The sequence below is a fragment of the Pararhizobium antarcticum genome (genome assembly GCF_001885585.1).
In the GTDB taxonomy this organism is placed as follows: domain Bacteria; phylum Pseudomonadota; class Alphaproteobacteria; order Rhizobiales; family Rhizobiaceae; genus Pararhizobium; species Pararhizobium antarcticum.
Genome location: NZ_LSRP01000013.1, coordinates 1 through 56,410, shown reverse-complemented (window position 1 = coordinate 56,410; position 56,410 = coordinate 1). Strand labels below are relative to the sequence as shown.

The window sequence follows — 56,410 nt, the reverse complement described above, 5'->3', positions numbered from 1 at the left end:
CGGGGCTCCGGCAGGCGGCGTATTTTGCCGTTGTCCGTGCTGCGAGGCAAAAGCTGAAAATCCCGCCGGCGCTTCAAACCGTCGACAGGCCGCGACAGGCGGAGACCGGCGCGATCGAGATGGCCTTCATTGCCGCCAATCCCGGCCTGCGGGCAAATGCCATCGCCGTTACCTGCGAGGGCCAGTATCTCGAGGAAGTCCGGATCTGCTACAACAAGGACCTGAGCTTCCGCCCCTGCCCTGAAGTCGATGCACGCAGTTGCCGCCGGAAAAGCGTTACCGTACCGCCGGCACCCTGAGTGCCGATCTCGACACGACCGCAAGACAAGAAAGACCCGTGATGAAAATCCTGTATTCGCCCGCCTCGCCCTACTCGAACAAAGTCCGCATGGCTGCACACTATGCGGGACTGTCCGCCGAGAGCGTCCTCACCGATACCAACGCCAATCCGCCCTCGCTGATCGACAGCAATCCCCTCGGCAAGATCCCGACGCTGATCACCGAGGATGGCCGGTCGATCTATGACAGCCGCGCCATCCTGCATTTCGTCGACCGCGAGAGCAAGGGCAAGCTTTACCCGCGCAATCCGGCCAAGCGCACGGATGTGGAGGTTCTGGAAGCGCTCTGCGACGGCATCTGCGACAGCATCTGCGACAGCCTTCTCGCCATCGTCTACGAAAAGCGCTTCCATCCGCCGGAAAAGGTGCACCAGCCCTGGATCGACAGGCACTGGGAAAAGGCCGAGCGCGGCCTCGACTATCTGAACGCAAACCTGCCAAAGACTGCAGCCAAGCTGCATGCCGGCCATTTCGCGCTGGCGGCCATGCTGACCTATCTGGAACTGCGCTTCACCGGCGAATGGCAGAAGGGCCGGCCAAAGCTCAAGAACTGGCCGCAGAAATTCCAGAAAGCCTTTCCTGACCACACGCAATTCCGGACCTGACCGGACCGGACCGGATTTTCGTGCAGACAGCAAAAAGGCCGGATCGCTCCGGCCTTTTCACCTTCATCGACACTGCCGATGATTAGAACTTGACGCCCATACCGACGCGAACGCTGTGTTCGTCGAAGCCCGACGAAACCGTGCCGCCGCCGACATTGAAGTTCTTCGAGTTGTAGTCGGTGTAGCGATACTCGACACGCGCGGTGATGTTGTCGGTTACCAGAGCTTCCGCACCGGCACCGGCTGTCCAGCCGAGCAGGGTGTTCTTGTCGGATACGCCAGCCTGACGTGCCTTGACGTTGGAGGCAGCAACACCGGCCGTACCATAAAGCAGGACAGGGTTGAGGTCATAACCGACGCGGCCACGGATCGAGCCGTTGACGCCCTGCGACAGCGCGAGGCCGTTGCGGCTGACATCGGTATCGCCATAGTTCACGTCAGCTTCGGCACCGTATACGATCGGGCCGTTCTGCATGTTGTAACCACCATAGAGACCACCGCCGAAGCCGGCAGCCGTGCGGTCGCCGGTGAACTTGCCATGGGCCCAGTTGGCCGTGCCGCCGACATAGGCGCCGGACCAGTCCTTGGCAGCCGGTTCGCTGTATTCGGCAGCCGGAGCAGCCGGTACTTCGTCGATGGCGTCAGCAGCCTGAACGGCCGAAAAAGCGATGAGCGATACGGCAGAAGCCATGAGAGTGGTGATAATGGTACGCATACTATTCTCCTTATCAAACCGATGCGCCTGGCCCTCGTGACCGGAAATGGTGCATCGGACAAATTCTAGTTAACCCGCCCGGTTGAGGTGAAATTGGTCGTCAATTGCGGATTCACAAGAGCCAAATTGTGAAATTTTAGTGGCAACGACATGGCTGAAATGCGATGTTGCTTTAGGGTCACAGGCATTTCGTTAACTATAAAACAGGATTAGCCAAAACTATACTAAAAGGCGCCAAAACAATTCAATTCCGGCCTTTCTCGTTAAATTTTCCGAAAGGAATTGGCTGGGTCGGTTTCGCATTGCACATCCGGCCCTGTATTCTTCGCGTAGAAGAGGGCTCATCGAACAGCATGGAAGAATCGCTTGAAGACGCAGTTGAAAACAGCCCTTGTGACCGGCGGCGCGATCCGCATCGGCAAGGCGATCGTCGAGGATCTGGCGGCCAACGGCTTCACCGTCGCAATCCACGCCAACACTTCCGTGGAGGCCGCGGAAACGCTGGCACGGGATATTGTCGCGCGCGGTGGCCGGGCAGCCGTGGTGCAGGCGGATCTGGCGGACACAACAGCCGTTTCCGGGCTGATGGCCAAGGTCAACGCCGCCATCGGACCCATCGGGCTTCTGGTGAACAATGCCTCGCTGTTCAAGAAAGACAGTCTCGACCAGTTCGACAACGCAATCTGGGACCAGCATTTCGCGCTGCACGTCAAGGCGCCCTCGATGCTGGCCGGCGATTTTGCCCGGCAATTGCCAGAGGTCAATGCTGGCCTGATCGTCAATCTCATCGATCAGAGGGTCTGGGCTCCCAATCCGCGTTTCTATTCCTATATGTTGTCGAAGGCAGCGCTGTGGACGGCCACGCAGACCATGGCGCAGGCGCTGGCGCCTGATATCCGGGTGAACGGCATTGGCCCCGGGCCGACGGTCCCGAACGAGCGCCAGAACATCGCCGATTTTCGCAAGCAGGTGGATGCTCTGATCCTGAGGGCGGGGCCGGAACTTGGGGAATTCGGCCGGACCATCCGGTTTCTGTTCGACACGCCCTCGATTACCGGGCAAATGATCGCCCTGGACGGCGGCCAGCATCTGGCGTGGGAGACGCCGGATATTTTGGAGATTGTGGAATGAATGGGCGTTCGCCCCAGGACGGTGGCGTTCTCTACGACGAGACCGATGCCGAGATCGACGACGATGACGACCTGCTAGGCGAGGCGGAGACGCTGGCTGTTCCCGGCGTCGTTCTCGACTGGGCCGAGACCGGCGCCATTCCCGATGGCCTGCGCGGTGCGGAGCTGATCCAGGCCTATGTCAAGCTTTTGCCCAACAGTCCCGGCGTCTACCGCATGTTCAACGAGGCCGGCGACGTCTTGTATGTCGGCAAGGCGCGCAGCCTGAAGAAGCGCGTCAGCAATTATGCGCAGGGCCGCGTCCATTCCAACCGGTTGACCAAGATGGTGCGGGAAACCGCCCATATGGAATTCGTGACGACGCGCACCGAGATCGAGGCGCTGCTTCTCGAGGCCAACCTGATCAAACGCCTGCGGCCACGCTTCAACGTGCTGCTGCGCGACGACAAGTCGTTTCCCTATATTTTGGTTACCGGCGACAGTCGGGCACCGGCGCTCTACAAGCATCGCGGCGCGCGCAGCCGCAAGGGCAGCTATTTCGGCCCCTTCGCCTCGGCCGGAGCGGTCGGGCGAACGATCAACTCGCTGCAGCGCGCCTTCCTTCTGCGCACCTGCACCGACAGCGTCTTTGAAAGCCGCACCCGTCCCTGCCTTCTGCACCAGATCAAGCGTTGCGCCGCCCCCTGCACGCACGAGATCAGCGATGCTGACTATTCAGACCTGGTCCGTGAGGCCAATGACTTCCTGTCGGGCAAGAGCCAGGCGGTGAAGGCAACGATCGCGTCCGCCATGAGCGAAGCCTCCGAGACCCTCGATTTCGAGCGGGCCGCACTTTACCGCGACCGGCTGGCGGCGCTGTCGCACGTCCAGAGCCACCAGGGCATCAATCCTTCCGGCGTCGAGGAAGCCGATGTCTTTGCCATTCACCACGAGGGCGGCATTTCCTGCATTCAGGTGTTCTTTTTTCGCACCGGCCAGAACTGGGGCAATCGCGCCTATTTCCCGAAGGCCGATCCGGCGATGCCGCCTGCCGAGGTGCTGGCCGCCTTCCTTGCGCAATTCTATGACGACAAGCCCTGCCCCCGGCAGATCCTGCTCTGCGAGACGGTCGAGGAGCAAGAGCTTCTCGGCGCGGCGCTCAGCGAAAAATCCGGCTACAAGGTTTCGATCCTCGTGCCGCAGAGGGGGGAGAAGAAGGACCTCGTCGACCATGCCGTCGGCAATGCCCGCGAGGCCCATGGCCGCAAGCTGGCCGAGACCGCCTCGCAATCGCGGCTGCTGGACGGCTTTGCCGAAACCTTCAAGCTCGCCGCCGTGCCACGCCGCATCGAGATCTACGACAACTCCCACATCATGGGCACCAATGCCGTCGGCGGCATGGTCGTTGCCGGCCCGGAAGGCTTCGTGAAGGGCCAGTATCGCAAGTTCAACATCAAATCGACGGAGATCACGCCCGGTGACGACTTCGGCATGATGAAGGAAGTCATGACGCGGCGTTTCTCGCGTCTGCTAAAGGAAGAAGGCAAGCCGGACAGGACGGCGGCACCGCTCGAGGACGCGCCCTTCCCGGCCTGGCCGGATGTCATCCTGATCGACGGCGGCCAGGGCCAGATGAGCGCGGTGCGCGGCATCCTGAAGGAACTCGACATCGAGGACTGCGTCACCGCGATCGGCGTTGCCAAGGGTGTCGACCGCGAGGCCGGCCGCGAACGCTTCTTCCCGCCCGGCAGCCCCGGTTTCACCCTGCCGCCGCGCGACCCCGTGCTCTATTTCATCCAGCGCATGCGCGACGAAGCGCACCGTTTTGCCATCGGCTCCCATCGCGCCCGGCGCAAGAAGGAAATGGTCAAGAACCCGCTGGACGAGATCGCCGGGATCGGGCCGACGCGCAAGCGCGCGCTGCTGCATCACTTCGGCACGGCCAAAGCCGTTTCACGGGCGGCCTTCAGCGATCTGATGGCCGTTGGCGGCATTTCGGAAGCCGTTGCCAAACTGGTCTACGACCATTTTCACGACGACAGCGCAAAGTGAAACCATTTGTGACGCGGTTCACCGTGGGTTCAGATGAATTCCGCCATAATTTCAGGTGATCCCTCAAAGACCGGTTGACCTTCCCGCCACAAAGTCTTTCATCTGTGCCCAAGAACATCGAGAATCCGAATCCATGGCCACGCCTACTGCCTATAACATCCCGAATTTGCTGACCTATGGTCGCATCCTGGCCATTCCGGTCATCGTTCTCTGCTTCTTCATCGAGGGCGAGCTGCAGAGTTCCGACTTCGCCCGCTGGACAGCGCTTGGGCTGTTTGTCATTGCGTCGATCACCGACTATCTCGATGGTTATCTGGCCCGCATCTGGAACCAGACGTCCAATATCGGCCGCATGCTCGACCCGATCGCCGACAAGCTGCTGATCGCCTCCGTGCTGCTCCTGGTCGCTGCCGACGGCACGATTGCCGGCTGGTCGCTCTGGGCTGCGATCATCATACTCTGCCGTGAAATCCTGGTTTCGGGCCTGCGTGAATATCTGGCGGCGCTGAAGGTCAGCGTGCCGGTGACGCAGATCGCCAAATGGAAGACGGCGGCCCAGATGTTTGCCATTGCCTTCCTGCTGGCTGGTCCGGCCGGCGACAAGATCATTCCCTACACGACCGAAACGGGCATCACCCTGCTCTGGGTCGCTGCAGTCCTGACCATCTATACCGGCTACGACTATTTCCGCGCCGGTCTCAAACACATGGTCGACTGATGGCCAGTGTCGATCTCGTCTATTTCGCCTGGGTTCGCGAACGCATCGGCAGGGGCGAAGAGACGCTCGAGCTGCCCGACAGCGTGGTGACGGCCGGCGATTTGCTCAAGCATTTGAAGACGCTTGGTGAAGAATACGAGACGGCGCTGGAACATGAAAACGTCATCCGCGTCGCCTTCAACCAGGAGCATGTCGACCACCGTGAGCCGATCGCCGGCGTGCGCGAGATTGCCTTGTTTCCACCGATGACCGGCGGCTGAGCCCCGTGGCCGACAGTCCGGTTCGCGTCCGCGTCCAACGGGACGATTTCGACCTGGCGGCAGAAGTCGCCGCGATCTCCGCCGGCCGTCGCGACATCGGCGCCGTCGTGACGTTTTCCGGCCTCTGCCGCGACGAAGGCGGGACTTTGGGCGCGCTTGAACTCGAGCACTACCCCGGCATGGCGCAGGCCGAACTCACCCGCATCTGTCAGGAGGCCATAGCACGCTTTTCGCTGCAGGCGGCAACGGCGATCCACCGGTACGGCAAGATTGCGCCCGGCGAAAACATCGTGCTGGTCATCACCGCCTCGTCGCACCGGCAGGCGGCCTTCGACGGCGCCAATTTCATCATGGATTTCCTGAAGACCGCAGCGCCCTTCTGGAAGAAGGAACATGGCGCGGACGGCAGCGCCGGTGGTTGGGTCAGCGCCAAGGATGCCGACGACAGCGCGCGCGACCGCTGGACGAAGTCCTGACCAGGCCTGGAACCACTCCCGCCAGAGCATCGCGCCTTCGGCACGCGCCAGCGTTTCACCAAGCCCAACCTGTTGCATCGGGCCGAGGCCCTGCTTGGTCCGGCCAGCCTGCGTCCAGACGCGACACACGACTTTGACATGCCTGAAAAACCGGGAAACTGAAAAACCGGGAAACTAAAAAGGCCGGAGCATTTCTGCTGCGGCCTTTTCAACGAGTCATTTCAGCATCCTGAAGGAAAACCCTCAGATGTTGATTCAGCCGACGATTTCGGTGCCGGAGAACCAGTAGGCGATTTCGATCGCTGCGGTTTCCGGGGCGTCGGAACCGTGCACCGAATTTTCGCCGATCGACAGAGCATGCGTCTTGCGGATCGTGCCTTCGTCGGCGTTTGCCGGGTTGGTCGCGCCCATGATTTCGCGGTTCTTCAGGATGGCGCCTTCGCCTTCGAGAACCTGGACGATGGTCGGGCCCGACGTCATGGATTCAACCAGTTCGCCGAAGAAAGGGCGTTCCTTGTGCACGGCGTAGAAGCCTTCGGCTTCGCGTGTGCTCATCCAGACGCGCTTCGATGCGACGACACGCAGACCGGAATCTTCGAGCATCTTGGTGATGGCGCCCGTGAGATTGCGCTTGGTTGCGTCCGGCTTGATCATCGAAAAGGTGCGTTCAATCGCCATTGTCTCAATTCCTTTGGTTTGTCCGTGAATTTGGCGGTTCAATAGCCGCCAATCCCGCGCAAAACAAGAGGTAGACAGGGCATTTCGGTTTGACGGCGCGAAGTTTCACGCCGCCGTCACGGAACGCCCGACGCCGCCATGGAGATCAAGGCAACGCTCGAACCAGTCCTTGACCGGGTCTCCATCGCGCAGGATCACCTTTTGCGAAACAATGCGTGCCCATTGCAGGGCGCCAAAGACGATGTAATCGGCAAAGGACGGCCCGGCGCCGCCGAAATAGGCCTGCTTGCCCAAAAGGGCGCGCAGCGGCTCGAGCTTGGCTGCAAATGTCTCGATCTCGCCGACACCGGCCTCGACGACGGCCTCCAGGCTCTTGCCGAAGCGCGGCTCGCGGGAGGCGCGGAAATAGGCGCGATCTTCCGGGCCGAGGCAATCATGGATATCAAGGACAACAAAACGAACCAGCGCCGTGTGCACCACCGTCTGCGCCCAGCTTTCGACGAATCGTGCAAGCGCCTTGCCGCCCTCGCCGCCAAACAGCGACGGGCGATCGGGATAGGTCTCGTCGAGATAGAGTGCGATGGCAAAACTGTCAGAGACCAGCCGGTCGCCGTCGCGCAACAGCGGCACCGTCTTCGTCGCGCCGTTCTCGATCGCCGGTATTTCGGTAAAGGCGACCGGCACGGTCTCATAGGCAAGCCCCTTGTGCGCCAGCGACAGCGCCACCTTCCAGACATGCGGGCTGAAAGGACGGGCGCGATCGGCGCCGGCGAGGGCGTAGAGAATGCGGGTCATGATGGCTCCATGGGTAGACGAGATGGCCCCATGGGAAGGCAGCGCGCGACAAAAATCAAATCAGGAAATTTCATCGATGCCATCACCCCGCACCATGCAAAGTCGCGCTAGGATGCCCACAAACACAGGAGAGCCGGATGATCGACCATTTCCGCATGTTTGCAAACTACAACGGCTGGGCGAACGGCCTCGTCTATACGGCCGCGGCGGGACTGACGGACGGAGAATTCCGGGAGGCCAAGGGCGCCTTCTTCGGCTCGCTGCACGCCACCCTCAACCATATCCTCTGCGCCGACCGCATCTGGCTGAAACGCTTCACCGGCGCCGGCGCGGCACCCGGCGCGCTCGACACGATCCTGTTTGAAGATCTTGCCGCCCTCACCGCGGCGCGAAAAGCAGAGGATGCACGGATCAAGGCCTTCATCGACGGCCTGACGCCGGAGCGGCTTTCGGGATCCTTCACCTATACCCCGATCACCAGCCCCGTCGAAACCACCCAGAAACTCAGCCCCAGCCTCGCCCACCTCTTCAACCACCAGACCCACCATCGCGGCCAGTGCCACATGACGCTGACGGCGCTGGGGAAACCGAGCCTTGCGCTGGACATGGTGTATTTTCTGCGGGCGGCGGAGGGGCGGGGTTATGCGGGGTGATGGTGGTAAATGTGGCCCAAATAATCGGCGTAGCACACAGTGCCCAGCGATCTGCCAAGCACGCTGGAAACATTTACCCCATCCCTAGCCCGTCAATTTTGACCGGTGGAACTCTCTATTGAGGTCGTAATTTCATTGGAAGTTGAGTACCACCGCAGAATTTGCACTGGCCCAACAGCCATAGCAGATGCCACCAGAATCACAGAAAAGATCAACAGAGCAATTACAGCAAATCGTCCTACAGCCGATGCTTTGAGCCAGCCAAGTTCAAATGTAAGAGAATCTTTAGGTTCTTCCATGGCGCACCTTTGCATAAAAAACAATTGGTGCTGCTCCTGCTCCGCATATCGCTCTACAAAATTTATTTTGCAAGGAATTAACGGGATGGATGCGTCCTAATTCGCATATTTTGAGACTTATACACAGGCTTATTTTCTAACTAATTGATATTTAATAATAATTCTTGACGGCAGTTTCCTGTATATTTTGCCTACAAAACCGAATGTCAGCACTAAGCTACTTCATTGTCTACATCTGCCGTTAGCGCGCTACGTTGAGTCGAAGGGCATCATCATCAGAAGGTTAATCCCAAAACATCCCCGCCATTGCAAAACGCCGCTATCTAGTTTGGCCCCGTGCTGATAGCACAGCGGAAACCGCACCGGAGAGCCGTCATGACCCCTGCCGAAAAACACCAGATCATCGTCAACGCTTTCCACAACAACCGCTACGGCGTGTCGCCGACGGCCACGCGCGGTGCCGTCGAGAGCTTTTCGCGCAAGCAGGGTCTTGAGGGCAAAGAATATACCGAAGCGCTCGAATCCGCGATGGCGGCCGGACTGGTCGCGCAGATGGCCGATTCCGGCCTGACGATCCGCAATGCCGGCCGAAACATGCTGCCGAAGCGCTGATTTTTCGGGCACGCCCTCAACTCGAGGCATTCTGGACATTACAGGAGAGACCGGCTTTTCAGCCGGCTTCAACGCGCTTGTTGCCCAAGCCTGCTCTACCGGCGCGTGGCGAAAACTTTAGCGACGACGGCGGCGACCATGGCCAGCGATACGGCGCCTGGATCGGGATGGCCGAGGCTCTTTTCGGCAAGCGGACGGGCGCGGCCGAGTTTCGGTGTCAGCGCCGCGGTTGCCTCTGCCGCCGTTCTGGCTGCCTCCGCCGCGGCCGACCAGGCGTCCGGCAAGGGTGTTCCGACTGAAAATTCCCGTTCCAGCGTCTCGACAAACGGAACCAGTGCATCGACCAGCGTCTTGTCGCCGGGGCGGGCACGGCCAAGACGGGTGACGCCGTCGAGCGCCAGACGCGCGCCGGCAACGATTGCCGCATCCGCCATTGCCGTCTCGTCGTCGAACGCCTTGCTCCAGCAGCGCAGCAGCAGCCCCCAGATGGCGCCGGATGTGCCGCCGGCGCGGTCGGCCCAGGCATCACCGGCCGCGGCCAGCAGACTTGCGGCACCGGCGCCCATCTCGAGCGCCGCGTCGGCGGCCTGCCAGGCTGCCTGCGACCCACGACGCATGCCCTGCCCGTGATCGCCATCGCCAGCGTGGGAATCCAGCCGCCCAAGTTGGTCCTCCACCTCCGCCAGCTTCGCCGCGATGGCCCCGACAAGGTCGGCAAGGCAGGCAGCCGCCGCTTTCGAGACGTCCGATGCCGGACCGAAGCTTGGCGCGCCGTCCTCGTTGACGATCATGTCGGTGGCCGGTTCGGTGGCGATTGGCAGGCCGCGGCGCAGCACCGGCGTGTCGCAGGCCGCCGACCAGTGGGTTTCGAGTTCGGCGTCGAGCCAGACCAACGTCAGCGAGCAGCCCCGCATGTCGAGGCTGGTGACGTATTCGCCGCATTCGGGATCGACGATCGTCAGGCCGCTCGCCTCCAGCCTCTGGGAGACCTGCGTCCAGAGCACAAACAGCTCCTCGTATTTTGTTGCCCCCAGCCCGTTCAGAAGCGCGCCGACGCGGTTTGCACCTGCCGGCCGCTCGGCAAGCAGTTTTCCGACCAGAAGCGTCGCGAGATCGCTGGCCGGCACGGTGTCGTCCTCGCGAATGCCGGGCTCGCCGTGAATGCCAAGCCCTAGTGCCATCCTGCCCTTGGGAACCGTGAACAGCGGGCCGTCCGCGCCGGGCAGCGTGCAGCCGCCAAAGGCGACGCCGAAGGACACGGTGCGCGCATTGGCATGTCTTGCAATGCGCTCGACCGCGTCCAGCGACAGGCCGGCTTCGGCCGCCGCCCCGGCGATCTTGAAGACGACGAGGTCTCCGGCAATGCCCCGGCGCTGCGCTGACGCCTCCACAGGCGCGCTTGCGACATCGTCGGTCACCGGGACGATGCGCACGTCGATACCCTCGGCGCGCAGGCGCTCGGCGGCGACGCCGAAATTGAGCACGTCACCGGCGTAGTTGCCGAAGCCGAGCAGTATGCCGCCGCCCTGCTCGGCTTGCCGGCAGACGCGCGCGACCGATGCCGTCGAGGGTGAGGCAAAGACATCGCCGGCCACCGCCGCATCGGCAAGGCCGGCGCCGACATAGCCGGCAAAGGCCGGATAATGGCCGGAGCCGCCGCCGATCACCACCGCCACCTTGCCGGCAGGCACCTTGGTGGCCCGCACGACGCCGCCCCGGACAAGCCGGACATAACGCCGGTAGATCGCGCTGAAACCGGCCAGCGCCGTTGTCGCAAAATCGTCCGGTGCATCGAAAATCGTCGTCATCGGCGTCTGTCCTTCAGTGTCGGTCCTTGAGAGGCGAGTAGGATATGCAGCCGATCATCGCGATTTCCGGCGCCGATGCAAAGCCTGTCGCCACAACAATAAGCCCCGGTCCCGTCGTTTGCTGTGATGGAGAGCGGCGGCCTGTTTGAGACTATCTTAATGCAGGTGCGCTATAGGGGATCCTCGATGCGAGGCGCGAAAACAGGGCAGCCGGCGCGATAGTCACATGCGAGGGATTGCGATGGCAGTGCAGGCAGAGCGTGACGGCACTTCGGGCGCAGCGCAGAATGCCGCTTTGCTGCTGAAGGTCGCCCAGACCATGTCGAAGCTCGGCATCGCGCCGCTGCCGCGCAACTATGAACTGTTCTACGAGGCACTGTGCGGCCAGGCGCCGGCCCTTTCGCGGGACATATCCGCCCTTGTGCCAGGCGTTTCGCAGGCGCAACTCGACCAGATCGGCACGCGGCACGGTCTCGTCGGCCACAGCATGCTGGCCGCCGACAAGGCACGCACCGGTGCCGCCGAGACCATCGCCACTCTGTCGAAGTCGCTCCAGAAGCACATCACCAAGAAAGAGACCTTCGCTGCAAGCCTGCAGGCCTTCATCGCCCGGCTCGAATCCGACCCCGTTGTCGGCATGTCGGACTTTGCCGACGACGCCCATCGTTTCGGTCATGCGGCGGCGGCCCTCCTCAAGGAAGAGCGAGCCTTTGCCGGAGCGGTCGAGGAGATGGCCGGGCAGTTGCGCGACACGACGATTTCGCTCGACGCCAGCCGCAAGGCCCTGACCCGCGATCCTGTGACCGGACTGCCGAACAGGGCAGCGTTTTCCACGCGCCTCGCTTCGCTTTTCAGCGACGAAGTCGACGCAAGCCCGAGCGCGCTGATCCTTGTTTCCATCGACGGTCTCCTGGAACTGGGCGAAAACCATGGCCCCGGCGTCATCGATAAAGTGCTGAAGAAGCTCGCGCCGCTGTTCAAGAAATCGATCAAGAAGAATGATTTCGTCGGTCGCATCGCCAGTGACGAATTCGCCTTCCTGTTTGGCGATGTCAGCGCCGACAATGCAAGCGCCATCGCCGGGCGTTTTCAGGCCTCGGTTGCGGCCATCGAGATCGCCCTTCCGGGGCGCGCCTTCACGCGGCAGGCGGTGACGCTTTCGGCCGGCATCGCGATGAGCCAGAGTGCCACCGGTGCAGCCGACCTGTTCCAGCAGGCCGACCTTGCCCTGAAGACGGTCCGGGCGAATGGCGGTGCCGGTCTCCTGGTTTTTTCCTCCGCCATCGGCAGCCAATCCCGGAAAAGTCGCGGAAGCTTTGTGGCATAACGCTCCAGAGGCCAAACCAGCCTCCGCCGGCCCTTGCCTTATCCGCCGAGTTCGGCCAAAACCCCGGCATGATCACGCTCAATAATCTTTCGGCCCGCATCGTCGGGCGTCTCCTCATCGACCAGGCCAGCGTTGCACTCCCCGCTGGCATCAAGGCCGGGCTCGTCGGCAAGAACGGCGCCGGCAAGTCGACGCTGTTTAAAATCATCACCGGCGACATGGAGGCGGAGACCGGTTCGGTGTCCATTCCAAAGAATGCGCGCATCGGCCAGGTGGCCCAAGAAGCACCCGGCACCGAAGAACCGCTGATCGAGATCGTGCTCAAGGCCGACAAGGAGCGCGAGGCGCTTCTGGCGGAAGCCGAGACCGCCACCGACCCGCACCGGATCGGCGAAATCCACATGCGGCTGTCCGACATCCACGCCCATTCGGCCGAATCGCGCGCCGCGAGCATTCTGGCCGGCCTCGGTTTCGACGCTGAAGCGCAATTGCGTCCGGCCTCGAGCTTCTCCGGCGGCTGGCGCATGCGCGTTGCGCTCGCAGCCGTGCTGTTTTCCGAGCCCGATCTGCTGCTGCTCGACGAGCCCACCAACTATCTCGACCTTGAAGGCACGCTGTGGCTGGAAGACTATATCAGCAAGTATCCTCACACCGTCATCATCATCAGCCATGACCGCGACCTCTTGAACACCGCCGTCAACGCCATCGTCCATCTCGACCAGCAGAAACTGACCTTCTATCGCGGCTCCTACGACCAGTTCGAGCGCCAACGTGCCGAGGCCAACGAACTGCAGACCAAGGCGAAAGCCAAGAACGATGCGGCGCGCAAGCACCTGCAGGCGTTCATCGACCGCTTCAAGGCCAAGGCTTCCAAGGCCCGCCAGGCGCAGAGCCGCGTCAAGGCGCTGGAACGCATGGGAACCGTTTCCTCGGTCATCGAGGACCATGTCCAGGGCTTCAAGTTTCCCGATCCGGAAAAGGAAGCGGCGTCACCGATCATCTCGCTCGAAGGCGGCGCTGTCGGCTATACGCCCGGCAAGCCGATCCTGCAGCATATGTCGCTGCGCATCGATACCGACGACCGCATCGCGCTGCTTGGTTCGAACGGCAACGGCAAATCGACCTTCGCCAAGCTGATTTCCGGCCGCCTGCCGGCGACCGGCGGCTCTGTGCAGGTCGCTCCCGGCCTGAAGATCGGCTTCTTTGCCCAGCACCAGCTGGACGACCTGATCCCCGAACATGACGCCGTCGAGCATGTGCGCCAGCGCATGCCGGGTGCCACTGAAGGCAAAGTGCGCGCCCGCGTCGCCCAGATGGGACTGGCGACCGCCAAGATGAGCACGCCCGCCAAGGATCTCTCCGGTGGTGAAAAGGCGCGGCTGCTGATGGGGCTTGCCGCCTTCGATGCGCCGAACCTCTTGATCCTCGACGAACCGACCAACCATCTCGACATCGACAGCCGCAATGCGCTGATCCAGGCGCTGAACGAATATACCGGCGCCGTCATCCTGATTTCCCACGATCGCCACCTGATCGAGGCGACGGCCGATCGGCTCTGGCTGGTCAAGGACGGCACCGTCTCCAATTATGACGGCGACCTCGAGGACTATCGCGCGGTCATCGTCCAGAGTTCGCGCGGCAAGGGCGGGGCAAAGGCAACGCCGGAGGAAAAACGCAACAAGGCCGACCAGCGCAAGGCCAACGCCGAAAAGCGCGCCACCTTTGCGCCCCTGAAGAAAAAGATCAACGATGTCGAGCAACTGACGGGTAAACTTCAGAAACAGATTCAGGCGCTGGATCGGGATCTTGAAGACCAGGACATCTACGAGAAGTTCCCGGACAAGGCCGCAGCCAAGGTCAAGGAACGCGCCGAGGTCATGGGCAAGCTTGCCAAGGCCGAGGAACAGTGGATGGCGCTGTCGTCCGAATACGAAGAGGCGATGGCAAGCTAGGTTCAGCAATTGCTAAAACTCTAGCGACTGATTTAAGCCGGTCTTCAGAACCGGCTTCTATCGTCCTTATCCATGAAACACGAGCATCCGCCAGATACGAACCTCTACCGGTTCAGACAGGTGAAGTGGGGCAATCCGCGCCACAAGCTCAACGCGCTTCGCGACAAGGTGCCGGTCGCCGTCGACGACGATCCGCCGATTGGAAAGCTGTTCTGGGTGCTCGTCTCGCTCATCACCGTCGCTGCCTTTGCAGCCGTTCTGTTTTACGGTCTGCAAAGTCCGACCGTCTGAGCGGGCCGCACCTTCTCACCCCAGTTCGAAAGTCGTGATGCCGTAAATTTGCCCGAGCGGCAGGTCCGGCACCTGGCCGCGATACATGCGTGCCGTTTCGAAGACAGGTTTCAGATTGTAGCGATCGCAGAGCGCGCGGGCCGCCGCGTTCGGCTCGGGAATGTCGATATAGATCTGGCCGCCGCCAACGCTTGCCGCCAGCTTGCGAAAGATCAGGTCGGCAACGGTTTCCTGCTCTGCAAACAGCGGTCCGATCTTGAAACCGTCACTGCAGGTTCGGATGGTGCCATAACCGGCAATCGCGGCATTGCGGATCATGGCTATGCTCTGGCGACGCTCCAGCGGCTTCAGCCATTCGCGCAGGAAGGCTTCGCGCGGCGCTGGAAAAAACCTGCGGTCGTAATCGACGATCATCGGCACATGCACCGGCGATACCGAAACCAGTTCGGTCCCCGGCGGATCCTTGCAGTCGACGAGACCGCCATAGCGAAAATTCGCATGCGCATAGGAAAAATCCGCCTTCCGGTAGTTATCCTGCTGGGCGACCACGCCGTCGAGACCGATGATGCGGCCGGCACCCACTCTTCGGATCGCTTCGGTCCACAAAGCATAACCGACGCCCTGCCCGCGATAGTCCGGATGCGCCATGTAGAAGCCGAGGAAGGCATAGTCCTCGCCGTAACGGACGAGCGACAGCGCGGCGGCGGCAACGCCATCCTGCTCAGCGATCCAGAACCCTTCGGGATCCGCGGCCCAGAAGGCTGGTGCATCGTCTACACCCGGGTTCCATCCCTCGCGGGCGGCCCAGTCCAGGATCATGTCGAGATCGGCACGGGAAGCGTTTCGGATCGTCAGGGCCATGGCAGAAATTCCGTTCACTTTACAATCTTACGGCCTTATCTATAGTGGATATTCAATTGTTCAAACGGGATATTCCATGCCGCTCTATGTGCGTGATGAAAGCGTGAACGATCTGGCCGCCCAGGCGCAACGTGTGCTGAAAACGCGCACGAAGACGGAAGCGATCCGGATTGCGCTGGAGCGCGCCATCTCGACGGAGGAAAATCGCCCGCCGCTAATGGAGCGCCTCAAGAAGATTCAGGATCAAGCCGCAGCACTCGGTCCCGTTGATCCGGATTTCGATCAGAAAGCCTACCTCGACGAAATGTGGGGCAACAACTGATGTTCATCGACAGCTCGGCAGTTGTCGAATATCTGCTTCGTTTGCCGCAATCAGAAAAGGTCGCCGATCACCTGAGAAGCGCCGACACAGGCTTTGTCAGCGCACCCACGGTGATGTTCGAGGCTGTGAGCGTTCTCTCGTCACGACTGAACTGTACAGTTCCGGAAGCGCTCGCACTGGTGCAGTCCTTCTTCAGTGAACTGGACGCTGAGATCATGCCCATCACCCCCGATATCGGGCTTACCGCCATCGATGCCTTTGCGCGCTATGGCAAGGGGCAGCACCCGGCAAAGCTCAATTTCGGCGATTGTTTCACCTACGCGGCCTGCAAGGCGGCCAATGTGCCGCTGCTGTTTGTCGGCGATGAATTCTCGAAGACGGATTTGGGATGATTCGGCCTGATTTCCGGCTTGTATCGGGCAAACCGTCTGATACAAAAAGCCCGCTATAAAATCATACAAATCGAGCGAAACACCATGAGCATCAAGAGCGCACCCATTCGCCTTAGCATAGTCGGCGTCGGCAAGATCGTCCGCGACCAGCACCTGCCCTCGATCGCCAAGAATGCGGACTACCAGTTGATCGCAGCGGCAAGCCGCAACGGCACGGTCGACGGGATCGACAATTTCAAGTCGATCGAGGCCATGCTCGAAGCAGTACCCTCCATCGAGGCGGTTTCGCTCTGCATGCCGCCGCAGTTCCGCTACGAGGCCGCCCGCACGGCGCTGGACGCCGGCAAGCATGTGTTCCTCGAGAAGCCGCCCGGTGCGACCCTGAGCGAAGTTGCCGATCTCGAGGCGCTGGCCGCGTCCAAGGGCCTGTCGCTGTTTGCCAGCTGGCATTCGCGCTACGCACCGGCCGTCGAGGCTGCCAAGGCCTTTCTCGCATCGACAAAAATCAACAGCGTCGAGGTGATCTGGAAGGAGGATGTCCGCCACTGGCATCCGAACCAGGACTGGATCTGGGCCGCCGGCGGTCTTGGCGTCTTCGATCCCGGCATCAATGCGCTGTCGATCGTCACGCACATCATGCCGAAGCCCCTGTTCATCACGGCCGCCACGCTGGAATTCCCGGAAAACCGCGACGCCCCGATTGCAGCTGCGATCACCTTCACGGACGCCGACAAGCTGCCCGTCACGGCAGATTTCGACTGGCGCCAGACCGGCCACCAGAGCTGGGACATCATCGCCGAAACAGAGGCCGGCCGCATGGTTCTTTCCGAAGGCGGCGCCAAGCTGTCGATCGACGGCAAGCTCGTGCATGACGAACCCGAACAGGAATACCCTGCCCTCTACGCCCGCTTCGCCGAAATCATCAAGGCCGGCATCTCGGACGTCGATCTCGCACCGCTGCGCCATGTGGCCGATGCGTTCATGCTCGGACGGCGGAAATTCGTGGAAGCGTTTGTCGATTGAGCCGATACGTCTAAAAATACAAGCCGCGCGGATCAACGTTGCGCGGCCTCTTCTCTCCAAATCAAGCCTTCTTCACCCAGCGCCCGTCCTGATTCTGCTGCCAATAGGTCAGCGCGTGGCCCTCGCCGTTCAGGCGTTTCCAGTGTGCTCTCGCGCCTTCCAGTTGCGCCTGGTCGTAGCCGTCGAACATGAACACGACGCGCTCATAGCCACCGACCGGCGGCGGCTCGGCGCCATCGACGAGGAAGCGGACGGTTGCCGCATTGTCATTACCGGGACCGGACGTCAGGAGAATCGGCTGTTGCGCGGCGAAATCCACGGCGTCGGTGCCGTGCGCCAGAAAGCTGTCGTCGCGATAGGTCCACAGGTGATTGTCGAGCAGATCGCGCCGCTCGTCTGCGGCCGTCTGGACGACGACACGCCAGCCGCGCTCGACGCAACGGTCGAGCAGCCCGGGCAGTGCGTCCTCGAGCTTGGATTCGGTCAGGTGATAGAACAGGATCTCCGTCACGACCCCGATCAAGCCTCGTAATTCGCGCGCACTAGTTCGTCGAGCAGGCGCACGCCGAAGCCCGAAGCCCAGGACTGGTTGATCTCGTCGTTCGGCGAGCCCATGGCCGTGCCGGCAATGTCGAGATGCGCCCAGGGTGTTTCCTTGACGAAGCGCTTGAGGAATTGCGCCGCCGTGATCGAGCCGGCATAACGGCCGCCTGTGTTCTTCATGTCGGCAAACTTGCTGTCGATCATCTTGTCGTATTCCTTGCCGAGCGGCATGCGCCACAGCCGTTCCTGCGTCGTCAGGCCGGCGGCGGTCAGTTGCCCGGCCAGCCGGTCGTCATTGCAGAACAGCCCGGCATGATGGCTGCCGAGCGCCACCATGATGGCGCCGGTCAACGTTGCCAGATTGATCATGAACTGCGGCTTGAAGCGGTCGTTGCAATACCAGAGCGCATCGCAGAGAACGAGGCGGCCTTCCGCATCCGTATTGATAACCTCGATCGTCTGCCCCGACATCGAGGTGACGATATCGCCCGGGCGCTGGGCGTTGCCGTCAGGCATGTTTTCGACAAGGCCGATCATGCCGATGACGTTTGCCTTTGCCTTGCGGCTGGCCAGAACATGCATCAGGCCGGTGACGGCGGCAGCACCGCCCATGTCGCCCTTCATGTCCTCCATGCCGGCTGCAGGCTTGATCGAGATGCCGCCCGAATCAAAGACGACACCCTTGCCGATGAAGGCCACCGGTCTTTCTTTCGGCTTGCCGCCCTTCCATTGCATGATGGCGAGCCGCGGCGGACGCACGGACCCCTGCGCCACGCCAAGCAGCGCGCCCATGCCGAGCTTCTTCATCTCGCGCTCGGTCAGGATCTCGACCTCGACACCGAGCTTTTCCAGTTCCCTGGCCTTGGCCGCGAATTCGACCGGACCGAGCACATTGGCCGGCTCGTTGACAAGATTGCGGGCCAGCACGACACCCTCGGCAATGGCCTGGGAGGCGATGGCCGCCTTTTTGGCAGCGATCACCGCCCCGGTGACGATCGTCACCCTGATGGGTTTGACCGATGGTTTGTGGTCATCGTCGGACTTGCTCGTCTTGTAGGTATCAAAGCTGTAGGCGTTGAGTTCCATGCCGAGCGCAAAATCAGCCGCGGCCTTTCCGGACACGACGGCACCCGGCGCATCGAGGAAGATCGTGACTTTTTCGGTAGACTTGACTTTCGACGCTGCCGCACCGCCGGCCTTCAGCCAGTCATGGTCCGACAGGCCGGCGCCATCACCAAGGCCGAGAATCAATATCCGGTCGGCCGGCGAACCATGCGGGGCGACAACATCCAGTGTGCGCAGCGATTTGCCGGTGAATTTCGCAATGCGCGTCGCCTTCGCCAGAACGCCTTCGGGATCGGCGATGTCTGCCCCGGCCACTTCCTTGCCATCCAGCGTTTTCAAAAGCACGGCAGTGCCACCGGCAATGCGCGCCGATTTCGCGAAGGTGATCTCGAACTTGACAGTCATTTTTTCTCCGGAAACAAGCGAATTGCGATTGTCGGCAAGGCTTTGAGCGCAGGCCGGCCGCGGCCCGTCTTGCCGCAAGTGTTAAACGCCCCGCCCTGAAATGCAAAGCAAAACCGGCTTTTCAACAGCCGGGACAGTTGGCCTGGGATCCGACCTGACGTTCGATCCTGTCGGATGTCCGCCCGCGATCCCGCTGTCACCAAAAAGCCGCGAAGGCGGAAATAGAAACGGCACAGGCGACTTCAACATTGCGGTGGCGAATGCGGTCGGCTAGAGCAGGAAATGCAAGATCCGTTCATGGTTCGAAAGAACGATGGTGCAACGCACATCAGGCAAGCCGGGGGCGCAGGGTCGTCAACCGGTTAAGCCAGTGCAGTGCAGCGTGTCTTCCCGAGACAAGGCCGCGATGATTATCTTCGAAACCTATATTCTGCGCCGTGTGTTCCAGATGTTCCTGACGGCGCTCCTGCCCGTTCTCGGCATCATCTGGACGACGCAGGCGCTGCAGCGGATCAATCTCGTCACCGATACCGGACAGTCGATCGGCGCTTTCCTGCAATTGGCGACGCTGATCCTGCCGACGATCATTCCGCTCGTCCTGCCCTTCGCGCTCGTCATCGGCATCACCCAGACACTGACGACGATGAACAATGATTCGGAACTCACCGTGATCGAGGCAGCCGGCGGCTCGCGTTCGATCGTCGTGCGGCCGATCATGATGCTGTCGGTTGCGCTCGGGCTGTTTTCCTTTGCCGTGGACAATGTCGCGGAACCGGTGGTGCGGCAGGCCGCGCGGCAGATGATTGCCACCGCCAATGCAGACCTCCTGTCCTCGGTGGTCCAGGAAAATACCTTCCGCAAAATCGCCGACGGGCTCTATGTGCAGGTCGCCTCGAGACGCAACAACGGCGTGCTCGGCGGCATCTTCGTGGCCGATTCCCGCAATCCCGGCTATGAACTCATCTATTATGCCCGCGAAGGCGCCGTGGACGAAAAAAGCTCGGCACTGGTGATGCGTGACGGCGAGGTGCATCGCAAGCTGCCCGACGGCGGTGTTTCGATCATCAAGTTCGATTCCTATGCCTTCGACCTGACCGACCTGACGAAGATGGCCGGCGCCGCGACGATCCGGGCGCAGGACCGCAGCCTCGCTTATCTGCTGGCGCCCGATGTCACTGAGGAAAATTACAAGAAAAACCCCGGAACCTATGAGGCGGAACTGCATCGTCGCTTCACCGAATGGACCTTCCCCATCCTGTTCGGGCTGATCGCGCTGGTCGTCAGCAGCGACGCCCGCTCGCATCGGGAAGCGCGCATGCATCCCATGGTGCGCGCCTTGCTGATCACGCTTCTCCTGCGCTGGGCAACATTCTACGCTGCCAACAATGCCGAGGATTCGCGGATGTTCATCCCGTTGATGTACATCATCCCGCTCGCGACGGCCTTCATCACGATCCGCCAGCTGGCCGGCAATCGCCGGCTTGCGCTGCCGATCAACTGGAACGACCGGCTGAAAGACGGGCTTGATCGCCTGCGCAGCCTTCGCCAGCCCAAGCCCACCGGCGGAGGCGGCACGCCGTGATTTTCAGTACACTGGACCGCTATTTCTTTCGTCGCTACGCCGTCACGACGTTCTGGTTCCTGACCGGAATCTTCTCGCTTGTCTTCATCATCGACTTTTCGGAGGTCTCGAACAGGATGTCGGCCCTGCCCGGTTATTCCCTGGCAGCCGCATTTTTGATGACGACGTTCCGGATCCCGACGATCCTGCAGGAAACCGTGCCATTCGTCGCGCTGTTTTCCGCCATGGCGGCGCTGATCTCGCTCAATCGTCGTTATGAACTGGTCGTGACGCGCGCGGCTGGCATATCGGTCTGGCAATTCCTGCAGCCCTTCATCATCGGCGCCTTTCTGTTTGGCGTGCTGACCGTCGTGATCCTCAATCCGATTGCCGCCTGGGGCACCAAGGCTGCGGAAGCGCTGGAGGCTGAACTCGGCGGCTCGTCGTCCTCGCGAGCAGCGATTTCCATTCCCTGGCTACGCCAGATCTACGGTGACGACGACGCAATCATCGGCGCCCGCTCCGTCCAGGACAACGGCGCGACACTTCTCAACGTGGCCGTGATTCACTTCAATCCACAAGGCATGATTGTATCCCGACAGGATGCAAAGTCGGCAAAACTGGAAGATGGTTACTGGTTGCTTAAGGACGTGACGGAAACGCGCAACGGTCAGTTGCCGCGCCGTCTCGATACGGCACAATTGCGTACCAGTCTGAAACCGGAATTCGTCCAGGAGGCCCTGACGAAAGCTGATTCCATTCAGTTTTTCGACCTGTTGCGGAAGATCGAAATCGCCAAATCCTTTGGTTTCTCGACCAGTGGACTGGAAACCCAGTTCCACTCCATGCTGTCGCTTCCGCTGCTGCTCGTGGCCATGACTTTGATTGCCGCCAGCGTGTCGCTGAAATTTAGCCGGTTCAACCAATCACGCTCGGTAATTCTCGGTGGAATCCTGTCGGGGTTCGTGCTTTATGTCGTGACCGTGCTTGTAAAAGCATTCGGGACCAGCGGTGTAGTGCCTCCGTTCGTTGCAGCCTGGCTACCAGTTGTTGTAGCGATGGCGCTGGGTTCGACGATTCTATTGCATGAGGAGGACGGCTAGTGGCGGCAGGCAACCGCAAACATACAAGGCTGGTGATTGCCGCCCTGCTCGCAAGTGTAGCGTTCCAGAGTTTTGTGCCTGGCATGACGGCGGTTGCGTGGGCGCAAGAGACCGATCTCGATTCGCTTCGCCCGAATCTACCCGAAGATGCCAAGATGCTTCTGTCGGCGAATGAACTCGTCTACAATCAGGACGCCGAGCGCGTCATCGTTCGCGGCGCCGTCCAGATCAATTATGGCGGCTACCAGATGGTCGCCCAGCAGGTCGAATACAGCCAGAAGACCGGCCGAATCATCGCGACCGGCGAAATCGAACTGATCGAACCCGGCGGCAACAAGATCTATGCCGACCAGATGGACGTGACAGACAATTTCGCGAACGGTTTCATCGAAACCATGCGCATCGAAACGACGGACCTGACCAAGCTGGCGGCGGTCAACGGCGAACGGCGCAATGGCGAGGAAATCATTCTCAACCAGGCCGTCTACACGGCCTGCACGCCTTGCGCGACGAACCCCGATCACAAATCGCTCTGGCAGATCAAGGCCCAGCGTATCGTCCAGAACGGCAGGACCCATACCGTCAGGCTGGAAAACGCCCGTTTTGAACTGTTCGGCAAGCCGATCGTTTACCTGCCCGTGCTGGAGGTTCCGGATCATACGGTGAAGCGCAAGAGCGGTTTCCTGTTCCCGCGCCTGAAATATACCCAGAAACTCGGTGCCAGTCTGAGCGTGCCCTATTACTGGGCGATTTCGCCCTATATGGACGCGACTGTTACGGGGACCGGGATGACCCGCCAGGGCTTCCTGCTGGAGGGCGAATTCCGCCAGCGTTTCCACAATGGCGAACACACGCTAAACTTTGCCGGCATCAGCCAGATGGATCGCAACAGCTTTACGGATGGCACGGTCGATGCCAACGAGACCAATCGCGGCATGGTCGCGTCGCGGGCAAAGTTCGAGATCAATCCGCGCTGGACCTTCGGCTGGAACGTGCTTGTCCAGAGCGACAACAACTTCGCCAAGACCTACGAGCTTTCGACCTTCGATGGCACGACCTACACCAATCAGGCCTATCTGACCGGTCTCGGCAAGCGCAACCACTTCGATATGCGCGCCTTCTATTTCGATATCCAGGATGCAGATCCGAACAGCCTTGCCGAAAACAAGCAGGCCGTGGCCCAGGTTCTCGACTATGATTATACCGCGCCGGATCCCGTGCTCGGCGGCCAGTTCAGCGCCAAGGTCAACCTGACCAACATCAACCGCAACCGCGAAGACGAGCTTCAGGTCAGCGTACCCGGGCCCGATGTCTTCCGTTACCGCGGCCTTGAGGGCACGACGCACCGCCTGTCGGCGGAAGCCGAATGGAAGCGAACCTTCATCGTTCCAGGCGGTCTGGCCCTGACGCCGCTTTTCGCGGCCCGTGGCGATGCGATCGGCCTCAACATGCGCGATCCCGGAGCCAACTATACCGGCACCTATTCCAACGATGATGCCGCGACCCGCAGCATGCTGACGGCTGGCCTCGAAGCCCGCTATCCGATCCTGTTTTCGGGCGAGAGCAGCAGCCATGTTCTTGAGCCGATGGCCCAGATCTTTGCCCGCCCGGACGAGGAATTCACCGGCGGCTTGCCCAACGAAGACGCCCAGAGCTTCGTCTTCGACGCGACCTCGCTTTTCGATCGCGACAAGTTTTCCGGCTATGACCGCATCGAAGGCGGCACACGCGCCAATATCGGCTTTCGCTACACCGGCAGTTTCGACAATGGCTACGCCCTGCGCGGCGTTGCCGGCCAATCGTTCCATCTCGGCGGCGTGAACTCGTTTGCAAGCGACGATCTCGTCAAGGCCGGATCCGATTCCGGTCTCGAAACGGAGCGCTCGGACTATGTCGCCATGGTCGGCATTGATGCGCCATCCGGCCTGACGGCAAGCCTGAGCGGCCGCCTCGACGAGAGCAATCTCGACTTGCGACGGGCCGATGCCAGCATCGGTTATCAGGGTATCAAGTGGCAGACGGCCTTGACCTATACGCGCATCCAGGCGCAGCCGCTTTACGGCTCGGTCAGCGACCAGGATGAAGTGCAGACGGCAGCCGCCTTCAAGTTCCGGGAATACTGGTCTGTCTTCGGCTCGGTGACCTATGACATCAACAGAGACGTCATCTCCCGCAACGGCATCGGCTTCACCTATGACGATCGCGACACGATCTTCTCGCTTGTCTATCAGAGCGAGCGCGATACCGATCAATCGCTGGCCAATGACTGGTCGATCGGCGCGCGCCTGAGCTTCCGCACGCTGGGCGACATCAATGTCGGCGACACGGAGTTCGACGGCCTCAATTGATCCTCTACCGGCGGAAAAGCCGGTATCCTTTACGTGTTTTCGCTTTTCTGCAAGCCGATTGCCGCCAGAAGCGCGTTTGCAGCGGCTTGCGGCCTTGTCATCGTTTGGCCGCATGTATTATTCATGATGCGATAAACGTGCGCGCGCGACAGCGGTACAGCCAGATGAAGCGCGACCTTCACCCGGATCGGCAATTGGATCTGAGGGAGGGAAACGAAAAGGACAGACAATGGGCGGGATACATTCCGTAATGCGTGGATTTGCGGCTGTGGTCGTTGCCGGCGGCCTGATGATGACGGCACTGCCTCCGGCACAGGCAGCAAGCCAGGTCGCCGTCGTGGTCAACGATGTTCCGATCACGACGGGCGACATCGCCAAGCGGGCAGCATTCCTGCGCCTGCAGCGCCAAAAGGCCGACAAGAACACGGCGCGCGAACAAATGATCGACGAGGCTCTCAAGCGCTCGGAAATTGCCCGCCTCAGGGCTTCGGTCAGTGCCTCCGACGTCGAAGCTGCCGTCAATCGCTTCGCCGGCGGCAACAAGATGAACATCAAGCAACTCGGCCAGGTTCTCGACCAGGCCGGCGTCGGCATTGAACATTTCCGCCAATATGTCGCCGTGCAGATGAGCTGGCCGCGCGCCGTCAGTGCCCGTTATGGTGGCAGCAACGGCCGCATGTCGCCGGCTGATCTAGTCAAGCGCATGATGGACAATGGCGGCAAGAAGCCGGTGACCACCGAATATTTCCTGCAGCAGGTCATTTTCGTCATTCCGGAATCCAAGCGCAAGTCGATCGTCGGCAAGCGGCAGGCCGAAGCCAATGCATCGCGGGCCGGTTTTCCCGGCTGCGACGGCGCAAAGGCCTATGCCGCGACGATGAGGGACGTCTCGATCCGCCCGCTCGGCCGCATGATGGCGCAGGAACTGCCGGCGGACTGGAAGCCGCTGATCGAGAAGGCTGGCGATGGCCTGACCACCGGTACCCGCGTCACGGAAAGGGGTGTCGAATATCTGGCGATCTGCAAGAAACGCGAGGTTTCCGACGACCTTGCCGCTGAAATCGTTTTCCGCGCCGAAGACCTCGGCAAGAAGGATTCCGGCGCCGAAGATCCAAACAGCAAGAAGTATGTCGAGGAACTGCGCAAGAAGGCGCAGATCCTGGACAAGTAAGACCATCCGGATGACATCAGACTTGAGCCTGCCCCTCGCCCTCTCCATGGGAGACCCGGCAGGCATTGGCCCGGATTTAAGCATCGCGGCCTGGCTTAACCGGAAGACATGGCAGACGCCGGCCTTCCTTTTCATCGGCGATCCGCAGGTGATCCGCGACCGTGCGGCGCTTCTCGGCCATGAGGTCAGCATCCGCGAAACCGATGCGACTGAAGTCGCCGGGCTTTTCCCCGATGTCTTTCCGGTCTGCCCCGTCCGGTGCGACGCCAGCGTGGTGCCGGGCCTTGCCGATCCCCGCAATGCGAGGGCGATCACCGGCGCCATCGAGATGGCCGTCGCCCTGACGCTTTCCGGCGAAACATCCGCCGTCGTCACCAACCCCATCGCCAAGTCCGTGCTCTACGACGCCGGCTTCCGGTTTCCCGGCCATACCGAATTTCTGGCCAGCCTGGCCGCGCGCGGCAGCGAGGCAACGCCACTGCCGGTGATGATGCTGGCCGGACCGAAACTGCGCGCCGTGCCTGTCACCATCCATATTCCGCTGAAGGACGTGCCGACACAGATGAGCGCAGACCTGATTTACGAGACCTGTGCAATCACCGCACGGGAACTGCGCACCCGGTTTGGCATCGCAAAGCCGCGGCTTGCCGTTGCCGGCCTCAATCCGCATGCGGGCGAAGGCGGGGCACTCGGTCTCGAGGACGATGCCATCATCCGGCCGGTCATCGCGCAGCTGTGCGCGGAGGGGATCGATGCGGTCGGGCCGCTGCCCGCCGACACCATGTTCCACGACCGCGCCCGCGCTACCTATGATGTTGCCATCTGCATGTATCATGATCAGGCGCTGATCCCGGCGAAGGCGCTGGGTTTCGACGACAGCGTCAACGTCACGCTCGGCCTGCCCTTCATCCGCACGTCGCCGGATCATGGCACGGCCTTCAGTCTGGCCGGCAAGGGCATAGCACGGGCCGACAGCCTGCTCGCGGCGCTGCGCATGGCACAGGAACTGGCGGGCAACGTTGCCGCCCAGGGAGGTCGCTGATGGCTGCGCTCGACGGTCTGCCGCCACTGCGCGACGTCATCCAGCGACACGGGCTTGATGCCCGTAAGGCGCTCGGCCAGAACTTCCTGCTCGATCTCAACCTGACGCAGAAGATCGCGCGCACGGCCGGCATACTGGACGGCGTCACCGTCATCGAGGTCGGGCCTGGCCCCGGCGGACTGACACGGGCAATACTGGCGCTCGGCGCTAAAAAGGTCATTGCCATCGAGCGTGACGCGCGCTGCCTGCCGGCACTCGCCGAAATCGCCGATCACTATCCGGGACGGCTCGACGTCATCGAAGGCGACGCGCTGCAAACGCCGTTCGAGACGCTGGTGACCGACGGCTCGCCGGTGCGCGTCATCGCCAACCTGCCCTACAATGTCGGCACGCAACTTTTGGTCAACTGGCTTTTGCCGGAAACCTGGCCGCCCTTCTACCAGTCGCTGACATTGATGTTCCAGCGCGAGGTCGGCCAGCGCATTGTCGCTCAGGCAGACGACAATCACTATGGACGGCTCGGCGTGCTCTGCGGCTGGCGCACGCAGGCGCAGATGGCCTTCGATGTCTCGCCGCAGGCATTCACGCCGCCGCCGAAGGTCACATCCTCTGTCGTGCACCTGGTGCCGATCGAAAACCCGATCCCCTGCTCCGCAGCCGATCTTGAAAAAGTCACGATGGCCGCCTTTGGCCAGCGCCGCAAGATGCTGCGCCAGAGCGTCAAGTCGATCGGCGGCGAAGCACTTCTCGCCCGCGCCGAAATCGACCCGCAGCGCCGGGCCGAAACCCTCACTGTCGAGGAATTCTGCCGGCTGGCAAACTGTCTCTGAGCGCGACGTTGCCGACGACCGACAGATCACCTTGACTTCCGGCGGCCTGGAAAGCCGCCGCTTACAGCGCCGGCTTTTCCGTCAGCAGGCCTGTGACGAAATCGAACAGGCCGAAGCGTCGGTCGCGGCGGACGCGTTCGGCCTTGACGATGCATTGCACCGAATCAAAGGCGGCATCGAGGTCGTCGTTGATAAAGACATAGTCGTATTCGCGCCAATGTTCGATTTCCGAACGCGAATTGGCCAGCCGGGTCTCGATGACCGCCTCGGTGTCCTCGGCGCGGCGATGCAGGCGCGATTGCAGTTCGGCCATGGTCGGCGGCAGGACGAAGATCGATACGACATCAGCCGACATCTTTTCCTGCAACTGGCGGGCGCCCTGCCAGTCGATATCAAACAGCATGTCGCGTCCCTCCGACATGGCGATCTCGACAGGTTCGCGCGGCGTTCCGTAAAAATTACCGTGAACCTCGGCCCATTCCAGCAGCGCGTCGGAATCGCGCATGCGCTCGAATTCGCGCACGCTGATGAAATGATAATGCCGGTCGGCGATCTCGCTTGGGCGGCGCGCGCGGGTCGTGACGCTGACCGAAAGGCTAAGATTCGAATCGGCCTCCAGCAGGTGGCGGGCAATCGTCGATTTGCCCGCGCCTGACGGCGAGGAGATGACCAGCATCAGGCCGCGGCGCGAGATCGCAACGGGTTTTGTCGGGACGGCGGGACTCATGCTTTACTCCAGATTCTGAACCTGTTCGCGGAACTGGTCGATGACGACTTTCAGCTCGATACCGGCTGCGGTCACCGCGGCGGCATTGGACTTCGAACAGATGGTATTTGATTCGCGGTTAAATTCCTGGGCAAGGAAATCGAGTTTTCGGCCGATCGGGCCGCCTTTTTTCAAGAGATCGCGGGCTGCCGCGACATGCGCCTGCAACCGGTCGATCTCTTCGCGCAGATCCGCCTTGGTTGCAATCAGCGCCACCTCGGCATGCAGCCGGTCACGATCGAGCGTGGTTCCAGTGTCCATCAGCAGGGCCACCTGCTGCGCCAGCTTTGTTGCGATGGCCTGCGGGCTGCGGGTCGGGTCCGTCTCGATCAGGCGCGCCAACGTTTCGATCCGGTCGATCTGGGCAAGCAGGATCTGCCCGAGCGCTTGGCCTTCCGTTTCGCGCATCGCCATCATGTCGAAAAGCGAAAGACGGAAACCCTCCAGAAGAACAGCATCGCGCGCAACGCGCGTTGCCTCGTCATCCACGGGTTCGCGAAATTCCACAATGCCACGCATCTGCAGCAGCGTGTCCAGCCGCAATGGCGCGGGATCAATGAGATCGCCGAGTTGCGCCCGAAGCGCCAGTACGGCGGCCAGCGCGTCCCGGTTGACGACGGCTTCGACGCCGGCTTCGGCTGCAGACAGGTTCAGGCCGATCTGCAGGTTTCCCCGCGCAAGACTGTCGCCCGAGAGCTTGCGCAATTCCGTCTCGATATGTTCGCAGCCTGGCGGCAGCCGCAGCCGGACATCCAGACCCTTGCCGTTGACGGAGCGCATCTCCCAGGCCCAGCGATAGCGACCCGCGGTTCCCTCCCGGCGGGCAAATCCGGTCATGGACTGCAACGGCATCGTCAGCTCCTTATAGGCAAGCAAGACCTCATGTTTACGGCCCCGCAACGGTCCGCCGCAAGCGGGAACCGTTGCGGGGCCGTGTCATCCACAAGCCACGCTGTCGATCAGGGCTGGGCCGGCGTCTCTTCCGCTGTCCCTGCGGCTTTTGCAGCCGCCGCCTTCTCGGCTTCCAGCTTTCGCCAGCGCCGGACATTGGCATTGTGCTCGTCAAGCGTGCCCGCAAAAACGTGTCCGCCCGTGCCGTCCGCGACAAAATAGAGGTCGGAGGTGCGCGACGGATTGGCCACCGCCTCGAGCGCCGCCCGCCCCGGATTGGCGATGGGCGTCGGTGGCAAGCCCTTGATGACGTAGGTGTTGTAGGGCGTTTCCTTGTCGATATCAGACCTGAAGATCGGCCGGTCCGCCGGTTTGCCTTCGCCCCCGAAGATCCCGTAGATGATCGTCGGATCGGACTGCAACCGCATATTCTTTTCCAGCCGGTTGATGAACACCGAAGCAACGCGCGAACGCTCGTCGGCAATACCCGTCTCCTTCTCGACGATCGAGGCCAGCGTCACGAATTCGTCGCGGCTTTCGATCGGCAGGTCGGGATTGCGCCTCGCCCAGATCTGATCGACCAGTGTCTTCTGCGCCGCGGCCATTTGCGCAACGATCTCTGCGCGCTTGGTCCCGCGGGAGAATTTGTAGGTATCGGGGCGAAGCGTACCTTCCGCCGGCAGATCGGCCGGCAGGTCGCCTTCCAGTACCGGGTCGGCGGAAAGCCGGCTGAACATCTGCTTGACCGTCAGGCCTTCCGGAAGCGACACCGAATACAGGATCGACTTGCCGGATTTCAGGAGCTGCATGATCTCCTGCATCGTCGCCCCGGCCTTGATCTCGTATTCGCCGGCCTTCAGCGTATCATTATCAAGATAGGCTTCCGACATGAAACGGAACACGCGGCCATCGGAAACAATGCTGTTGCGCTCGAGGCTGCTGGCGATCTCGACGATGCTGGCGCCATTGCGGACGATGAAATTGGTATTGGCGGAGAGCGGTCCCTTCGCCTCGTAGGCGCTCATCGCGTAGTAGACAGTCACAGCGGCAGCCACGGTCAGCAAGACCACCAGCGTCATCAGGAAGTTGAGGAAGATGACCATCTGGCTGCGCGCCTTGCGCGAGCGCTTGGGCGGCTGCGGCACCTTTTCGGGGCGCAGGGCTTCGCTTGCCGATTTCGGGATGATCGGACCCTTGTTGCCCGCTTCGTTGCGGCCGAACTGCATCGGGCTATTTTCGTTTCCGTCGCTCACGGGTGTCCTGCTTCCGGAGTTCGCTTCATGCACATATCAAACCCTGATGCGGACTCCGGAAGAGAACCAGGGAAGAAAACAATTCTGACTGCGGCGCGCGACGGAGCAAACGCGCCTGAAGATGGTCTCACCACTGCCAACGTCAACACAGCCGACAACAGTTCTTCACCAGAGCAATACGGCAAAAAAGGGGATGCCCTTTGATCTTGCTCAGGCTACCGTCGCGAACACGCCCACAGCGGTTGAATGCGGACGCCGTCGCCTGCGCCGCGTTCCCATCAATTTTCGTAGCGACGCAGAACGAGGGAGGCGTTCGTGCCGCCAAAACCGAAGGAATTCGACAGCGCCACGTCGATCTTGCGCTTGCGCGCCGCATGCGGAACCAGGTCGATTTTCGTTTCGACCGAGGGATTGTCGAGATTGAGCGTCGGCGGCGCGATATTGTCGCGGATGGCCAGGATGCAGAAGATCGCCTCGACCGCACCTGCAGCGCCGAGCAGATGCCCGATGGCCGATTTCGTCGATGACATCGAGACATTGCCGGCATGGTCGCCCAGCAGCCGTTCGACGGCGCCAAGCTCGATCGTATCCGCCATGGTCGAAGTGCCGTGGGCATTGATATAATCGATGTCTGATGGCTCAAGGCCGGCGCGCTTCAGCGCCATCTTCATGCATCGATAGGCGCCGTCGCCGTCTTCGGACGGAGCAGTGATATGATAGGCGTCGCCCGACATGCCATAGCCGACAACTTCGGCATAGATACGGGCACCACGGGCAAGCGCATGCTCCAGTTCTTCCAGGACGACGATGCCGGCACCCTCGCCCATGACAAAACCATCGCGGTCCTTGTCATAGGGGCGCGAAGCCTTCTTCGGGTCGTCATTGTGCCGGGTCGACAGCGCCTTGCAGGCGGCAAAACCGGCCAGGGCGATGCGCGAAATCGGCGATTCCGTGCCGCCGGCAACCATGACGTCGGCGTCGCCGAGCCCGATCAACCGGGCTGCATCGCCGATCGCGTGCGCGCCGGTGGAACAGGCTGTGACGACGGAATGATTGGGGCCGCGCAACTTGTGGCGGATCGACACCTGACCGGAGGCAAGATTGATCAGTCGGCCGGGAATGAAGAACGGCGAGAGCCGGCGCGGGCCGCGGTCGCGCAGCGTGATGCCGCCCTCGACTATGCCCTCGAGGCCGCCGATCCCGGAACCGATCATCACGCCCGTGGCGATCTGGTCCTCGTCAGTCTTCGGATGCCAATCGGCATCTTTCAGCGCCATTTCGGATGCGGCCATCGCATAGATGATGAAATCGTCGACCTTGCGCTGCTCCTTCGGCTCCATCCAGTCATCGGGATTGAAGGTGCCTTCGGAGCCATCGCCGAACGGAAGGCGGCAGGCAATTTTCGCGGGAAGATCGTCAACCTGAAATTCGGTGACCTGGCGGGCGGCATTATGGCCGTCAAGAAGGCGGGCCCAACTGACTTCGGTTCCACATCCCAGCGGCGATACCATGCCGGTACCGGTGATAACGACACGTCTCATAAACCGCGATCCATCCTGCCTGTTTCACTCCAGAGCCGGACCGGACCATGCATATAAGACCGGATCCGTTTATCCAACTCTCGATACTCTACTGCATGACCGGGTACGGAAGCGATGGACGCCTTGCCGATTCATGCGCAGCTTCAACGGAAGCTCTGCCCTACAAGAGGGCAAGTGGGCGGGCCGCGATGCGGCCCGCCTCAAGACCAAAATCAGGCCTGTGCCTTTTCGATGAACTTGACGGCGTCGCCGACGGTCAGAATCGAATCTGCAGCATCGTCCGGAATTTCAACACCGAACTCTTCTTCGAACGCCATCACCAGTTCGACGGTGTCGAGCGAATCCGCGCCGAGGTCGTCGATGAAGCTCGCGCCTTCGGTTACCTTTTCGGCGTCGACGCCAAGATGATCAATAACAATTTTCTTTACGCGTTCTGCTACGTCGCTCATGTCGGATTCCTCGACCTTTGTTTTTTCGACGATGCCGTTCTGACACCGGTACACTCACTAACGCCTGATAGACCAACAGGGTCCACCGGGCAATCCATTCCACTGGAAGTGCGGCCAAACACGGGCGGCGAAAGCCGTCGTATACCTCACATCTTCCGATCGACTGCACACAGTCATGGCCCGATTAACACGGTTTATGTCTGCCGCAAAGTCCGAAAATCGCAGCCATCCGCTTGGTCAACACGCAAATTCCGGTATTTGACCGCAGCGCTTCGGATCTTAGCGTCAAAGCCCTCCCGCGCCGGGAAGCGCGGCCGCGTGACCCGTCAGATCATTGCCATGCCGCCGTTCACGTGGATCGTCTGGCCGGTCACGTAGGCTGCCTCGCTGGACGACAGGTAGGCGACGGCCGAAGCCACTTCCACGCCGGTGCCCATGCGCTTCATCGGAATGGCACCCATGATGCCTTCCTTCTGCTTGTCGTTGAGCTTGCCGGTCATGGCGCTTTCGATAAACCCGGGCGCGACGCAGTTGACGGTGACGTTGCGTGTGGCGATTTCCTGGGCCAGCGACTTGGAAAAGCCGATCATCCCGGCCTTGGAGGCGCAGTAATTGGCCTGGCCCGGATTGCCGGTCACACCGACGATCGAGGTGATGTTGATGATGCGGCCATACCGACGGCGCATCATCGGATGGGTGAGTTCGCGGGTCAGGCGGAAGACGGAGGTCAGGTTCACCTCGATCACCTTGTCCCAGTCCTCATCGCTCATCCGCACAAACAGGCCGTCCTTGGTGATGCCGGCATTGTTGACGAGGATATCGACCCCGCCCAGATCAGCCTCAGCTTTTTCACCGAGCGCCTTGACGGCTGCGCGGTCGGACAGATCGGCGGGGAACAGATGGACGCGCTCGCCAAGCGAATTGGCCAACTCTTCGAGCTTTTCGACGCGGGTGCCGTGCAGGCCGACGATGGCGCCCTGGGCATGCAGGATGCGGGCGATTTCCTCGCCGATGCCGCCGGACGCACCGGTGACGAGGGCCTTGCGGCCAGACAGATCGAACATGGTCTTGATCCTTGTTGTTTTGAAAGCCGGTGTGCCAGCGACCCGATCAGGCCGACAGGCTTGCCAGCAATGTCTCTATATCGGCAGGCGAATTGACGGCGATGCCGGTGACGGACTTGTCGATCCTGCGGGCAAGCCCGGTGAGGACCTTGCCGGCGCCAATTTCATACAGCGTCGTGACGTCGTTTGCGGCAAACCACTCGACCGTCTCGCGCCAGCGCACCTGGCCGGTGACCTGCTCGACCAGCAGGCCGGCGATTTCCAAGGGATCGCTGATCGGCGCTGCGCGCACATTGGCAATCAGCGGCACCAGCGGTGCGTTCATCGAAACGTCAGCCAGTGCGACGCGCATCGCATCGGCCGCCGGTGCCATCAGGGACGAATGGAACGGGGCGGAGACCGGCAGAAGGATGGCGCGCTTGGCGCCGCTTTCGGTCGCCAGTGCCGCTGCCTTCTCGACGGCAGCTTTTTCGCCGGAAATCACGATCTGGCCACCGCCATTGTCATTGGCCACCTGGCAGGCACCGAGCGTCCTTGCTGCGGTGCAGACCGCATCGACGGCGGAATATTCAAGACCGATGATCGCCGCCATGGCACCCTGACCGGCCGGAACTGCCGCCTGCATGGCATTGCCGCGGATACGCAGCAGCCGGGCGGTATCGGCCAGCGAAAACGTGCCGGCCGCACAGAGCGCCGAATATTCGCCGAGCGAATGGCCAGCGACAAAGGAGACCTGTGTCTTCATATCCAGCCCACGCGCTTCCAGCACCCGCATGACGGCGATGGACACCGCCATCAGCGCCGGCTGCGCGTTGGCGGTCAGCGTCAAAACTTCGTCCGGGCCGTTCCACATCACGTCTGTCAGCTTTTCGCCGAGCGCCTCGTCGACCTCGGCAAACACGCCGGCTGCCTCCGGAAATGCGTCAGCGAGATCCTTGCCCATGCCGACGGCCTGGCTGCCCTGACCTGGAAACGTGAATGCAATTGCCATGAAGTTTCTCCCGTCACGCGCAATGGTCGCCGCGCCGTTTGAGCCTGTGTCCTGTCGCCGGACATCTGCCCGAGACATCGGCACAGCCGCCGTTGTGTTTTCCTCTCCATTCACATTCCTGACGGCAGAGTCAAGCTTTGCTCAAGGCACTGCGCGCCTGCGCTCGATTTCCGCGCGATCCTGCATTGCCTCTTGCGCTGCAGCAAACAGGCTCTACATTTCCGCCAAATTCCCACCGAGGCATCATCCCCCATGCGCTACAAGACACTCGGCCGTACCGGCATCAATGTTTCCGAAATCTGCCTCGGCAGCATGACATGGGGCACGCAGAACAGCGAGCGCGAAGCCCACGAGCAGATGGATTATGCGCGCGAACAGGGAATCAATTTCATCGACACAGCGGAACTCTACCCGGTGACGCCTGCCGGTCCCGAAACGCGGGGCCTGACCGAAGACTATATCGGCACATGGCTGAAGGCGCGCGGACATCGCGATGCCGTCGTCGTCGCCACCAAGGTGGCCGGTCCCGGCCGTCCTTATATCCGCGAAGGCACGCCGGCTGGCCCGAAAACCATGCGCGAGGCGCTCGAGGTCAGCCTGAAGCGTCTGCAGACGGACTATGTCGATCTCTACCAGATGCACTGGCCAAATCGCGGCCACTATCACTTCCGCAAGAGCTGGTCCTACAATCCTACCGGTCAGGACTCTGCGGCGGTCACCGAGGATCTCGAGGCGATCGTTGCAACGCTGGGCGACTTCGTCAAGGAGGGCAAGGTGCGGGCGATCGGCCTGTCCAACGACACCGCCTGGGGCGTCATGACCATGCTTTCACTGGCCGAAAAACACGCCCTCCCGCGCCTTGCCTCGATCCAGAACGAATACAATTTTCTCTACCGCCCTTTTGATCTCGACCTGTCCGAAATCGCCCACCACGAGCATGTCGGCCTTCTGGCCTATTCGCCGCTCGCAGCCGGCCTCATGACCGGCAAGTATCTCGACGGCGCAAAGCCTGACGGGTCCCGCCTGACCATTAATGATGATCTGGGCGGCCGCTACACCAAATACCAGAACGCCGCCGTTGCTGGCTATGCCAAGCTCGCGGCGGCGAACGACCTCGACCTCGCACAGATGCAGCTCGCCTTCAGCCTCACCCGCCCCTTCATGACCTCCGTCATCATCGGCGCAACCACGATGGCGCAGCTGAAGACGAATATCGGGGCGAAGGACGTGGTCCTCTCCAAGGACGTGCTGAAGGGCATTGGTAAGCTGCACAAGAAATATCCCGCCCCGATTTGACAGGATTGACCAAACCAGCCGCCATTGCGGGACGCTGTCATGAGGTCCTGTCGGGTGCATGACCGTCACGCGCCGCAGCCCCTATGAAACGCCACCAAAAATGGTTTCACGCCAGTGTCGCCTGCCCTTTTTAGTTCATAGCGCATTCACCAGCCCGCGCTTAACGGTAAGCACGCAGCCAAGAAGGACTGCGCAACAGGGAGTGAATGCTTTGCTGAAATATGGACTTGCTGCAGTTTTTGCAGGCTTGCTGACAGTGACCGGGCCTGCCAGCGCACAGACGGTCGGTGACTGGGTGCTTGGCAACTATCAGGGAGCCGGCTACTGGTTTCCCGGCGTCGCCGAAAAGGTTGGCGGCGGCAAGATCACGATCCGCTATGACGATGGCGATCGCGAAACGGTTGGGCTCGACAAGGTCCGTCCCTATGACTGGATGATCGGCATGCGGGTCGAGTGCAACTACAAGGGCTCCGGCGACTGGTATGCCGGAAAGATTGCCTCCCTGGCGGGCGAAAAGATTGGCATCGCCTATGACGATGGCGACAAGGAAACCACGAAAACCGGTCGCTGCCGCACACAGTAGACCCCTCGGGGCAGGATCAACACCTGCCCCAATTCCGCAGGCATCCGCGAAAATCCACCCACCTGCAATCGGCCTTGGCGCGGGGTATAACAGCACGATGGATGCGGTGTGCACCCCTGTTTGCCAACAGGGTTTGTACCCGGATTGGACACACGGCCCTTGCTTCCTGCCTGAAAATGCGTATAAGCGCGCTGTTCGCAACACCCGGTCTTCTGGCTGGTGGCTGAACGGAGGGCCGGTTTCCGTGATGAAACCTGTCAGGAACCAAAGGGTTCCAGCCTCCCGTGTCTCCGCTCTCGACCGTCTCGAAACAACACTTTCTTGCCGGCTGTCCGCAGCCAACAGAACAGTCGTTGAGGCTTAGCCGCCGAATATCGGGTGACGATTAACGCAAGAAAGGCAAAGCCACCATGGCTCTTTATGAACATGTATTCCTTGCCCGCCAGGACGTTTCCGCGCAGCAGGTCGATGCCCTCGTCGAACAGTACAAGGGTGTCCTCGAAGCAAACGGCGGCAAGGTCGGGCGTGTGGAAAACTGGGGCCTCAAGTCCCTGACCTATCGCATCAATAAGAACCGCAAGGCTCATTACGTTCTGGTCGACATCGATGCTCCGGCAGCCGCTGTCCACGAAATGGAACGTCAGATGCGCATCAACGAAGACATTCTTCGTTACATGACCATCGCAGTCGAGAAGCATGAAGACGGCCCGTCCGCCATGATGCAGAAGCGCGACCGCGACGACCGTCCGCGCCGTGACGGCGACCGCCCGGAGCGCAGCTTCGGCGATCGCGATCGTGGTCCGCGCCCGGATCGTGGCGACCGTGAAGACCGTCCGCGCCGTCCGCGCGAAGACCGTGCATAAGGCTTAGGAGAAAAGACAATGGCTGATACCCTATCCGCACCGGCTCGCCGCCCGTTCCATCGCCGTCGCAAGACCTGCCCCTTCTCCGGTGCCAACGCGCCGAAGATCGACTACAAGGACGTCCGTCTGCTGCAGCGCTACATTTCCGAGCGCGGCAAGATCGTTCCGTCCCGCATCACTGCAGTCTCCCAGAAGAAGCAGCGCGAACTGGCCCAGGCCATCAAGCGCGCCCGCTTCCTCGGCCTCCTGCCCTACGTCATGTCCTAAGACCTGACCTTCCGTCGGGTCTCTGACTCGAGGGGAACCGCTTCAAGGTGAGGCGCCGTGCCGCAAGGCAGGACAGCGCCTCACCTTATCCCTTCCGCGTTGGGCGCGGATCGGAAACGCCGGCGCAAGCGATTGCGTCAAACCCCATGTTGGGGCGTCGTTGAATCAAAAGATCAGCAAACGCCTCTAACTGCTTGATAAGCAGGACAGCGACCGTGAAGAATTTGGACAAGACATCGCTGCTGACCGGCGTTCTCGCCGGCGTGACCGCCGCCTTGCTTTCGCTTGGCGCGAACACGCAGTCGTCGTTTGCGATCCTGCTCTATGCCGCATCCGCCCTTCCCGTCCTGATTGCCGGCCTCGGCTGGGGCAATGCTGCCGCGATTGCGGCCGTGGTGACGGCCGGCCTGACGGGCGGCCTGATCGTCTCTCCCTATTTCGCCCTGATGATCGTGGTGATCACGCTGATCCCGGCAGCCTGGCTCAGTCATCTTGCCAATCTGGCCCGTCCGGCGTCGGAGCTCGGCGGCCCTGCCGACGCACTCGCTTGGTATCCGCTGTCCGACATCATGACCAATCTGTCGATGCTCGTTACCTTCAGCATGATCATCGTCGGCGTGATGATCGGCTATGACAGTGGCCTGTCCGACCGGATGATCGACCTGGTGCTGGAATCCCTGAAAGCCCAGGAGCCACTCTACAATCCCGACGCCGACACCATCATGCAGATCAAGTCGATCTTCGGCCTTGCCCTGCCGCTGATCCAGGGCGCGCTCTGGGTGCTGATGCTGTTTGCGGCCTATTATCTCGCCACCCGCATCGTCCGCACCTCCGGCAAGGGTCTGCGTCCGCGCGAGGACATGCCCTCGACGCTGCGCATGCATCGTTATGCGATCTTTGCCTTTCTCGGCGGTCTCGTCCTGACCTTTGTCGGCGGCACGCCCGCCGTCATCGGGGCACTCGTCTGCGGCACATTCGGCGCCGGCTTCCTGCTGTCGGGCTTTGCGGTGCTGCATTTCCGCACGCGCGGCAAGTCCTGGCGGCTGCCGGTGCTGTGGCTCACCTACCTGGCTGTGCTGCTATTCACGCTGCCGGCCTTCTTCATTCTCCTGACGGGCCTCATGGACACGCGACGCACCATCGCGCTGTCTCCGACAGGGAAACCAAAAGACACTGAACTCTGAAACAAGACGACCACACGAAAGGAACATTCCATGCAAGTCATTCTTCTCGAACGCGTTGCCAAGCTCGGCCAGATGGGCGAGACCGTCAAGGTTCGCGACGGCTTTGCCCGCAACTACCTGCTGCCGCTCGGCAAGGCACTGCGCTCCAACGAAGCCAACAAGAAGCGCTTCGAATCCGAGCGTTCGACGCTTGAAGCCCGCAACCTCGAGCGCAAGTCCGAAGCCCAGACCGTTGCCGAACAGCTGGACGGCAAGTCCTTCACCGTCGTTCGCTCGGCCGGCGAAACCGGTCAGCTCTACGGTTCGGTCGCGGCCCGCGACATCGTCGACGTTCTGGGCGCAGAAGGCTTCAACATTGGCCGCAACCAGGTCGACCTCAACAACCCGATCAAGACAATCGGCCTGCACGAGGTTGTCCTTCACCTCCACGCCGAAGTCGAAATCAAGGTTCAGGTCAACGTTGCCCGTTCGGCTGAAGAAGCTGAACGCCAGCAGAAGGGCGAGAGCCTGACCTCGGCCGACGCCATCTACGGCGTTGACGAAGACGCGCTGAAGGCTGAAGACTTCTTCAATCCGGAAGCCGAATTCGACGGCGAAGACGAATAAGACCTGCGCTTCATAGCGTCAAAAGAAAGGCCCCGGAGCAATCGTTCCGGGGCCTTTCTGCATTGCGGGGGTAGCCACCGGACGATGGTTTGTGCGGGTTCGACTCGCTTGCAAGCAGGTCAAGCGGAAACATGGCAGAATCGGCAATTCCTGTTCATCGCACGGCGGTGCCTGTGGATCAGTCGAACAACGGGCACAGAATCACACGCGCCAGACGGAAGCGCATGCGGCAACACCCTTTCTCTTGACCCATGCCGTCAACAGATCCAAACCGGGGACCGAACGGTCGATGATTCCGGATAGAGAAACACCATGAATGAAGCAGCGCGGAGAATTGTACCCATGGACAAGCCGCAGGGGGACCTCAACTATCGCGAGGCACCGAACAACCTCGAGGCCGAACAGGCGCTGCTCGGCGCGATCCTGGTCAACAATGATGCCTTCTACCGCGTCTCCGACTTCCTGAAGCCGGTCCATCTCAACGAACCGCTGCACCGCAAGATCTTCGAGGTTGCCGGTGACATCATCCGCATGGGCAAGACCGCCAATCCGGTGACGATCAAGACCTTCCTGAAGGCCGACGAAAAGGTCGGCGACATGACGGTGGCGCAATATCTCGCCCGCCTCGCCTCGGAAGCCGTCTCGATCATCAATGCCGAAGACTACGGCCGCGCCATCTACGATCTGGCGCTGCGCCGTTCGCTGATCACCATCGGCGAGGACATGGTCAACATCGCCTATGACGCACCGCTCGACATGCCGCCGCAGAGCCAGATCGAAGATGCCGAACGGCGGCTCTTCGAACTGGCGGAAACCGGCCGCTATGACGGCGGCTTCCAGGCCTTCAACGACGCCGTGGCGCTGGCGATCGACATGGCCGGCCAGGCCTTCGAACGCGACGGATCCCTGTCCGGCATCTCGACCGGCATCCACTCCCTCGATGGCCGCATGGGGGGCCTGCAGCGCTCCGACTTGATCGTGCTGGCCGGACGCCCGGGCATGGGCAAGACCTCGCTTGCCACCAATATCGCCTATAACATCGCCGCCGCCTATGAGCCGGAAATCCAGGCGGATGGATCGATGAAGGCCCGCAACGGCGGTGTCGTCGGCTTCTATTCGCTTGAAATGTCGTCGGAACAGCTGGCCACGCGTATCATTTCCGAGCAGACCGAAGTCTCCTCTTCGAAGATCCGTCGGGGCGACATCTCCGAATCCGACTTCGAAAAACTCGTCGCCTGCAGCCAGATGATGCAAAAGGTGCCTTTGTTCATCGACCAGACCGGTGGTATCTCGATTGCCCAGCTCTCGGCGCGCGCACGCCGTCTGAAGCGCCAGCGCGGCCTTGATTGCCTCGTCGTGGACTATATCCAGCTGATGACCGGATCGGGAAAATCCAGCGACAACCGCGTGCAGGAAATCACCCAGATCACCACCGGCCTGAAGGCGCTCGGCAAGGAACTGAACGTGCCGATCATCGCGCTCTCGCAGCTCTCCCGTCAGGTGGAAAGCCGCGAGGACAAGCGTCCGCAATTGTCTGACCTTCGCGAATCCGGCTCGATCGAGCAGGACGCCGACGTCGTGCTGTTCGTGTTCCGCGAGGAATATTACGTCAAGAACATGGAACCGCGTGACGAGTTCGATCCGAAATACGAGGAATGGAAACAGACCTTCGAGAAGGTCAAGGGCACGGCCGACGTGATCATCGCCAAGCAGCGTCACGGACCGACAGGCACTGTGAAACTGGCCTTCCAGGCCGAATTCACCCGCTTCACCGACCTCGCCGATCCCTCGTTCACACAATACGAAGAGCATTGACGGCGTCGCAGCTCGCGGCGCATGTCAAAGCTCGGGCGCAAGTTTGCCGGGGGCCATAATCGTTCGCTTGCGACAATTGCACCGGCTTTGCCTTCGCTGTATCTCTGCCAATATGGTTTTATCGAGCACATCTCCCCTCGCCCATCCTGACTTTGCCGCGGCATCAAACCGGCTGACCATCGATCTTGGTGCCTTGGCCGACAACTGGCGCAAGATGGACCGGCTGTCCGGCAAGGCGCGGGCCGCTGCCGTTCTCAAGGCCGACGGATACGGGATCGGCATCGAACCGGCCGCCAAAACGCTCTATGCTGCAGGGGCGAGAGACTTCTTCGTCGCCAATGCCGAGGAAGGTGCCGAACTGCGTCCCTTCGTCCCGGATGGCCGCATCTATATCCTGGCCGGCATGTGGCCCGGCAACGAGCATCTCTTCTTCGACAACGACCTCGTGCCGATCATCAATTCCGAGGAACAGCTGTCGCTGTTCATGGCGGCGCTCTCGCACCATGGCGATCACCCCTGCGTGCTGCATGTCGACACCGGCATGAACCGGCTGGGCCTGACGGTCGAGGAAGCCCTGGCGCTGGCCCATGATCCGGTCCGCCCTGCCAGCTTTTCGCCGGTGCTTGTCATGAGCCACCTCGCCTGCGCCGACGACCAGAGCCATCCGCTGAACCGCAGGCAGCTCGACGCGTTCCGGTCGGTGACACAGGCCTTCGAAGGCGTCGATTCGAGCCTTGCGAATTCCGCCGGCGTGCATCTCGGACCCGAGTTTCATTTCGACCTTACGCGGCCGGGCATTGCCGTCTATGGCGGCGAAGCGGTCAACGGCATCGCCAATCCGATGAAGCCGGTGGTCACGGCCGAGGCCCGCATCATTCAGGTACGCCGTGTCCGTTCCGGCGACACGGCGAGCTACGGCGCATCGGCGCTTTTTTCGCGCGACAGCCGCGTTGCCATTGTCGCGGTCGGCTATGCGGATGGGTATCACCGCTCCGTCTCCGGCGGCGGCGTGGCGCTCAGACAGGCAACGCCCTCCGGCGCCTACGGCTTCCTGCACGGCCAAAAGGTGCCGCATCTCGGGCGCGTCACCATGGACATCAGCCTGTTCGACGTGACCGATCTGCCGGAAACGGCGGTCCGCGCCGGCGACTATATCGAGCTTTTCGGCAGCAACATTGCCGTCGACGATGTCGCGCGTGCCGGCGGCACGATCGGTTATGAAATGCTGACCAGCCTTGGGCATCGCGCTGTGAGGGACTATATCGAAGCCTGATCGGCAATTTCCGTCGACGCTCTTGGAAAGACCTGTCCGTTGCTGTAGAAAGAACAAAAGGAGATCAGGATGGCAGATATCCAGCTCAGCGACGAAGATGAAGCGTTCATTGAGGAGCGTGTGAGAATCGGACCTTACAAGAGCGCTGTCGATGTTATCAGGGAAGGGCTGCACCTTTTGCAGAGCCGTGAGGAGGAAGACGCCGAAGAGTTGCGGCTGTTGATACAGCAGGCAGAAGACGATGTCGCAGCCGGCCATGTTTATACGTTCTCATCGCCGGGGGAATTGCTGGCACATGTGAAGGCGATGGCGGCCGAGAAAAATTGATCCGGCCGAAACGGTTCCGCCTCTCGCGACTAGCGAGCAGAGACCTGGTCGAAATCTACAAATTCATCGCCGAGAAAAATCCTATCGCCGCCGACCGACTCGTTGATGAACTCCAGCAGAAGATTGAACGCTTCGCAAGCCTTGGCATGACAGGCGTCTCTCGTGAGGAATTCCGGGAAGGACTTCGCGCATTTTTCTACAAGAACTATATCATTTATTTCCGTTCTGCAGACTCCGACATTCTGGTTCTGCGCATCCGGCACGGAAAGCAAAAAAACCGTGCCGATGATTTCCCCGAAAGCGACATGACCTGATGGCGAAAGCCCGTACGAATTTCATCTGCCAAAACTGTGGCAGCGTGCACGCCCGCTGGGTGGGCAAATGCGAAGGCTGCGGCCAGTGGAACACGATCGTCGAGGAAGACCCGATGGGCGGGATCGGCGGCGGACCCGGCAGGACGCCGAAGAAGGGCCGCCCGGTGGCGTTGACCACCCTGTCCGGCGAGATCGAGGAAGCGCCGCGCATCACCACCGGCATTTCGGAGCTCGACCGGGCGACCGGCGGCGGTTTCGTACGCGGCTCGGCCGTTTTGATCGGTGGCGATCCCGGCATCGGCAAATCGACGGTTCTGATGCAGGCAGCCGCCGCCCTTGCGCGCCAGGGCCACCGTGTCATTTACGTCTCGGGCGAAGAGGCGGTGGCGCAGGTGCGGCTGAGGGCACAGCGACTGGGTGCTGCCGACACCGATGTGCTGCTGGCCGCCGAAACCAATGTCGAAGACATTCTGGCGACGCTTGGCGAAGGCAGGCGGCCGGATCTTGCGATCATCGATTCGATCCAGACGCTATGGAGCGACACGGCCGATTCGGCGCCGGGTACGGTGACGCAGGTGCGCACCGGCGTGCAGGCCATGATCCGCTTTGCCAAGCAGACGGGTGCCGCCGTCGTCCTGGTCGGTCATGTCACCAAGGAAGGCCAGATCGCCGGGCCGCGCGTCGTCGAACACATGGTCGATGCCGTGCTGTATTTCGAAGGCGACCGCGGGCATCACTACCGCATCCTGCGCACCGTCAAGAACCGCTTCGGCCCGACCGACGAGATCGGCGTGTTCGAAATGTCGGACAAGGGCCTGCGCGAAGTTACCAACCCCTCCGAACTGTTTCTGGGCGAACGCAATGCCAAATCGCCGGGCGCTGCTGTCTTTGCCGGCATGGAGGGGACGCGGCCGGTGCTGGTCGAGGTGCAGGCGCTGGTCGCGCCGACTTCGCTCGGCACCCCCCGCCGCGCCGTGGTTGGCTGGGATTCGGCGCGCCTGTCGATGATCCTGGCTGTGCTCGAAGCGCATTGCGGCGTGCGCCTTGGACAGCACGACGTCTACCTGAACATTGCCGGCGGATACCGGATCAGCGAGCCGGCGGCAGACCTTGCGGTCGCATCAGCCCTTGTTTCGTCACTTGCCGGTCTTGCCCTTCCGCCCGATTGCGTCTATTTCGGCGAAGTCAGTCTGTCCGGCGCCGTCCGGCCGGTTGCGCACACGGCCCAGCGCCTGAAGGAAGCCGAGAAGCTCGGCTTTTCCCAGGCCGTCCTGCCCGCCGCCTCCGCCGACCTGCCGAAAGGCGCCGGCATGCGGTGGAGCGAGATGGAAAGCCTGCCGGATCTCGTGGCGCGCATTGCCGGCTCAAAGGGTGCGCTGAAACAGGCGGATAACGACGATTGACGGAATTGCGGGTGAAAGCCTGTCTATTCCGGTGAAAACAGTGTTCAACCATGTGCCATCGAAAGACGCCCAACGCGCGATGATATATGGTGCAGAAAATTAGCTTGGGGTCGCGTCAGACGCGGGTTCGGAGTAGGACAACATGCCCATTACAATTCTCGACGGTATCGTGCTCGGCGTCGCGCTTTTCTCGGCCATCCTGGCCATGGTCCGCGGCTTCTCGCGGGAAGTTCTGTCGGTTGCCAGTTGGGTCGGCGCTGCTGCCGCGGCCTTCTTCCTCTACCCCTTCCTGCTGCCCTATGCGAAGACCTACACGACGAGCGACACGGTCGCGATGATCGGGTCGGCCGGCGTGGTTTTCCTCGTCGCTCTGATCATCATTTCCTTCATCACCATGCGCATCGCCGATTTCATCATCGACAGCCGCATCGGCGCACTCGACCGCACGCTGGGCTTCCTGTTCGGCGCGGCCCGTGGCGTGCTTCTGGTGGTCGTCGCCATGCTGTTCTTCAACTGGCTGGTTGCCCCGCAGCAGCAGCCGGTCTGGGTGACGACCGCAAAATCCAAGCCGCTGCTCGACAATCTCGGCGGAAAGCTGATTGCGCTCCTGCCGGAAAATGCCGATGCGACGATCCTCGACCGCCTGCGCGGCAAGGATACGACCGGCGAAGGCGAGAATGACGGCACGGGTGGTACGACCACGCAGCCGCCCGCCGAAGAGAACCCCGCAACGAATGACGCGGCGACCAACGGCTAAGGCCGCAGATAGAGTGAGGGCCCGCTTTGGCGGGCTCTGTCCATTTTGCAGTAACGATATGTGAAACCATCAGGCCGCTTCGGCTTGACGGACGGAAGACCCGATACAACATGCGAAACGCGTTTCAGCCGTCAACACAAAGGCCAACAGCGATGACCCATTTGCGAGCCGCACAGATCGAAGACGAGATGGATGGCGATACGCTGCATGAAGAATGTGGCGTGTTCGGCATTCTCGGACACCCGGACGCAGCGACGCTGACGGCGCTTGGCCTGCACGCGCTCCAGCATCGCGGCCAGGAAGCGGCCGGCATCGTCACCTTCGACGGGACGCAGTTTCACACCGAAAAGCGCATGGGCCTCGTCGGCGATCACTACACCGACCCGGCAACGCTGGCCAAGCTGCCGGGCACCATCTCGATCGGACACACGCGCTATTCGACGACGGGGGAAGTGGCGCTGCGCAACGTCCAGCCGCTGTTTGCGGAACTGGAAGTCGGCGGTATCGCCATTGCCCATAACGGCAACTTCACCAACGGCCTGACACTGCGTCGGCAGATCATCGCCACCGGCGCCATCTGTCAGTCGACATCGGACACCGAAGTCGTGCTGCACCTCATCGCCCGATCGCGTCATTCCTCGACAGCGGACCGCTTCATCGATGCCATCCGCCAGATGGAAGGCGGCTACTCAATGGTGGCGATGACCCGCACCAAACTGATCGCAGCGCGCGACCCGACCGGCATCCGGCCGCTCGTCATGGGCGAGCTCGACGGCAAGCCGATCTTCTGTTCGGAAACCTGCGCGCTCGACATCATCGGCGCGAAATACATTCGCGACGTCGAAAACGGCGAAGTCGTCATCTGCGAGATCGAAGCCGACGGATCGATCTCCATTGACGCCCGCAAGCCGAACAAGCCACAGCCGGAGCGGCTCTGCCTGTTCGAATATGTCTATTTTGCCCGACCGGATTCAGTCGTCGGCGGCCGTAATGTCTATGTCGCGCGCAAGAACATGGGCATCAACCTGGCGAAGGAGGCCCCGGTCGAGGCCGATGTCGTCGTTCCCGTTCCGGACGGTGGCACGCCGGCTGCGATCGGCTTTGCCCAGGCCAGCGGCATACCCTTCGAACTCGGCATCATCCGCAACCATTATGTCGGCCGCACCTTCATCGAGCCAACACAGCAGATCCGCGCCTTCGGTGTGAAGCTGAAGCATTCGGCCAACCGCGCCATGATCGAGGGCAAGCGTGTCGTCCTGGTCGATGATTCGATCGTGCGTGGCACGACGTCACTGAAAATCGTGCAGATGATCCGCGAAGCCGGGGCAACCGAAGTGCATATCCGCGTGGCCAGCCCGATGATCTTCTACCCGGACTTTTACGGTATCGACACGCCGGACCGCGACAAGCTGCTCGCCAACCAGCATGCCGATCTCGCCTCGATGTGCAAATTCATCGGCGCCGATTCGCTGGAGTTCCTGAGCATTGACGGGCTCTATCGGGCCGTCGGCGGCGAAAGCCGCAATGATACCCGGCCGCAGTTCACCGATCACTATTTCACCGGAGACTACCCAACGCGCCTTCTCGACAAGAATGGCGACAATCCGGGCCCCAAGCTCTCCATGCTCGCCAGCAAGAGCTGACAGTCCTTTCCGGGCCGGTGACGGCCCGGGGCATCGCCTCGACTATCCAACGATCTGCTGCCTGCCTCGTGCATCCGCCCGAACCTGTGGCAGCACACCCTGCCACATCACATTCGGAGCCTTCCAAACATGATCGATCTCAAGGGCCGCATAGCATTGGTCACCGGCGCGTCGCGCGGCATCGGCTATTTCACGGCACTTGAGCTTGCCAAGGCCGGCGCGCAGGTCATCGCCTGTGCCCGTACCGTCGGCGGTCTGGAAGATCTCGACGATGCCATCAAGGCGGCGGGTGGATTGCCGGCGACCCTCGTGCCGTTCGATCTCGCCGACATGGCGGCAATCGACAAGCTCGGCGGCGCCATTCACGAGCGCTGGGGCAAACTGGATATCCTCGTTGCCAATGCCGGTGTTCTCGGCGTCATCTCGCCGATCGGCCATGTCGAAGCCAAGGTTTTCGAAAAGGTGATGACGGTCAACGTCACAGCCACATGGCGTCTCATCCGCTCGGTGGATCCGCTGCTGCAGCTTTCCGATGCCGGCAGGGCCCTGATCCTGTCCTCCAGCGCCGCCCACAAGTGCAAGCCCTTCTGGGGGGCCTACTCCGCCTCGAAGGCTGCCGTCGAAGCCCTGGCCCGCACCTGGGCCGGCGAAACGCAGCGGCTCGCCCTGCGCATCCTCAGCGTCGATCCCGGCGCGACGCGCACGGCCATGCGTGCACAGGCGATCCCCGGCGAAGACCCGACTACACTGCCGCACCCGTCCGAAGTGGCGGCAGCACTGATGCCGCTGCTCGGGCCGGACCAGACAGAAACCGGCAAGCTGTTCATCGTCCGGGAAAACAAGATCGTCGATTACCGGCTGCCGGAATAGGCAACCGGTTCGGCTCAGAAATCACTGCTTTCCAGATTGACGGCATTTCCGCCTCGGGACTTGTAAAGCCGTTCCGCGACCTTGAGGATCTTTGCCCTCATGGCGTCGAAAGCTTTCAGGTAATCGGCTTCGGACAGATCCCGAACGGGCCGATCGAGACCCAGCGCTTCGATGTTCAGGAAGAATTTAACTTCAAACATGCCGTCATGCCCAAGGAAGCGGATCCGCTGCTTGGTTTCATCATAACTTCTGGCCGCATTTGGAAAGGATACCGTCATGCACGATCCTCAATTTCTGGCATCGGCTAGGCGAAAGTGATGGCTGCGATGAAAAACATCGCGAGGACCACGGACGAACTGATGAGGAAGAGCGCAATTCGATTGGCGACGAAGGTGGAAGACATAAAGCCCTCCTTCAATTGAGGCTAGGGGTATACCCCCTTAAGCGGCAGTGCCCGCACAAAATGCTGCCGAAGGGCAAGCTATGTGGCCTTCAACAGGAAATAGCAAGCGCAATATCCAATATCGACATGGTTGCGCCTTGTTAAGAAGGGCCTTGTGTATGCATGCTCTAGAGCGCATTGTCAGACCTTCGGCAGCCTTGAAAAAGGGCGCTGCTGATTGAGGGCCTCCATACCTTCGCCCCAACCGAAGGAGGACATCATGTCTTCCACATCTCCATACCATTATCTCACCAGCCGCGACCTGAATATGCTTCAGGGGGTGCTGATCGCCACAGGGTATTGGTGTGCGTCTCGTCAAAAGCCACGGGAATGCAATGTCGCGACCAAGCTGATCATCAAGCTGTTTCAACGCGGGATTGTTGAGCCCAAGGCGCTGTCGATTGCGCTTGTTCGCTACATGGGCGCCAGCGTTCCGGAGACGGCGCCCTACGCCCTCCCCGTTCACCGCTTTGCGATCCAGGGTATCCGCCCAGGCGATGCCAAGCCCGCAGCGACCGATACTTCACAACCATTGCCTTGAACCGCAGAAACGGTCATTCGCGCCGAGGGAAAGGCCAGTCCGGCTAGAGACGGTCGCCCGGCAATCCATCCTCGCCGCTCGCCGCACTGTCCGGATGCATCGGCCAGTTGCCATATTTCTTCTGCCATTTGCGGGCGCCGAAGGGCAGCGTGATCAGGTAACCGACGGCCGTCAGCACCATGGTTTCCCAGGTGAAGCTCATCAGCGTTGCGACATAGAGCACGACGAACAGGATGATCGGCAGGACAAGATCGCGGCGAACGCGGTTTTCGGACTTGCCCGACCAGACCGGCAGGCGGCTGACCAGAAGGAAAGCGATCAGGACGGTATAGGCTGCAGACAGAATGCCCATCGTCTGGTCCGGCACGATCCCGAGCAGGCCAAGATACATCGGCAGCAAAACCAGCATGGCGCCGGCGGGCGCCGGCACGCCAACGAAATATTCCGACTGCCAGGTGGTTTTCACTTCGCGCTCGGACATGACGTTGAAACGGGCAAGCCGGAGACCGGCTGCAATGACGTAGATGAGGGCAGCGATCCAGCCGAGCGAGCGTGCCTGGTCCAGAACGAAAGCATAGAGAACCAGGGCCGGGGCGACACCGAAATTGACGATGTCGGCAAGACTGTCCATCTGCGCGCCAAACTTTGAGGTGGCCTTCATCAGCCGCGCCACGCGCCCGTCGATACCATCCAGGAAGGCAGCGACCAGCACCATGGCAACCGCCAGTTCGAAGCGACCTTCAAAGGCAAGCCGCACGCCCGATAGACCGGCGCAGATGGCGAGAACGGTGATCAGGTTGGGGATGATCAGCCGCAGCGGGATCTCGCGCAGGCGCGGGCCGCGGGCCTCATCGTTCGGTCCATTCGGTTCAAAGGGTGGAAAGGGGGTTTCCATGCGTCGCTCCTGTTCCTGGATCGTGAGCCATCATCAGCCTCGGCGGCTGATGACCGGGCCCTTGGAAGAGCCGAACTCCGCCAGCACCGTTTCACCGGCAATCGCCGTCTGGCCAAGGCTGACACGCGGCTGCGCGCCCTCCGGCAGGAACACGTCCAGACGCGAACCGAAGCGAATGAGGCCAAAACGTTCACCCGCCTGCAGTGTATCCGATTCTGCGGACCAGCAAACAATCCGGCGTGCGACGAGACCGGCAATCTGCACCGCGCCGATTGCGCCGCGTTCCGTCTCGATCACCAGGCCGTTGCGTTCGTTCTCGTGGCTCGCCTTGTCCAGCTCTGCATTGACAAACTTGCCGGCGCGATAGGCGATACGACGGATCGTGCCGCGCATCGGCGCACGGTTCACATGGCAATTGAAAACATTCATGAACACGGTAATGCGCAGCATTGGCTCGCTTCCCAGACCAAGCTCGTCTGGCGGCGAAACCAGCGCGATCGAGGAGACGCGGCCATCGGCCGGGCTGATCACCAGATCGTCATCCAGCGGTGTCAGGCGGACCGGATCACGGAAGAAATAGGCGCACCAGACGGTCAGGATAAAGCCGATCCACATCAACGGCTCCCAGAGAAAGCCGAGAACAAGCGAAACAACGAAGAAACCGGCGATGAAGGGATATCCTTCCTTATGCACAGGAACCAGCGTGTTGCGTATCGTCGTGATCAAGCTCATGAATGGCAGTCTCCAGTTATCGAACGTTGCAGAAGGCCTACAGCGAAGCGGCCCAATAGCCAATAGCCAGCAGGTCGTCGGAAGGGATAAGGCAGGGCAACGAAGCGTGGGGTCCGTGTCCAACGCTGCTGCCTTTGGCGGTTGGCCCAGCCATCATATCGCCGTCGCCCCCCGCACGACGACGCCAAGATCGTCGCTTTCGCGCACTTTTTTCAACTGTTCCTCGGCCTGCGTTGCTTCGCGCTGGCGGTTCCACATGGATGCATAAAGCCCGTTGCTATCGATAAGTTCCCCATGCGTACCGCGCTCGGCGATGCCGCCATCCTTCAGGACGATGATCTCGTCGGCATGAATGACGGTCGACAGCCGGTGGGCAATGACCAGCGTCGTGCGGTTCTGCGAGACGATATCGAGTGCCGCCTGGATTTCCTGCTCGGTGCGGGTATCGAGCGCCGAGGTCGCCTCGTCGAGGATCAGGATCGGCGGGCTTTTCAAAACCGTGCGGGCGATCGCCACACGCTGTTTTTCGCCACCGGACAGTTTCAGGCCGCGCTCGCCAACCATCGCCTTGTAACCTTCGGGCAGGCTCTTGATGAAGCTGCCGATCTGGGCGATGTCCGCAGCGGCAACCACCTCCTCTTCGCTGGCCGACGGGCGGCCGTAGCGGATGTTGTAGGCAATCGTGTCGTTGAACAAAACGGTATCCTGCGGCACCATGCCGATAACAGCGCGCAGGCTCTTCTGCTTCACGTCGCGCACATCCTGCCCATCAATGGTGATGGTGCCGCTTTGCACATCGTAAAACCGGTAGAGCAGCCGCGACAGCGTTGATTTGCCGGCACCGGAGGGGCCGACGACGGCCACGGTCTTGCCGGCGGGAACCTCGAAGGAAATGCCCTTGAGGATCGGCCGGGCCGGATCATAGGCAAAATGCACGTCCTTGAAGACGATCGCACCCTTGTCGATGAGCAGTTCGCGCGCATCCGGACTGTCGTTGACCTCCGCCTCGACCTCCAGCAGGTCGAACATCTGCTCGATATCGGTGAGACCCTGGCGGATTTCACGATAGACGAAGCCGATGAAGTTCAGCGGGATGGATAGCTGCATCAACATGGCGTTGATGAAGACGAAGTCGCCCAGCGTCTGCTCGCCGCGCTGCACGGCCAGTGCGGACATGACCATCATCACGGCCGTGCCTGCGCCGAAGATCACCGCCTGGCCGAAGTTGAGCCAGCCCAGCGATGTCCAGACCTGCGTCGCCGAACGCTCGTAGCGCGCCATCGACTGGTCGAAGCGCTGCGCTTCCATGTCCTCATTGCCGAAATATTTGACGGTCTCGAAATTCAGGAGCGAATCGATCGCCTTGGTATTGGCCTCGGTATCGCTGTCATTCATCGAGCGGCGGATGCCGATGCGCCAGTCGCTGGCCTTCACCGTGAACCAGATATAGACCACCACCGTGACGGCGGTGACCAAAAGATAGCTGAAGCCGTAGCCCCACCAGAAGATGATCGCCGTCAGCAGGAACTCGATCAGTGTCGGCACGGTGTTGAGGATGGTGAAGCGAACGATGGTTTCGATGCCCTTGGTGCCGCGTTCGATGATGCGCGACAGGCCGCCGGTGCGTCGCTCCAGGTGAAAGCGCAGCGACAGCTGGTGCATATGCACGAAGGTACGGTAGGCGAGCTGGCGCACGGCATGCTGGCCGACGCTGGCAAACAGCGCATCACGCAGCTGATTGAGCCCAGCCTGCAGCAACCGCGCCAGATTATAGGCGAGGACAAGCATGACGGCACCGGTGAAGACCACGGGCAGCACGCCGACAAGATCCGTTCGACCGTTCAGCGCGTCCGTCGCCCATTTGAAGAAGTAGGGAACCAAAAGCAGCACGATCTTGGCAACGAGCAGGATGACGGTCGCCCAGACGACCCGCATTTTCAGATCGGCGCGATCGCTCGGCCACATATAGGGCCAGAGATTGACGATGGTCCGCATCGGATTGCCGGCGTCGGCGGATACTGTTTTTTTCTGTGGAGCCACGGTGCGTCACCTTTGCAGGTCTTCAATGAAAAGCGGCGCCTTGGGTAAGACGCCGCCTCCTGTCTCAAATAGGTTTTTCACGCGCTCACCGCAATGGAGCGGACCCTGAAAACCGCATCAGGGTGCCTGCTGCAGATGCTTGCGGTGCACAACTTCGGATTCCTGCTCCGACATGGCCTGGTCCGGCACGCCGAACACCTGCCCCGGCAGGATGCGGTTGGGATCGGTGATCTGATCCTCGTTGGCGAGATAGATCGTCGTGTAGCGCACGCCCGCACCATAGACCCGGCGCGAGATCTGCCACAACGTATCGCCGCGGCGGATGATCACCGATGTCTTGCTCTGCTGAAGCGGCGCCTGCTCGACCGTTTCGGGCTCCGAGGCGGACTGGCCGCCGCTGGCCGTTGTTGTCGTGGTCGAGGATGCTGCACCGTCGGTGGCCTGACCTTCAACAGTCTGACCTTCAACAGCCGGGCCTTCGACCGCCTGGCCGCCGGCTGCCGTGTCCGTCCCGGCGGCTGGCTGCGTCGTCTGCGCGGCCTCCGTCGTGGGCGGTTGGGTGGCGCTGTCGGCAGGCGTTTGCGTGGCGGTATCCTGCGCCGGAGAAGCGGCTGTTGCAGCATTGCTGTCTGCAGCCGCGCCGGTTCCATCGGTACGCGGCATCAGCGCCGAACCCACGGCGGTTTCGATCTTGCCAAGCGCGGCCGAAACGCTGGCGGCGTCCTGCGGCACAGCCTTAAGCATGACAAGGGCTTCCGCTGCAGCGGCCGAGGTTCTGGTCGCCATATCGGCAATGGTTTCGTCCAGCGTGCCGGCAACCTTGAAGTCGGCCAGCGAGTTCAGCGCAATCTCGGTTGCCGAGCGGGCCGCCGCGAGCTGTTCTGCACTCGGCACCTTGCCCCCTTCAAACAGGCCCTTGAGCAGCGAGAGCGCCTTGCCTGCCTCCAGCCGCAGGCCGTCGAAGCTGCCGCCGTCGAAGGCTGCCATCGTGCCCGCGGCACCGGATTGCGCGACAGCGGCAACCTGCTCGCCTTCCGGGCGATCAAAGGGTACGGACGCCCGGACATCGACCTTGCTGCCGTCGGCCGAGAGCATGTCGGCGCGGATCGTATGTTTGCCGACAGCAAGATCGAGCGTGCCATCGACGACGAAGCGTCCCTGCTCATCCGCCTTCATCTCGCCGACCAGAATATCGTCGGCATAGATACGCACGAGCGCGCCCGGCTTTGCCCTGCCGGCCACGAAAACCTTGCGGCCTTCGATTTCGACCGCGGAGACAGCAACCTCGGCCTTGCCCGCCATTGTCGTGGCAGCAGGCGTTGTTGCCGCAGCAGTATCGGAAGCGGTCGCGGTTGTGGCCTCAGCGGGAGAGGCAACAATGGCCTCGGACGGAGTTGCGTCAGCAGCAGCCTTCGCCGCTTGCCCGTTGGCGCCATCGGTTGCAGCGGCCGTCGTATCCGCGGCAGCTGCATCAGCGGCAGTTGTATCGCTTGCAGGCGCGGTCTGTGCCATGCTGGCCGGATCAGCATCGGACGAGGCGGTCGCGCCTGCCGTCTCCGTGGCTGTCGTGCCTGCCGGTTGCGCATCGCCCCCTGCCTGCGCACTGGCGGCCACCATTGACTCCGGCGTGGTCAGGATCCGGCTGGCTTCGCCCGGTTTTGACACCATCGCTAAAAGTTCGCCCGAGGCATCCTTCGGGATCGAAACGGTTGCGACCTCTTCGGACGACTTCGACGCGCCACCATCGCCGACGCTGCGCAGCGTCAGCTGATAGTCACCGGCCGAAAGCGGCTTGTCGAAAACGGCGGCAAAATCGCCGCTCTGGCCAACCTCGGTGCTCGCGATCACCGTGTCGCCATTCATGATGTCGAGCTTGGTTCCCGGTTGGGCGCTGCCGGCAATGACGGTTGAACCATCCGGCTCGACGCGCAGCACGTCAAAGCCAGGAACGGCCCAGCCTACAGTCGGATCGACCGCAGCGGTTTCGGCAGGTTTTGCATCCGTTGCCGGTTGAACGGACGGGTCGGCCGGCATTTCGGCAGTTTCCGCCGTTGCCGAGGGGCGCGCGCCCTTGGCGTCCGCAGCTGCCGTGTCGGCCGGCTTCGCATCGGTGACATCAGGCGTTCCGGCCACCGGCGTGTCCTTGATGCCGCTGAGATTGGGCATGACAAAGAAGACCATCAACACGGTCGCAATCGCCAGGACGATAAGGGCCACCCAGCCGGCCTTGTTCTTCAGCATGCACATCTCCAAACGGACCCGAAGCTCCCGGCGATCGCTCGAGCACCGCCGGCAGGAAGCCCTTCCCCTGCATGGACACCAAACGCTCCGTCCGCTTCTTGGGCAGGCGGCAGGCCAAGGCGCCCCTTTTTCTGTTCATCTCTGAAATTGCTAACGATTTCCTGTGCTTTTCACAAGCATTCTCACATGTTGAGCGGTCCAGGCCGGGTTCTTTTTCCCTCATTTTTCTTGACGCCCGCTGCGGTGCCATGTCTTTTCCGGCCATGAGCGAAAAAACTGTCCCGATTCGATCCATCTGCGTCTATTGTGGCTCCCAGCCCGGACGCGATCCGTCCTACATGAATGCCGGGCGCACGCTCGGCAAATCCATCGCCGAACATCATCTGCGCCTTGTCTATGGCGGCGGCACAAAAGGCATCATGGGGGCCGTCGCCAGCGGCGTTCTCTCGCATGGCGGCCGTGTCACGGGCATCATACCAGAATTTCTCATGGATATGGAGGCCACCCGGCATTCGCTGGGCCAACTCAGCGAACTGATCGTCACGCCCGACATGCATGAGCGCAAGCACAAGATGTTCGAGCGCGCCGATGCCTTCGTCACGCTGCCCGGCGGCATCGGCACCCTGGAAGAGATCATCGAGATCATGACCTGGGCACAGCTCGGTCGTCACCGCAAACCGATGGTGTTCGCGAATATTGACGGCTTCTGGGATCCGCTGATGGAGCTGATCCGCCACATGTCAGAGGCCGGCTTCATCCACACGGCCCATCTTGTCCAGCCGATCGTCATCGACGATCCCGAAGAGATCGTGCCGGCGATCATGGCCCACTGGGCCGGCGAGGTCGACCGCGATGGCGAGGCCGGCATCATCAAACGGCTGTAAGATTTACGCCGCCGGCGGGACCAGGTTGAGGGCCGCGCGCCGGGCGCGGCTTTCCAGGATCATCGATGTCGAATAGACCGCAAGCGCCGCCCAGATCAACACGAAGGCGATGAGCTTCGATGTACCGAAGGGCTCGTGGAAGACGAAAACAGCGATGACGAAGATCATCGTCGGCGCGATGTATTGCATGATGCCGATGGTCGAGAGCCGCAGTAGCTTGGCACCATTGGCATAGATCATCAGGGGGACAGCGGTGACGACACCGCAGGCCAGAAGCCAGAGGACATCGGCGATGCCGGTATCGCCAAAATGCCCCTGCCCGCTCGCTTCCAGATAGACGATGTAGCCGATGGCGGGAACGCTGAGCAGCAGCACCTCGAGAAAGAAGCCCTGGTTGGGACCAACCGGCAAAGTCTTGCGGAAGAACGCATAAAAACCCCAGGACACGGCCAGGGCCAGCGACACCCAGGGCAGACCACCGGCATCGAAGGCGAGAACGACGACGGCAACCGCAGCCAGTCCGATCGCAACAATCTGCGCCGGATTGAGTTTTTCCTTCAGGAGCACGGCACCGAGGAAGATCGAAAACAGCGGATTGATGTAATAGCCAAGGGCGGTTTCCAGCGCCCGCCCGGCACCGATCGCCCAGACATAAATGCCCCAGTTGATGGTGATCAGAACGGCTGTCACCATTGCCATCATCATGGTGCGCGGGGACCGCAATGCGCGCTTGATATCGCTCGTGCGCCCCAAAATAAGCAGCACGATGCCGGCAAGCGGCACCGACCAGACGATGCGGTGCGCCACCACTTCCGACGCCGGAATATGCGCGACGGCCTTCATGAAGAACGGCAGGAAGCCCCAAAGGAAATAGGCGGCCAGCGCAAAGGCGAAACCCCGTGGCGAATCACCAGTTGGTACCACCGTCGTCTTGTCTGCTTCAGCCATGCTGCTTCATCCCAATTGTCTTTTGCGATTTCGGGCGGTCCTACGCCAAGCGGCGTGAATGCACCAATTCATTCCGGTGAAGCAAGGGCGGGCCGGTGAAGCAAGGACTGGCCGGTGAAGCAAGGACTGGCCGGTGAAGCAAGGACTGGCCGGTGAAGCAAGGACTGGCCGGTGAAG

Annotated in this window: 59 protein-coding genes (1 of these 59 cut by a window edge); 38 read left to right on the top strand and 21 right to left on the bottom strand. The window is 61.4% G+C overall.

The window, feature by feature from the left end; genetic code table 11:
• Positions 1-299, top strand: the 3' portion of a protein-coding gene (locus AX760_RS02370) for a ribonuclease T2 family protein (protein ID WP_245294915.1). Its footprint begins 472 nt before the window's first position; 299 of the gene's 771 nt are visible here — the last part of the coding sequence; its start codon lies beyond the left edge, outside the window; the stop codon is at positions 297-299.
• Between the two features lie 41 nt (positions 300-340).
• Positions 341-943 (top strand): glutathione S-transferase, encoded by a 603-nt coding sequence (locus AX760_RS02365; protein ID WP_071831231.1) that lies wholly within the window; start codon positions 341-343, stop codon positions 941-943.
• An 82-nt stretch (positions 944-1,025) separates the two neighbouring features.
• Here AX760_RS02365 and AX760_RS02360 read toward each other — a convergent pair whose 3' ends face one another.
• On the bottom strand, positions 1,026-1,658 hold the full coding sequence (locus AX760_RS02360; RefSeq protein WP_071831230.1) for an outer membrane protein: 633 nt from the start codon (positions 1,656-1,658) through the stop codon (positions 1,026-1,028).
• A 366-nt stretch (positions 1,659-2,024) separates the two neighbouring features.
• Between AX760_RS02360 and AX760_RS02355 the strand changes: the two genes are divergently transcribed.
• From AX760_RS02355 to AX760_RS02335, 5 genes are all read left to right on the top strand, one after another.
• Entirely contained in the window at positions 2,025-2,789 is a 765-nt protein-coding gene (locus AX760_RS02355; protein ID WP_071831229.1) for an SDR family oxidoreductase, read from the top strand.
• Positions 2,786-4,819, top strand: a complete 2,034-nt coding sequence (uvrC, locus tag AX760_RS02350) for an excinuclease ABC subunit UvrC (protein WP_071831228.1) — start codon at positions 2,786-2,788, stop codon at positions 4,817-4,819. Before AX760_RS02355 ends, uvrC begins: the two co-directional genes overlap by 4 nt.
• Positions 4,820-4,952: 133 nt before the next feature.
• The gene (gene pgsA / locus AX760_RS02345) at positions 4,953-5,537 is read left to right on the top strand and encodes a CDP-diacylglycerol--glycerol-3-phosphate 3-phosphatidyltransferase (RefSeq protein ID WP_071831227.1); all 585 of its coding nucleotides are present in this window, start codon (positions 4,953-4,955) and stop codon (positions 5,535-5,537) included.
• Complete coding sequence (gene moaD, locus AX760_RS02340) at positions 5,537-5,797, top strand: molybdopterin converting factor subunit 1 (protein WP_071831226.1); 261 nt, start codon at positions 5,537-5,539, stop codon at positions 5,795-5,797. Before pgsA ends, moaD begins: the two co-directional genes overlap by 1 nt.
• 5 nt (positions 5,798-5,802) lie before the next feature.
• On the top strand, positions 5,803-6,273 hold the full coding sequence (locus AX760_RS02335) for a molybdenum cofactor biosynthesis protein MoaE (protein WP_071831225.1): 471 nt from the start codon (positions 5,803-5,805) through the stop codon (positions 6,271-6,273).
• Between the two features lie 255 nt (positions 6,274-6,528).
• On the opposite strand, the gene ndk is transcribed toward AX760_RS02335, so the two are convergent.
• The gene (ndk, locus tag AX760_RS02330) at positions 6,529-6,951 is read right to left on the bottom strand and encodes a nucleoside-diphosphate kinase (protein ID WP_071831224.1); all 423 of its coding nucleotides are present in this window, start codon (positions 6,949-6,951) and stop codon (positions 6,529-6,531) included.
• Between the two features lie 105 nt (positions 6,952-7,056).
• Entirely contained in the window at positions 7,057-7,746 is a 690-nt protein-coding gene (locus AX760_RS02325) for a glutathione S-transferase family protein (RefSeq protein ID WP_071831223.1), read from the bottom strand.
• Positions 7,747-7,883: 137 nt separating this feature from the next.
• Here AX760_RS02325 and AX760_RS02320 point away from each other — a divergent pair, with 137 nt between their 5' ends.
• Positions 7,884-8,399, top strand: coding sequence for a DinB family protein (locus tag AX760_RS02320; protein WP_071831222.1), 516 nt, complete (start codon positions 7,884-7,886; stop codon positions 8,397-8,399).
• A gap of 92 nt (positions 8,400-8,491) precedes the next feature.
• Here AX760_RS02320 and AX760_RS26575 read toward each other — a convergent pair whose 3' ends face one another.
• Positions 8,492-8,698, bottom strand: coding sequence for a hypothetical protein (locus AX760_RS26575; protein ID WP_139276120.1), 207 nt, complete (start codon positions 8,696-8,698; stop codon positions 8,492-8,494).
• 375 nt (positions 8,699-9,073) lie between these two features.
• Here AX760_RS26575 and AX760_RS02315 point away from each other — a divergent pair, with 375 nt between their 5' ends.
• A complete protein-coding gene (locus AX760_RS02315; RefSeq protein ID WP_071831221.1) occupies positions 9,074-9,310 on the top strand; it encodes a hypothetical protein in 237 nt (78 codons plus the stop codon).
• 95 nt (positions 9,311-9,405) lie between these two features.
• Here AX760_RS02315 and AX760_RS02310 read toward each other — a convergent pair whose 3' ends face one another.
• Complete coding sequence (locus AX760_RS02310) at positions 9,406-11,118, bottom strand: dihydroxyacetone kinase family protein (protein WP_071831220.1); 1,713 nt, start codon at positions 11,116-11,118, stop codon at positions 9,406-9,408.
• A gap of 241 nt (positions 11,119-11,359) precedes the next feature.
• On the opposite strand from AX760_RS02310, the gene AX760_RS02305 reads away from it, so the two are divergent.
• The 3 genes from AX760_RS02305 (at position 11,360) to AX760_RS02295 (ending at position 14,688) form a co-directional block, all read left to right on the top strand.
• A complete protein-coding gene (locus AX760_RS02305; protein WP_071831219.1) occupies positions 11,360-12,445 on the top strand; it encodes a GGDEF domain-containing protein in 1,086 nt (361 codons plus the stop codon).
• A 68-nt stretch (positions 12,446-12,513) separates the two neighbouring features.
• Positions 12,514-14,397, top strand: a complete 1,884-nt coding sequence (locus AX760_RS02300) for an ABC-F family ATP-binding cassette domain-containing protein (RefSeq protein ID WP_071831218.1) — start codon at positions 12,514-12,516, stop codon at positions 14,395-14,397.
• Positions 14,398-14,469: 72 nt separating this feature from the next.
• On the top strand, positions 14,470-14,688 hold the full coding sequence (locus AX760_RS02295; protein ID WP_071831217.1) for a hypothetical protein: 219 nt from the start codon (positions 14,470-14,472) through the stop codon (positions 14,686-14,688).
• A 15-nt stretch (positions 14,689-14,703) separates the two neighbouring features.
• Here the strand turns inward: AX760_RS02295 and AX760_RS02290 are convergent, their stop codons facing one another.
• Positions 14,704-15,549 (bottom strand): GNAT family N-acetyltransferase, encoded by an 846-nt coding sequence (locus AX760_RS02290; protein ID WP_083531034.1) that lies wholly within the window; start codon positions 15,547-15,549, stop codon positions 14,704-14,706.
• Between AX760_RS02290 and AX760_RS02285 the strand changes: the two genes are divergently transcribed.
• The 3 genes from AX760_RS02285 to AX760_RS02275 all read left to right on the top strand — a co-directional run bounded on the left by AX760_RS02285 (position 15,548) and on the right by AX760_RS02275 (position 17,286).
• Positions 15,548-15,871, top strand: a complete 324-nt coding sequence (locus AX760_RS02285; RefSeq protein WP_245294914.1) for a type II toxin-antitoxin system VapB family antitoxin — start codon at positions 15,548-15,550, stop codon at positions 15,869-15,871. The genes AX760_RS02290 and AX760_RS02285 overlap by 2 nt on opposite strands.
• Positions 15,871-16,263 (top strand): type II toxin-antitoxin system VapC family toxin, encoded by a 393-nt coding sequence (locus tag AX760_RS02280; RefSeq protein WP_071831215.1) that lies wholly within the window; start codon positions 15,871-15,873, stop codon positions 16,261-16,263. Before AX760_RS02285 ends, AX760_RS02280 begins: the two co-directional genes overlap by 1 nt.
• A gap of 84 nt (positions 16,264-16,347) precedes the next feature.
• Entirely contained in the window at positions 16,348-17,286 is a 939-nt protein-coding gene (locus AX760_RS02275; protein ID WP_071831214.1) for a Gfo/Idh/MocA family protein, read from the top strand.
• Positions 17,287-17,347: 61 nt separating this feature from the next.
• Here the strand turns inward: AX760_RS02275 and AX760_RS02270 are convergent, their stop codons facing one another.
• Positions 17,348-17,797 (bottom strand): DNA polymerase III subunit chi, encoded by a 450-nt coding sequence (locus AX760_RS02270; RefSeq protein ID WP_071831299.1) that lies wholly within the window; start codon positions 17,795-17,797, stop codon positions 17,348-17,350.
• Positions 17,798-17,805: 8 nt separating this feature from the next.
• Positions 17,806-19,299 (bottom strand): leucyl aminopeptidase, encoded by a 1,494-nt coding sequence (locus tag AX760_RS02265; protein ID WP_071831213.1) that lies wholly within the window; start codon positions 19,297-19,299, stop codon positions 17,806-17,808.
• 406 nt (positions 19,300-19,705) lie between these two features.
• Here AX760_RS02265 and lptF point away from each other — a divergent pair, with 406 nt between their 5' ends.
• From lptF to rsmA, 6 genes are all read left to right on the top strand, one after another.
• Positions 19,706-20,881 carry an LPS export ABC transporter permease LptF gene (gene lptF / locus AX760_RS02260; protein WP_071831212.1) on the top strand — a complete coding sequence of 392 codons (1,176 nt, stop codon included), beginning with the start codon at positions 19,706-19,708 and terminating at the stop codon, positions 20,879-20,881.
• Entirely contained in the window at positions 20,878-21,963 is a 1,086-nt protein-coding gene (gene lptG, locus AX760_RS02255) for an LPS export ABC transporter permease LptG (protein WP_071831211.1), read from the top strand. The genes lptF and lptG overlap by 4 nt, the downstream gene beginning before the upstream one ends.
• Positions 21,963-24,311: an LPS-assembly protein LptD gene (locus tag AX760_RS02250; protein ID WP_071831210.1), complete on the top strand. Its 2,349-nt coding sequence runs from the start codon at positions 21,963-21,965 to the stop codon at positions 24,309-24,311. Before lptG ends, AX760_RS02250 begins: the two co-directional genes overlap by 1 nt.
• Before the next feature lie 229 nt (positions 24,312-24,540).
• Positions 24,541-25,482 (top strand): SurA N-terminal domain-containing protein, encoded by a 942-nt coding sequence (locus AX760_RS02240; protein WP_071831208.1) that lies wholly within the window; start codon positions 24,541-24,543, stop codon positions 25,480-25,482.
• Positions 25,483-25,492: 10 nt separating this feature from the next.
• Positions 25,493-26,524, top strand: coding sequence for a 4-hydroxythreonine-4-phosphate dehydrogenase PdxA (gene pdxA / locus AX760_RS02235; protein WP_071831207.1), 1,032 nt, complete (start codon positions 25,493-25,495; stop codon positions 26,522-26,524).
• Positions 26,524-27,354, top strand: coding sequence for a 16S rRNA (adenine(1518)-N(6)/adenine(1519)-N(6))-dimethyltransferase RsmA (rsmA, locus tag AX760_RS02230; RefSeq protein WP_071831206.1), 831 nt, complete (start codon positions 26,524-26,526; stop codon positions 27,352-27,354). The genes pdxA and rsmA overlap by 1 nt, the downstream gene beginning before the upstream one ends.
• 61 nt (positions 27,355-27,415) lie before the next feature.
• On the opposite strand, the gene gmk is transcribed toward rsmA, so the two are convergent.
• From gmk to mltG, 3 genes are all read right to left on the bottom strand, one after another.
• Entirely contained in the window at positions 27,416-28,081 is a 666-nt protein-coding gene (gmk, locus tag AX760_RS02225) for a guanylate kinase (RefSeq protein ID WP_071831205.1), read from the bottom strand.
• A 3-nt stretch (positions 28,082-28,084) separates the two neighbouring features.
• On the bottom strand, positions 28,085-28,972 hold the full coding sequence (locus AX760_RS02220) for a YicC/YloC family endoribonuclease (RefSeq protein ID WP_071831298.1): 888 nt from the start codon (positions 28,970-28,972) through the stop codon (positions 28,085-28,087).
• 107 nt (positions 28,973-29,079) lie between these two features.
• Positions 29,080-30,264 carry an endolytic transglycosylase MltG gene (gene mltG, locus AX760_RS02215; RefSeq protein WP_071831204.1) on the bottom strand — a complete coding sequence of 395 codons (1,185 nt, stop codon included), beginning with the start codon at positions 30,262-30,264 and terminating at the stop codon, positions 29,080-29,082.
• A 27-nt stretch (positions 30,265-30,291) separates the two neighbouring features.
• Between mltG and AX760_RS27000 the strand changes: the two genes are divergently transcribed.
• The gene (locus AX760_RS27000; protein WP_175551997.1) at positions 30,292-30,468 is read left to right on the top strand and encodes a hypothetical protein; all 177 of its coding nucleotides are present in this window, start codon (positions 30,292-30,294) and stop codon (positions 30,466-30,468) included.
• A 74-nt stretch (positions 30,469-30,542) separates the two neighbouring features.
• Here the strand turns inward: AX760_RS27000 and fabF are convergent, their stop codons facing one another.
• From fabF to fabD, 4 genes are all read right to left on the bottom strand, one after another.
• The gene (gene fabF / locus AX760_RS02210) at positions 30,543-31,805 is read right to left on the bottom strand and encodes a beta-ketoacyl-ACP synthase II (protein WP_071831203.1); all 1,263 of its coding nucleotides are present in this window, start codon (positions 31,803-31,805) and stop codon (positions 30,543-30,545) included.
• A 212-nt stretch (positions 31,806-32,017) separates the two neighbouring features.
• Positions 32,018-32,254, bottom strand: a complete 237-nt coding sequence (locus AX760_RS02205) for an acyl carrier protein (RefSeq protein ID WP_056332049.1) — start codon at positions 32,252-32,254, stop codon at positions 32,018-32,020.
• 326 nt (positions 32,255-32,580) lie between these two features.
• On the bottom strand, positions 32,581-33,318 hold the full coding sequence (gene fabG / locus AX760_RS02200; protein WP_071831202.1) for a 3-oxoacyl-[acyl-carrier-protein] reductase: 738 nt from the start codon (positions 33,316-33,318) through the stop codon (positions 32,581-32,583).
• Positions 33,319-33,364: 46 nt separating this feature from the next.
• Positions 33,365-34,309: an ACP S-malonyltransferase gene (gene fabD / locus AX760_RS02195; protein ID WP_071831201.1), complete on the bottom strand. Its 945-nt coding sequence runs from the start codon at positions 34,307-34,309 to the stop codon at positions 33,365-33,367.
• 252 nt (positions 34,310-34,561) lie between these two features.
• Between fabD and AX760_RS02190 the strand changes: the two genes are divergently transcribed.
• The 14 genes from AX760_RS02190 (at position 34,562) to AX760_RS02125 (ending at position 47,510) form a co-directional block, all read left to right on the top strand.
• Entirely contained in the window at positions 34,562-35,605 is a 1,044-nt protein-coding gene (locus AX760_RS02190) for an aldo/keto reductase (RefSeq protein ID WP_071831200.1), read from the top strand.
• Positions 35,606-35,816: 211 nt separating this feature from the next.
• Positions 35,817-36,188, top strand: coding sequence for a tudor domain-containing protein (locus AX760_RS02185; protein WP_071831297.1), 372 nt, complete (start codon positions 35,817-35,819; stop codon positions 36,186-36,188).
• Positions 36,189-36,598: 410 nt separating this feature from the next.
• Positions 36,599-37,051 (top strand): 30S ribosomal protein S6, encoded by a 453-nt coding sequence (gene rpsF, locus AX760_RS02180; protein WP_071831199.1) that lies wholly within the window; start codon positions 36,599-36,601, stop codon positions 37,049-37,051.
• Between the two features lie 18 nt (positions 37,052-37,069).
• Positions 37,070-37,318 carry a 30S ribosomal protein S18 gene (gene rpsR / locus AX760_RS02175; protein WP_071831198.1) on the top strand — a complete coding sequence of 83 codons (249 nt, stop codon included), beginning with the start codon at positions 37,070-37,072 and terminating at the stop codon, positions 37,316-37,318.
• 215 nt (positions 37,319-37,533) lie between these two features.
• Entirely contained in the window at positions 37,534-38,502 is a 969-nt protein-coding gene (locus AX760_RS02170) for a DUF2232 domain-containing protein (RefSeq protein WP_071831197.1), read from the top strand.
• Between the two features lie 30 nt (positions 38,503-38,532).
• The gene (gene rplI / locus AX760_RS02165) at positions 38,533-39,108 is read left to right on the top strand and encodes a 50S ribosomal protein L9 (RefSeq protein WP_071831196.1); all 576 of its coding nucleotides are present in this window, start codon (positions 38,533-38,535) and stop codon (positions 39,106-39,108) included.
• Positions 39,109-39,420: 312 nt separating this feature from the next.
• Entirely contained in the window at positions 39,421-40,923 is a 1,503-nt protein-coding gene (locus AX760_RS02160; protein WP_071831195.1) for a replicative DNA helicase, read from the top strand.
• 112 nt (positions 40,924-41,035) lie between these two features.
• Positions 41,036-42,196 (top strand): alanine racemase, encoded by a 1,161-nt coding sequence (gene alr, locus AX760_RS02155; RefSeq protein WP_071831194.1) that lies wholly within the window; start codon positions 41,036-41,038, stop codon positions 42,194-42,196.
• A 69-nt stretch (positions 42,197-42,265) separates the two neighbouring features.
• Entirely contained in the window at positions 42,266-42,523 is a 258-nt protein-coding gene (locus AX760_RS02150; RefSeq protein ID WP_071831193.1) for a type II toxin-antitoxin system ParD family antitoxin, read from the top strand.
• Positions 42,520-42,837, top strand: a complete 318-nt coding sequence (locus tag AX760_RS02145) for a type II toxin-antitoxin system RelE/ParE family toxin (protein WP_245294913.1) — start codon at positions 42,520-42,522, stop codon at positions 42,835-42,837. The genes AX760_RS02150 and AX760_RS02145 overlap by 4 nt, the downstream gene beginning before the upstream one ends.
• Positions 42,837-44,240: a DNA repair protein RadA gene (gene radA, locus AX760_RS02140; protein ID WP_071831192.1), complete on the top strand. Its 1,404-nt coding sequence runs from the start codon at positions 42,837-42,839 to the stop codon at positions 44,238-44,240. Before AX760_RS02145 ends, radA begins: the two co-directional genes overlap by 1 nt.
• A gap of 142 nt (positions 44,241-44,382) precedes the next feature.
• Positions 44,383-44,997 carry a CvpA family protein gene (locus tag AX760_RS02135; RefSeq protein ID WP_071831191.1) on the top strand — a complete coding sequence of 205 codons (615 nt, stop codon included), beginning with the start codon at positions 44,383-44,385 and terminating at the stop codon, positions 44,995-44,997.
• Between the two features lie 152 nt (positions 44,998-45,149).
• Entirely contained in the window at positions 45,150-46,640 is a 1,491-nt protein-coding gene (gene purF / locus AX760_RS02130) for an amidophosphoribosyltransferase (protein WP_071831190.1), read from the top strand.
• A 129-nt stretch (positions 46,641-46,769) separates the two neighbouring features.
• Positions 46,770-47,510, top strand: a complete 741-nt coding sequence (locus AX760_RS02125; protein WP_071831189.1) for an SDR family NAD(P)-dependent oxidoreductase — start codon at positions 46,770-46,772, stop codon at positions 47,508-47,510.
• 14 nt (positions 47,511-47,524) lie between these two features.
• On the opposite strand, the gene AX760_RS02120 is transcribed toward AX760_RS02125, so the two are convergent.
• Entirely contained in the window at positions 47,525-47,788 is a 264-nt protein-coding gene (locus tag AX760_RS02120) for a DUF1488 family protein (protein ID WP_071831188.1), read from the bottom strand.
• 384 nt (positions 47,789-48,172) lie between these two features.
• Here AX760_RS02120 and AX760_RS02115 point away from each other — a divergent pair, with 384 nt between their 5' ends.
• Positions 48,173-48,493, top strand: a complete 321-nt coding sequence (locus tag AX760_RS02115; protein ID WP_071831187.1) for a hypothetical protein — start codon at positions 48,173-48,175, stop codon at positions 48,491-48,493.
• 43 nt (positions 48,494-48,536) lie between these two features.
• Here AX760_RS02115 and pssA read toward each other — a convergent pair whose 3' ends face one another.
• The 4 genes from pssA to AX760_RS02095 all read right to left on the bottom strand — a co-directional run bounded on the left by pssA (position 48,537) and on the right by AX760_RS02095 (position 54,401).
• Positions 48,537-49,388, bottom strand: coding sequence for a CDP-diacylglycerol--serine O-phosphatidyltransferase (gene pssA, locus AX760_RS02110; RefSeq protein ID WP_071831186.1), 852 nt, complete (start codon positions 49,386-49,388; stop codon positions 48,537-48,539).
• A 33-nt stretch (positions 49,389-49,421) separates the two neighbouring features.
• Positions 49,422-50,120, bottom strand: coding sequence for a phosphatidylserine decarboxylase (locus tag AX760_RS02105; protein WP_071831185.1), 699 nt, complete (start codon positions 50,118-50,120; stop codon positions 49,422-49,424).
• A gap of 153 nt (positions 50,121-50,273) precedes the next feature.
• Positions 50,274-52,115, bottom strand: a complete 1,842-nt coding sequence (locus tag AX760_RS02100; RefSeq protein WP_071831295.1) for an ABCB family ABC transporter ATP-binding protein/permease — start codon at positions 52,113-52,115, stop codon at positions 50,274-50,276.
• 162 nt (positions 52,116-52,277) lie between these two features.
• Positions 52,278-54,401 (bottom strand): LysM peptidoglycan-binding domain-containing protein, encoded by a 2,124-nt coding sequence (locus AX760_RS02095; RefSeq protein ID WP_071831184.1) that lies wholly within the window; start codon positions 54,399-54,401, stop codon positions 52,278-52,280.
• Positions 54,402-54,664: 263 nt separating this feature from the next.
• Between AX760_RS02095 and AX760_RS02090 the strand changes: the two genes are divergently transcribed.
• Positions 54,665-55,285 carry an LOG family protein gene (locus AX760_RS02090; protein WP_071831294.1) on the top strand — a complete coding sequence of 207 codons (621 nt, stop codon included), beginning with the start codon at positions 54,665-54,667 and terminating at the stop codon, positions 55,283-55,285.
• 3 nt (positions 55,286-55,288) lie between these two features.
• On the opposite strand, the gene rarD is transcribed toward AX760_RS02090, so the two are convergent.
• Positions 55,289-56,233, bottom strand: a complete 945-nt coding sequence (gene rarD / locus AX760_RS02085; protein WP_071831183.1) for an EamA family transporter RarD — start codon at positions 56,231-56,233, stop codon at positions 55,289-55,291.
• Positions 56,234-56,410: the final 177 nt, after the last annotated feature.

Bases quoted from the DNA above. Each gene is read 5' to 3' on its own strand.
- AX760_RS02365 (WP_071831231.1), top strand. From the start codon at position 341: ATGAAAATCCTGTATTCGCCCGCCTCGCCCTACTCGAACAAAGTCCGC.
- AX760_RS02360 (WP_071831230.1), bottom strand. From the start codon at position 1,658: ATGCGTACCATTATCACCACTCTCATGGCTTCTGCCGTATCGCTCATC.
- uvrC (WP_071831228.1), top strand. From the start codon at position 2,786: ATGAATGGGCGTTCGCCCCAGGACGGTGGCGTTCTCTACGACGAGACC.
- pgsA (WP_071831227.1), top strand. From the start codon at position 4,953: ATGGCCACGCCTACTGCCTATAACATCCCGAATTTGCTGACCTATGGT.
- moaD (WP_071831226.1), top strand. From the start codon at position 5,537: ATGGCCAGTGTCGATCTCGTCTATTTCGCCTGGGTTCGCGAACGCATC.
- ndk (WP_071831224.1), bottom strand. From the start codon at position 6,951: ATGGCGATTGAACGCACCTTTTCGATGATCAAGCCGGACGCAACCAAG.
- AX760_RS02325 (WP_071831223.1), bottom strand. From the start codon at position 7,746: ATGACCCGCATTCTCTACGCCCTCGCCGGCGCCGATCGCGCCCGTCCT.
- AX760_RS02320 (WP_071831222.1), top strand. From the start codon at position 7,884: ATGATCGACCATTTCCGCATGTTTGCAAACTACAACGGCTGGGCGAAC.
- AX760_RS26575 (WP_139276120.1), bottom strand. From the start codon at position 8,698: ATGGAAGAACCTAAAGATTCTCTTACATTTGAACTTGGCTGGCTCAAA.
- AX760_RS02315 (WP_071831221.1), top strand. From the start codon at position 9,074: ATGACCCCTGCCGAAAAACACCAGATCATCGTCAACGCTTTCCACAAC.
- AX760_RS02310 (WP_071831220.1), bottom strand. From the start codon at position 11,118: ATGACGACGATTTTCGATGCACCGGACGATTTTGCGACAACGGCGCTG.
- AX760_RS02305 (WP_071831219.1), top strand. From the start codon at position 11,360: ATGGCAGTGCAGGCAGAGCGTGACGGCACTTCGGGCGCAGCGCAGAAT.
- AX760_RS02300 (WP_071831218.1), top strand. From the start codon at position 12,514: ATGATCACGCTCAATAATCTTTCGGCCCGCATCGTCGGGCGTCTCCTC.
- AX760_RS02295 (WP_071831217.1), top strand. From the start codon at position 14,470: ATGAAACACGAGCATCCGCCAGATACGAACCTCTACCGGTTCAGACAG.
- AX760_RS02285 (WP_245294914.1), top strand. From the start codon at position 15,548: ATGGCAGAAATTCCGTTCACTTTACAATCTTACGGCCTTATCTATAGT.
- AX760_RS02290 (WP_083531034.1), bottom strand. From the start codon at position 15,549: ATGGCCCTGACGATCCGAAACGCTTCCCGTGCCGATCTCGACATGATC.
- AX760_RS02280 (WP_071831215.1), top strand. From the start codon at position 15,871: ATGTTCATCGACAGCTCGGCAGTTGTCGAATATCTGCTTCGTTTGCCG.
- AX760_RS02275 (WP_071831214.1), top strand. From the start codon at position 16,348: ATGAGCATCAAGAGCGCACCCATTCGCCTTAGCATAGTCGGCGTCGGC.
- AX760_RS02265 (WP_071831213.1), bottom strand. From the start codon at position 19,299: ATGACTGTCAAGTTCGAGATCACCTTCGCGAAATCGGCGCGCATTGCC.
- lptF (WP_071831212.1), top strand. From the start codon at position 19,706: ATGATTATCTTCGAAACCTATATTCTGCGCCGTGTGTTCCAGATGTTC.
- AX760_RS02240 (WP_071831208.1), top strand. From the start codon at position 24,541: ATGGGCGGGATACATTCCGTAATGCGTGGATTTGCGGCTGTGGTCGTT.
- pdxA (WP_071831207.1), top strand. From the start codon at position 25,493: ATGACATCAGACTTGAGCCTGCCCCTCGCCCTCTCCATGGGAGACCCG.
- rsmA (WP_071831206.1), top strand. From the start codon at position 26,524: ATGGCTGCGCTCGACGGTCTGCCGCCACTGCGCGACGTCATCCAGCGA.
- gmk (WP_071831205.1), bottom strand. From the start codon at position 28,081: ATGAGTCCCGCCGTCCCGACAAAACCCGTTGCGATCTCGCGCCGCGGC.
- AX760_RS02220 (WP_071831298.1), bottom strand. From the start codon at position 28,972: ATGCCGTTGCAGTCCATGACCGGATTTGCCCGCCGGGAGGGAACCGCG.
- AX760_RS27000 (WP_175551997.1), top strand. From the start codon at position 30,292: ATGCACATATCAAACCCTGATGCGGACTCCGGAAGAGAACCAGGGAAG.
- fabF (WP_071831203.1), bottom strand. From the start codon at position 31,805: ATGAGACGTGTCGTTATCACCGGTACCGGCATGGTATCGCCGCTGGGA.
- AX760_RS02205 (WP_056332049.1), bottom strand. From the start codon at position 32,254: ATGAGCGACGTAGCAGAACGCGTAAAGAAAATTGTTATTGATCATCTT.
- fabG (WP_071831202.1), bottom strand. From the start codon at position 33,318: ATGTTCGATCTGTCTGGCCGCAAGGCCCTCGTCACCGGTGCGTCCGGC.
- fabD (WP_071831201.1), bottom strand. From the start codon at position 34,309: ATGGCAATTGCATTCACGTTTCCAGGTCAGGGCAGCCAGGCCGTCGGC.
- AX760_RS02190 (WP_071831200.1), top strand. From the start codon at position 34,562: ATGCGCTACAAGACACTCGGCCGTACCGGCATCAATGTTTCCGAAATC.
- rpsF (WP_071831199.1), top strand. From the start codon at position 36,599: ATGGCTCTTTATGAACATGTATTCCTTGCCCGCCAGGACGTTTCCGCG.
- rpsR (WP_071831198.1), top strand. From the start codon at position 37,070: ATGGCTGATACCCTATCCGCACCGGCTCGCCGCCCGTTCCATCGCCGT.
- rplI (WP_071831196.1), top strand. From the start codon at position 38,533: ATGCAAGTCATTCTTCTCGAACGCGTTGCCAAGCTCGGCCAGATGGGC.
- AX760_RS02160 (WP_071831195.1), top strand. From the start codon at position 39,421: ATGAATGAAGCAGCGCGGAGAATTGTACCCATGGACAAGCCGCAGGGG.
- alr (WP_071831194.1), top strand. From the start codon at position 41,036: ATGGTTTTATCGAGCACATCTCCCCTCGCCCATCCTGACTTTGCCGCG.
- AX760_RS02150 (WP_071831193.1), top strand. From the start codon at position 42,266: ATGGCAGATATCCAGCTCAGCGACGAAGATGAAGCGTTCATTGAGGAG.
- radA (WP_071831192.1), top strand. From the start codon at position 42,837: ATGGCGAAAGCCCGTACGAATTTCATCTGCCAAAACTGTGGCAGCGTG.
- AX760_RS02135 (WP_071831191.1), top strand. From the start codon at position 44,383: ATGCCCATTACAATTCTCGACGGTATCGTGCTCGGCGTCGCGCTTTTC.
- purF (WP_071831190.1), top strand. From the start codon at position 45,150: ATGACCCATTTGCGAGCCGCACAGATCGAAGACGAGATGGATGGCGAT.
- AX760_RS02125 (WP_071831189.1), top strand. From the start codon at position 46,770: ATGATCGATCTCAAGGGCCGCATAGCATTGGTCACCGGCGCGTCGCGC.
- AX760_RS02120 (WP_071831188.1), bottom strand. From the start codon at position 47,788: ATGACGGTATCCTTTCCAAATGCGGCCAGAAGTTATGATGAAACCAAG.
- AX760_RS02115 (WP_071831187.1), top strand. From the start codon at position 48,173: ATGTCTTCCACATCTCCATACCATTATCTCACCAGCCGCGACCTGAAT.
- pssA (WP_071831186.1), bottom strand. From the start codon at position 49,388: ATGGAAACCCCCTTTCCACCCTTTGAACCGAATGGACCGAACGATGAG.
- AX760_RS02105 (WP_071831185.1), bottom strand. From the start codon at position 50,120: ATGAGCTTGATCACGACGATACGCAACACGCTGGTTCCTGTGCATAAG.
- AX760_RS02100 (WP_071831295.1), bottom strand. From the start codon at position 52,115: ATGCGGACCATCGTCAATCTCTGGCCCTATATGTGGCCGAGCGATCGC.
- AX760_RS02095 (WP_071831184.1), bottom strand. From the start codon at position 54,401: ATGCTGAAGAACAAGGCCGGCTGGGTGGCCCTTATCGTCCTGGCGATT.
- AX760_RS02090 (WP_071831294.1), top strand. From the start codon at position 54,665: ATGAGCGAAAAAACTGTCCCGATTCGATCCATCTGCGTCTATTGTGGC.
- rarD (WP_071831183.1), bottom strand. From the start codon at position 56,233: ATGGCTGAAGCAGACAAGACGACGGTGGTACCAACTGGTGATTCGCCA.